At 68.4% G+C, this 52,355-nt stretch carries 41 protein-coding genes and 4 pseudogenes; 20 read left to right on the top strand and 25 right to left on the bottom strand.

Annotated elements, in window-relative coordinates; translation table 11 throughout:
• From J1M36_RS11575 to J1M36_RS11545, 7 genes are all read right to left on the bottom strand, one after another.
• On the bottom strand, positions 1–971 hold a 971-nt coding region (locus J1M36_RS11575), incomplete at its 3' end, for an FAD-dependent oxidoreductase (RefSeq protein ID WP_206479939.1).
• Between the two features lie 241 nt (positions 972–1,212).
• Positions 1,213–1,953, bottom strand: a complete 741-nt coding sequence (locus tag J1M36_RS11570; protein WP_206479743.1) for a transglycosylase family protein — start codon at positions 1,951–1,953, stop codon at positions 1,213–1,215.
• 434 nt (positions 1,954–2,387) lie between these two features.
• On the bottom strand, positions 2,388–3,245 hold the full coding sequence (locus J1M36_RS11565) for an inositol monophosphatase family protein (RefSeq protein WP_206479741.1): 858 nt from the start codon (positions 3,243–3,245) through the stop codon (positions 2,388–2,390).
• Between the two features lie 8 nt (positions 3,246–3,253).
• Positions 3,254–5,665, bottom strand: a complete 2,412-nt coding sequence (gene ligA, locus J1M36_RS11560) for an NAD-dependent DNA ligase LigA (RefSeq protein WP_342358343.1) — start codon at positions 5,663–5,665, stop codon at positions 3,254–3,256.
• An 89-nt stretch (positions 5,666–5,754) separates the two neighbouring features.
• A complete protein-coding gene (locus tag J1M36_RS11555; protein ID WP_144999024.1) occupies positions 5,755–6,831 on the bottom strand; it encodes a MaoC/PaaZ C-terminal domain-containing protein in 1,077 nt (358 codons plus the stop codon).
• Positions 6,832–6,835: 4 nt separating this feature from the next.
• Positions 6,836–8,218, bottom strand: coding sequence for a 3-oxoacyl-ACP reductase (locus tag J1M36_RS11550; RefSeq protein WP_206479738.1), 1,383 nt, complete (start codon positions 8,216–8,218; stop codon positions 6,836–6,838).
• A gap of 50 nt (positions 8,219–8,268) precedes the next feature.
• On the bottom strand, positions 8,269–9,678 hold the full coding sequence (locus J1M36_RS11545; RefSeq protein ID WP_085106621.1) for an acetyl-CoA C-acetyltransferase: 1,410 nt from the start codon (positions 9,676–9,678) through the stop codon (positions 8,269–8,271).
• Positions 9,679–9,750: 72 nt separating this feature from the next.
• On the opposite strand from J1M36_RS11545, the gene J1M36_RS11540 reads away from it, so the two are divergent.
• Together J1M36_RS11540 and J1M36_RS11535 are read left to right on the top strand one after the other, a co-directional pair.
• Positions 9,751–10,452: a TetR/AcrR family transcriptional regulator gene (locus tag J1M36_RS11540; RefSeq protein WP_342358342.1), complete on the top strand. Its 702-nt coding sequence runs from the start codon at positions 9,751–9,753 to the stop codon at positions 10,450–10,452.
• Complete coding sequence (locus J1M36_RS11535) at positions 10,452–12,566, top strand: acyl-CoA dehydrogenase (RefSeq protein WP_206479935.1); 2,115 nt, start codon at positions 10,452–10,454, stop codon at positions 12,564–12,566. The genes J1M36_RS11540 and J1M36_RS11535 overlap by 1 nt, the downstream gene beginning before the upstream one ends.
• A gap of 135 nt (positions 12,567–12,701) precedes the next feature.
• Here J1M36_RS11535 and J1M36_RS11530 read toward each other — a convergent pair whose 3' ends face one another.
• Genes J1M36_RS11530 through J1M36_RS11515 form a run of 4 tightly spaced genes read right to left on the bottom strand, consistent with a single transcriptional unit; the run spans position 12,702 to position 16,303 of the window.
• Positions 12,702–13,619: a PP2C family serine/threonine-protein phosphatase gene (locus tag J1M36_RS11530; RefSeq protein ID WP_144999020.1), complete on the bottom strand. Its 918-nt coding sequence runs from the start codon at positions 13,617–13,619 to the stop codon at positions 12,702–12,704.
• Complete coding sequence (locus J1M36_RS11525) at positions 13,616–14,776, bottom strand: adenylate/guanylate cyclase domain-containing protein (RefSeq protein WP_206479736.1); 1,161 nt, start codon at positions 14,774–14,776, stop codon at positions 13,616–13,618. The genes J1M36_RS11530 and J1M36_RS11525 overlap by 4 nt, the downstream gene beginning before the upstream one ends.
• Positions 14,769–15,380: a hypothetical protein gene (locus J1M36_RS11520; RefSeq protein WP_206479735.1), complete on the bottom strand. Its 612-nt coding sequence runs from the start codon at positions 15,378–15,380 to the stop codon at positions 14,769–14,771. Before J1M36_RS11520 ends, J1M36_RS11525 begins: the two co-directional genes overlap by 8 nt.
• Positions 15,377–16,303, bottom strand: coding sequence for a biotin--[acetyl-CoA-carboxylase] ligase (locus J1M36_RS11515; protein ID WP_206479733.1), 927 nt, complete (start codon positions 16,301–16,303; stop codon positions 15,377–15,379). Before J1M36_RS11515 ends, J1M36_RS11520 begins: the two co-directional genes overlap by 4 nt.
• Before the next feature lie 126 nt (positions 16,304–16,429).
• On the opposite strand from J1M36_RS11515, the gene J1M36_RS11510 reads away from it, so the two are divergent.
• From J1M36_RS11510 to J1M36_RS11475, 8 genes are all read left to right on the top strand, one after another.
• Positions 16,430–16,720, top strand: a complete 291-nt coding sequence (locus J1M36_RS11510) for a YciI family protein (protein ID WP_064846905.1) — start codon at positions 16,430–16,432, stop codon at positions 16,718–16,720.
• A gap of 152 nt (positions 16,721–16,872) precedes the next feature.
• A complete protein-coding gene (locus J1M36_RS11505; RefSeq protein ID WP_064846904.1) occupies positions 16,873–18,453 on the top strand; it encodes an acyl-CoA carboxylase subunit beta in 1,581 nt (526 codons plus the stop codon).
• Positions 18,450–18,773, top strand: a complete 324-nt coding sequence (locus J1M36_RS11500; RefSeq protein WP_342358341.1) for an acyl-CoA carboxylase subunit epsilon — start codon at positions 18,450–18,452, stop codon at positions 18,771–18,773. Before J1M36_RS11505 ends, J1M36_RS11500 begins: the two co-directional genes overlap by 4 nt.
• A 72-nt stretch (positions 18,774–18,845) precedes the next feature.
• Complete coding sequence (locus tag J1M36_RS11495) at positions 18,846–19,991, top strand: MauE/DoxX family redox-associated membrane protein (RefSeq protein ID WP_206479731.1); 1,146 nt, start codon at positions 18,846–18,848, stop codon at positions 19,989–19,991.
• Between the two features lie 188 nt (positions 19,992–20,179).
• The gene (locus J1M36_RS11490; protein ID WP_206479728.1) at positions 20,180–21,916 is read left to right on the top strand and encodes a DUF885 domain-containing protein; all 1,737 of its coding nucleotides are present in this window, start codon (positions 20,180–20,182) and stop codon (positions 21,914–21,916) included.
• A gap of 112 nt (positions 21,917–22,028) precedes the next feature.
• Positions 22,029–23,459 (top strand): dicarboxylate/amino acid:cation symporter, encoded by a 1,431-nt coding sequence (locus tag J1M36_RS11485; RefSeq protein ID WP_206479725.1) that lies wholly within the window; start codon positions 22,029–22,031, stop codon positions 23,457–23,459.
• Between the two features lie 172 nt (positions 23,460–23,631).
• The gene (locus J1M36_RS11480) at positions 23,632–25,155 is read left to right on the top strand and encodes an aldehyde dehydrogenase family protein (RefSeq protein WP_131333257.1); all 1,524 of its coding nucleotides are present in this window, start codon (positions 23,632–23,634) and stop codon (positions 25,153–25,155) included.
• A gap of 27 nt (positions 25,156–25,182) precedes the next feature.
• A complete protein-coding gene (locus tag J1M36_RS11475) occupies positions 25,183–25,653 on the top strand; it encodes a DUF779 domain-containing protein (protein ID WP_206479724.1) in 471 nt (156 codons plus the stop codon).
• On the opposite strand, the pseudogene J1M36_RS11470 reads toward J1M36_RS11475, so the two are convergent.
• The 3 genes and pseudogenes from J1M36_RS11470 to J1M36_RS11460 all read right to left on the bottom strand — a co-directional run.
• Positions 25,647–26,038 (bottom strand): annotated as a pseudogene (locus J1M36_RS11470) (integrase core domain-containing protein); the annotation flags it as partial. The gene J1M36_RS11475 and the pseudogene J1M36_RS11470 overlap by 7 nt on opposite strands.
• A 27-nt stretch (positions 26,039–26,065) precedes the next feature.
• The gene (locus J1M36_RS11465; RefSeq protein WP_206479722.1) at positions 26,066–26,509 is read right to left on the bottom strand and encodes a nuclear transport factor 2 family protein; all 444 of its coding nucleotides are present in this window, start codon (positions 26,507–26,509) and stop codon (positions 26,066–26,068) included.
• A 149-nt stretch (positions 26,510–26,658) separates the two neighbouring features.
• Positions 26,659–27,436 (bottom strand): annotated as a pseudogene (locus J1M36_RS11460) (DDE-type integrase/transposase/recombinase).
• Positions 27,437–27,506: 70 nt separating this feature from the next.
• Between J1M36_RS11460 and J1M36_RS12930 the strand changes: the two are divergent.
• Positions 27,507–27,674, top strand: a pseudogene (locus tag J1M36_RS12930) (IS110 family transposase); the annotation flags it as partial.
• A 156-nt stretch (positions 27,675–27,830) separates the two neighbouring features.
• Here the strand turns inward: J1M36_RS12930 and J1M36_RS11455 are convergent.
• The 3 genes and pseudogenes from J1M36_RS11455 to J1M36_RS11445 all read right to left on the bottom strand — a co-directional run bounded on the left by J1M36_RS11455 (position 27,831) and on the right by J1M36_RS11445 (position 29,912).
• Complete coding sequence (locus tag J1M36_RS11455) at positions 27,831–28,694, bottom strand: SDR family oxidoreductase (protein ID WP_206479720.1); 864 nt, start codon at positions 28,692–28,694, stop codon at positions 27,831–27,833.
• Positions 28,695–28,850: 156 nt separating this feature from the next.
• A pseudogene (locus tag J1M36_RS11450) lies at positions 28,851–28,988 on the bottom strand (IS481 family transposase); the annotation flags it as partial.
• A gap of 504 nt (positions 28,989–29,492) precedes the next feature.
• Entirely contained in the window at positions 29,493–29,912 is a 420-nt protein-coding gene (locus J1M36_RS11445; protein WP_206479718.1) for a hypothetical protein, read from the bottom strand.
• 429 nt (positions 29,913–30,341) lie between these two features.
• Here J1M36_RS11445 and J1M36_RS11440 point away from each other — a divergent pair, with 429 nt between their 5' ends.
• The 3 genes from J1M36_RS11440 to J1M36_RS11430 all read left to right on the top strand — a co-directional run bounded on the left by J1M36_RS11440 (position 30,342) and on the right by J1M36_RS11430 (position 34,542).
• Positions 30,342–30,980 (top strand): Maf family protein, encoded by a 639-nt coding sequence (locus tag J1M36_RS11440; RefSeq protein WP_206479716.1) that lies wholly within the window; start codon positions 30,342–30,344, stop codon positions 30,978–30,980.
• Between the two features lie 104 nt (positions 30,981–31,084).
• Positions 31,085–32,890, top strand: coding sequence for a biotin carboxylase N-terminal domain-containing protein (locus tag J1M36_RS11435; protein WP_206479714.1), 1,806 nt, complete (start codon positions 31,085–31,087; stop codon positions 32,888–32,890).
• 245 nt (positions 32,891–33,135) lie between these two features.
• Positions 33,136–34,542: an MFS transporter gene (locus J1M36_RS11430; protein WP_206479704.1), complete on the top strand. Its 1,407-nt coding sequence runs from the start codon at positions 33,136–33,138 to the stop codon at positions 34,540–34,542.
• Positions 34,543–34,666: 124 nt separating this feature from the next.
• On the opposite strand, the gene J1M36_RS11425 is transcribed toward J1M36_RS11430, so the two are convergent.
• Entirely contained in the window at positions 34,667–36,103 is a 1,437-nt protein-coding gene (locus J1M36_RS11425; RefSeq protein ID WP_085106941.1) for an NAD(P)H-quinone dehydrogenase, read from the bottom strand.
• A 363-nt stretch (positions 36,104–36,466) separates the two neighbouring features.
• On the opposite strand from J1M36_RS11425, the gene J1M36_RS11420 reads away from it, so the two are divergent.
• Both J1M36_RS11420 and J1M36_RS11415 read left to right on the top strand, forming a co-directional pair.
• A complete protein-coding gene (locus J1M36_RS11420) occupies positions 36,467–37,285 on the top strand; it encodes a purine-nucleoside phosphorylase (RefSeq protein WP_085106998.1) in 819 nt (272 codons plus the stop codon).
• 194 nt (positions 37,286–37,479) lie between these two features.
• Entirely contained in the window at positions 37,480–37,836 is a 357-nt protein-coding gene (locus J1M36_RS11415; protein ID WP_342358340.1) for a hypothetical protein, read from the top strand.
• Positions 37,837–37,980: 144 nt separating this feature from the next.
• Here J1M36_RS11415 and mfd read toward each other — a convergent pair whose 3' ends face one another.
• Positions 37,981–41,739: a transcription-repair coupling factor gene (mfd, locus tag J1M36_RS11410; RefSeq protein WP_206479699.1), complete on the bottom strand. Its 3,759-nt coding sequence runs from the start codon at positions 41,737–41,739 to the stop codon at positions 37,981–37,983.
• Between the two features lie 258 nt (positions 41,740–41,997).
• On the opposite strand from mfd, the gene J1M36_RS11405 reads away from it, so the two are divergent.
• Entirely contained in the window at positions 41,998–42,846 is an 849-nt protein-coding gene (locus J1M36_RS11405; RefSeq protein ID WP_206479695.1) for a uroporphyrinogen-III synthase, read from the top strand.
• On the opposite strand, the gene J1M36_RS11400 is transcribed toward J1M36_RS11405, so the two are convergent.
• Positions 42,819–43,646 carry a sirohydrochlorin chelatase gene (locus J1M36_RS11400; RefSeq protein WP_064846891.1) on the bottom strand — a complete coding sequence of 276 codons (828 nt, stop codon included), beginning with the start codon at positions 43,644–43,646 and terminating at the stop codon, positions 42,819–42,821. The two genes, J1M36_RS11405 and J1M36_RS11400, sit on opposite strands and share 28 nt — an antisense overlap.
• A gap of 137 nt (positions 43,647–43,783) precedes the next feature.
• Here J1M36_RS11400 and J1M36_RS11395 point away from each other — a divergent pair, with 137 nt between their 5' ends.
• Both J1M36_RS11395 and nhaA read left to right on the top strand, forming a co-directional pair.
• A complete protein-coding gene (locus J1M36_RS11395) occupies positions 43,784–44,284 on the top strand; it encodes a DUF2505 domain-containing protein (protein ID WP_035963632.1) in 501 nt (166 codons plus the stop codon).
• A gap of 115 nt (positions 44,285–44,399) precedes the next feature.
• Entirely contained in the window at positions 44,400–45,695 is a 1,296-nt protein-coding gene (gene nhaA, locus J1M36_RS11390; protein WP_206479692.1) for a Na+/H+ antiporter NhaA, read from the top strand.
• 336 nt (positions 45,696–46,031) lie between these two features.
• Here the strand turns inward: nhaA and J1M36_RS12925 are convergent, their stop codons facing one another.
• The 5 genes from J1M36_RS12925 to J1M36_RS11365 all read right to left on the bottom strand — a co-directional run bounded on the left by J1M36_RS12925 (position 46,032) and on the right by J1M36_RS11365 (position 50,250).
• Positions 46,032–46,466 carry a transposase gene (locus J1M36_RS12925; RefSeq protein ID WP_241247074.1) on the bottom strand — a complete coding sequence of 145 codons (435 nt, stop codon included), beginning with the start codon at positions 46,464–46,466 and terminating at the stop codon, positions 46,032–46,034.
• Positions 46,467–46,918: 452 nt separating this feature from the next.
• A complete protein-coding gene (sufU, locus tag J1M36_RS11380) occupies positions 46,919–47,392 on the bottom strand; it encodes a Fe-S cluster assembly sulfur transfer protein SufU (protein WP_206400128.1) in 474 nt (157 codons plus the stop codon).
• Complete coding sequence (locus tag J1M36_RS11375; RefSeq protein WP_206479689.1) at positions 47,389–48,684, bottom strand: SufS family cysteine desulfurase; 1,296 nt, start codon at positions 48,682–48,684, stop codon at positions 47,389–47,391. The genes sufU and J1M36_RS11375 overlap by 4 nt, the downstream gene beginning before the upstream one ends.
• Positions 48,685–48,858: 174 nt before the next feature.
• The gene (gene pth / locus J1M36_RS11370; RefSeq protein ID WP_206479684.1) at positions 48,859–49,443 is read right to left on the bottom strand and encodes an aminoacyl-tRNA hydrolase; all 585 of its coding nucleotides are present in this window, start codon (positions 49,441–49,443) and stop codon (positions 48,859–48,861) included.
• A 180-nt stretch (positions 49,444–49,623) separates the two neighbouring features.
• Positions 49,624–50,250 carry a 50S ribosomal protein L25/general stress protein Ctc gene (locus J1M36_RS11365; RefSeq protein ID WP_206479674.1) on the bottom strand — a complete coding sequence of 209 codons (627 nt, stop codon included), beginning with the start codon at positions 50,248–50,250 and terminating at the stop codon, positions 49,624–49,626.
• Between the two features lie 510 nt (positions 50,251–50,760).
• Between J1M36_RS11365 and J1M36_RS11360 the strand changes: the two genes are divergently transcribed.
• A complete protein-coding gene (locus J1M36_RS11360) occupies positions 50,761–52,239 on the top strand; it encodes a sugar transferase (protein ID WP_206479673.1) in 1,479 nt (492 codons plus the stop codon).
• Positions 52,240–52,355: the final 116 nt, after the last annotated feature.

The raw sequence follows: 52,355 nt of genomic DNA, 5'->3' as shown, positions 1-52,355 counted from the left end.
AGCCAGAACATACCCGGTGCCACCGGGTCCCAGCCGCACACGGGGACGTCGCTCGGACGCTCCGTGCGCAGTCCGGTCCACGCCTTGACCACGCCCGTGATCCGCAGGCTGGTCTCCCGCTCGATCATGGCGATCAGCCCGGCGACGGCGCCCTCGTGCGGTTGGGCGTCGCACGGTTCGCTGGGCTCGGCCTCCCCGAGCGAGATCATGGCGCCCGCGGCGTCGGGGCGGTAGTACCAGTCCTCGGCGGCATCGTCGACCATGGGGTGTTCCGGCGGCATGGGCTCCGCCAAGGTCACGAGGGCCGCCGTGCGCCGCAGAGGCCGTAATCCCTGGGGCGCCCCGCCGAACAGCGCTCCCACCTCGTCCGCCCACGCACCCGCGGCATTGACGACCGTGGCGGCACGCACGGTCTTCGGCGGGGCGGTGTCGAGGGTCAGCTCCCACAGGTCCCCGGCCCGCCTGGCATCGGTCACGCGGCTGTTCGTCCGGATCTCGACGCCGGCCGCCAGCGCTCGCTCGCGATGCCATGCCACGAGGGCGGTGGCATCCGTGCGCACGGCGGACTCGTCCACGGCTGCGGTCCGGAAGCGCTGCGGGTTTACCCGCAGTTCGGGGCACAGCTCGAACAGTTCGGCGCCCTCAAGGGTACGCAGCCCGGGAACGGTCATGGCGGCCACGTCCTCGGGCGAGCCGGCGACGACGAACGAGCTGGGCCACGCGAGCGGAGCCGCCAGATAGTTGCCAGCTTCGAGCAACCGGGCAATGCTCCAGCGGGTGAGCTCGAGCACCGGTTCCGGACCGTAGCTCGGGATCAGTTGCTGCGCGGACCGGGAGGACGTGTGCATTGCCGCGTCCCGTTCCGCCTCCAACACGAGGATTCCCTCACCAGTCCCCCGGTGTTCCGCCAGCTCCGAGGCCGCGGACAATCCGGCGATGCCTGCTCCGATGATCGCGATCTCAGTCGTCATGACCTCATTGTGGCACCCCACAGGTCGCATCCCGGAAGCCGGAGAGGAATCCTCCGGCTCGGCAATCGGGGCCCCGCAGGATGCCGTGGCGTGACAGCCCACACCATGGGATCCGGACCGGTTCCGGGTACGACGAAGCCCCGCCCCACACCGGGATCGGTGCGGGGCGGGGCTTCGAGGGGTCAGCGGCGGACCTCGGTCCACCGCATCACCCGGTCATCGCGAGCGATGAGTGCCTGGATCAGGCGGGGATGTTCAGAACCTGGCCCGGGAAGATCAGGTTGGCGTCCGCCACGGTGCCGGAGTTGGCGGCGAACAGGGCCTGCCAGCCACCGTTGACGCCCAGCTTGTTGGCGATGGTGCCCAGGGTGTCCCCGGCCTGCACGGTGTAGGTGCCGGCGGCGGGAGCGGCCTGCTGCACGGGAGCCGCGGGAGCGGAGTAGGTCACGGCCGGGGCCTGGGCCACGGGGGCAGCCTGCTGCACCGGAGCGGCCTGGGCCACGGGGGCAGCCTGCTGCACCGGTGCCGCCTGCTTCACGGGCGCGGCCTGCTGGACTGGAGCGGGAGCAGCCTGCTGCACCGGGGCAGCCTGCTTCACGGAGGACGCCTGGGTGCTCACCGAGGCGGCGGAGGCGACGCCTCCACCGTTGCCGGACAGGCCGAGCTTGGCGGAGCAAGCGGGCCATGCGCCCCAGCCCTGACCCTGCAGGACGTTCTCGGCCACGCGGATCTGCTCCCCCTTGGAAGCACCCTGAGCGGAACCGGTGCCGCCGAAGGCAGCCCAGGTGCTCGGGGTGAACTGCAGACCGCCGGAGAAACCGTTACCGGTGTTGGTGCCCCAGTTGCCACCGGACTCGCACTGAGCCAGGGCGTCCCACGTGGAGACGGGAGCGGCGTTGGCAGGAACGGCGAAGGCGCCCACGGCCACGCCGCCCATCAGGACAGCAGCGGCACCACGGCGAATAGCGGTTGAAGTCTTCATTATGCTCCGTAAGGCCACCTACGCTCGTTCCCATCCCTGGGTGTCTTCGCGCCGTCGTCCACCCTTGACAGTTGGTGTTAGGGGTAGAAACTACGGAATGCTGCCATACAGACGACGTACGGTGTTGCGGCAACATCCAGCACAAGCCGAGCCACGGATCGAGTGGGCCCGGAAGCGAACTTCCGCTCACGAAAGTCCGCTGAGGAAGTTGATAATAACGATAACGTAACGTTCCTGGCATTGCCAAACAGAAAGTTACTTTTTCGTTATCCCGTTTTTGGGGACACCCCCAGTCGCGGACACGTATCACGGCCACCACGGCCGATCAACTCCGGCCACGCTAGGCCACCCGCGACGAACGGGTCAACCCGGCCCGGGTTTCCGGCTCGCATAACGGTGTGATTGCCAACCGATAACGGTGTGATTACCACTACTCAGCACGGGGCCCAGGCCGCGATCACGCTGGTCACGCGGGCCTTTTCGTATGCGTTCGCGATCGCAGTGCCCGCTGAGTGTTCTTGCTCACTCAGCGCCGGTGGAACGGGCAGATCGGGGCGCTGCACCACCGCCCCGGCCTCGTGGGCGATCAATGCGCCGGCCGCCCAGTCGTGCTCGTGCAGTCCACGTTCGGAGTAACCGTCCAGGGTGCCGTCGGCCACCATGCAGAGATCCAGGGAGGCCGCTCCCAGGCGCCGCATGTCCGAGAAGTTCTCCATGGTGTCCAGGAACGAGCCGAATTGCTCACGCCGCACGGCGGGGTCGTACGAGAAACCCGTGCCGTAGAGCGCGCCCCGGCGGCCGGGATCCGGACCCGTGAGCCTCGTGTCCCGTCCGCCCCGCCGGACCCACGCACCCAGGCCTGCGACGCCGTAATAGATCCGCCCGAGAGCGGGGGCGTTCACGACCCCTACGAGCCAGTTCCCGTGCTCGTCGCACGCGGCCACGGAGGTGGCGTAGTACACGATGTCCCGGATGAAGTTGGTGGTCCCGTCCAGCGGGTCCACCGACCACCGCACGGGGCTGCGGTGCTCGGGCACGTACGTTCCCGACTCCTCCCCCGTGATGGCGTCCCGAGGCCGTTCACGGCGCAGGACGGCACTCACAGCTTCCTCCGCGGCGACGTCGAAGGACGTCACCCAGTCGCCGTCCGAGGACTTGGTCTGCGCGTGGAACTCGGTGCTGTCACGACCGCTCAGGACGTCGGCCCCGGCCTGCGCGGCGCGTAGCGCGACCTCCAACAGTTCCTGCAGCTCGTCCGACCCCGGACCCAGTCCTTCCAGTGCATCCGCCATCTCGCGTCTCACTTCCCCGCGTTGTCGTGGGATGCAGCGGCATCCGGGGCGTCAGCCGCGGTGCCCTGGCCATCCGACTCGGCCACGTCCGGGGCCGAGGCCTCCGGGTCACCGTCCTGGGCGTCCTCGGCCGAGGACGCTCCCGGTGCGGCAGCGGCGTCGTCGGCGTCGTCGAACGCCGACGGGCCCTGCGCGAGCAAGCGCTCGAAACCGGCCTCGTCCAGCACGGGAACCCCGAGCGACTCCGCCTTGTCGAGCTTGGAACCCGCGTTCTCGCCAGCCACCAGGAACGCCGTCTTCCTGGACACCGACCCGGACGCCTTGCCGCCGCGTTTTAGGATGGCCTCCTTCGCGGAGTCCCGGCTGTAGGCCTCGAGCGATCCCGTGACCACCACGGTGACTCCCTCAAGTGTGCGGGGGGTGGACTCGTCCACCTCTTCCTCCATGCGCACACCCGCGGCGGCCCAGCGGTCCACGACCTCACACCGCCACGGCTCCTCGAAGAACTCGATGACGGCCTGCGCGATGATGGGGCCCACCCCGTCCGTGCCCGCGAGCGTGTCCAGGCCCGCCGAGCGGATCGCGTCCATGCTGCGCAGGGACGTGGCCAGCGAGCGCGCGGCCGTGGGACCCACGTGGCGGATGGACAGCGCCACGAGGATCCGCCACAGGTCGGTGTCCTTGGCCTGTTCCATCTGCTGGAACATGATCTCCGTGGTCTTGGAGGGCACGCTCAGCTTGTTCTTGGTGGGCTTGGTCCAGAAGTACGGGACGAGTTCGGGGGTGACCCGCTGGGTCTTCTCCCCCGTCTCCTTGTCCGTGACGGTGCGCCGGGAGTCCCGCCACACCTTCACCTCCTTGAGGTCCTCCGGCGTGAGATCGAACAACCCGGCCTCGTTGCGCAGCGGGGGCACGGAGAACTCGGTGCCGTCCGGTGCGTCCTGGGGAACGGGTTGGGTCAGGGCCTTGGCCGCTTCCTCGCCCAGTGCCTCGATGTCGAAGGCCCCGCGACTCGCCGCGTGGTTGACGCGCTCCTTGAGCTGGGACGGGCACGTCTCCGCATTGGGGCAGCGGATGTCCACGTCCCCCTCCTTGGCGGGACGCAGGGGCGTGCCGCACGACGGGCACTCGGTGGGCATCACGAATTCCCGCTCCGTGCCGTCCCGCAGTGCGACGACGGGCCCCACGATCTCCGGGATGACGTCACCGGCCTTGCGCAGCACCACGGTGTCCCCGATGAGCACGCCCTTGGCCTTGACCACGTCCTGGTTGTGCAGGGTGGCCATCTCCACGGTGGAACCCGCCACGCGCACCGGGTCCATGAGTCCGAAGGGCGTGACGCGACCGGTACGACCCACGTTGACCAGGATGTCCACGAGTTTCGTATTGACCTCCTCCGGCGGGTACTTGTACGCCACGGCCCACCGGGGGACGCGGGAGGTGTAGCCGAGCCGGAACTGCGTGCGGCGGTCGTCCACCTTGATCACGATGCCGTCGATCTCGTGCAGCAGGCTGTGACGCTTCTCGCCGTACTCGGCGATGAACTCGAGCACCTTCTCCATCGAGTCCAGGACCCGGGAGTACGGGCTCACGGGCAGTCCCCAGTCCCGCAGGACGTCGTACGCCTGCGACTGCGTCTCCAGCTCGAAACCGCGGGAGAACCCGATGCCGTGCACGAACATGGACAGCGGCCGTCGCGCGGTGACCTGCGGGTCCTTCTGGCGCAGGGACCCCGCCGCGGCGTTACGGGGGTTCGCGAACGGCGCACGGCCTTCTTCCACGATGGCCTCGTTGAGGGCGCGGAAATCCTTGGATGAGATGAACACCTCGCCGCGGATCTCGACCTCTTCGGGGAAGTCCTCACCGGTCAGCCGCTGCGGGATGGTCTTGATGGTGGCCACGTTGTGGGTGATGTCCTCACCCGTGGTGCCGTCCCCGCGCGTGGCGGCCCGCACGAGTACACCGTTGCGGTACAGCAGGTTCACGGCCAGGCCGTCGATCTTGACCTCGCTCAACCACGCCACGGTGGGCGCACCCGGCAACTGCTCGACCTGCTGCTGGGCGCGGGTCAACCACGCCACGAGCTCGTCCGTGGAGAAGACGTCCTCGAGCGAGTACATCTTCTCGAGGTGCTTCACGGCGCTGAACGCCGCGGAAATGTCACCGCCCACCTCCTGCGTGGGGGAATCGTTCGCCTTGAGTTCGGGATGCAGGGCCTCGAACTCCTCGAGGGAGCGGTACAACCGGTCGTACTCGGCGTCCGACATGACGGGTTGGTCGTGGACGTAGTACGCCGTGCGTGCTTCGCGGACGCGGTCCGCGAGATCGGCGTACTCCTCCCGCAGTGCCTCGCTGGGCTCGTCCGGATTGAGGCTCTGGCCCGTGGCGTCCGTGGCCCGCCGCGCGTTGTCTGTGCTCACGCCCCCCATTGTGTCCCACCCCACCGACAGACACGAACACCCCCGGAACCTCGGTCCCGGGGGCGTTCGTCAGGCGGATCAGCGAGCGGTCACAGGGCCGTGACCGTAACCTCCGCGTGTGGGCGTTGCCGCCTGGGGTCCCACACGAGCACGCGGGAACCGCGCCAGTGGGCGCCCCGACCGTCGTCGTCCACCGAGACCGCCACCGTAGTTGGCAGCTGCACCGGGACGGCGAAGTCCACGGACCACGCGAAGGGGACTTCCGCGGGCACGCCGGTCAGCGCCAGCGCGCGCGAGGCCGTGTACATCCCGTGCGCGATCGCCCCCTTCATCCCGAGCGCCTTGGCGGACGGGTCGGAGAGGTGGATGGGGTTGTAGTCGCCGCTGACCGCCGCGTAGTCCCGCCCGGTCCCGGCGCCCAGGACCCACTGCGCGGTCTGCTGCGGCGGATCGAATGGTGCGCGCTCGTGGGAGGACTCCTCGGGAACGCGCGCGCCCTCGTCCGCGATCGCGGTGTGCACGCCCTTGGCCAGGTACGTGGAGCGCCCGGCCCAGACCACGGACCCGCCCTCGCGGGACAGTGTCACCACGGCGTCCACCGTGGTCCCGGACCGGTGGGTGCCCAAATTCTCGGTCCACGCCGTGGCGGTGAGCCGCTCCCCCACGGCCACGTCCGTGACGTGGCGGATGGTGTTGCTCAGGTGCACCATGCCCAGCACGGGCAGGGGGAAGTCCTTGCGCGTGAGCACCGACATGGCCACGGGGAACGCGAGCGCGTGCAGCGCACCCGAGAACACCGTGGTGTGCTGCGACCCCGGGGCCACGGGATGCGTGCTTGCGTGCACCACGCGGCAGAACTTCTCGTGCCACTCGGGTTCCGCGCTAACGTCCTCCACGACGTGGGCCACGCGCGGCACCTGCAGGGCAGCCCCCACGCGTTCCGTGCGGGACTTACGCAGCGCGCCGGGCAGCACGCGCCCCACGGGCGAGTCGCGCAGAGCCGGGAGCACCTTGTGCGTGGCCGCAGCGGCGGCGTCGGAAGCCGCCGACGACGCCGCGCGCGCCCCCGCGGACGCGTACAGCGCGGGCAGCTTCACCGAACCCGCCGGCTGGACGAGTTCGTAGTCGGAGGGAACGGTGGGCAGGACCGGGTCAGGAGTGCTCATGCGATCATGCTCCCACGAGGCTCTGGCCGCACACGCGCAACGTCTGACCGTTGATCCCACCGGCGGCGTCCGAGAGCAGGAACGTGATGGCCTGTGCCACGTCCTCCGGCGTGCCGCCCTGCTGCAGGGAGTTCAACCGGCGGGAGATCTGGCGGCGGGCCGCCGGGATCTTGGCCGTCATGTCCGACTCGATGAACCCGGGAGCCACGGCGTTGATGGTCCCGCCCTTCTCCGCGATCAGCGGTGCCGTGGCGGCCACCGCCCCGATCACCCCGGCCTTGGAGGCGGCGTAGTTGGTCTGACCGCGGTTGCCCGCCACGCCGCTCGTGGACGCGAGGCACACGATGCGCGGCGCCGGGCCCAGCTGATCGGAGGCGAGCAGGGTCTCGGTGATCCGCAACTGCGATTCGATGTTAACCGCGATCACGGAATCCCACTTGGCCTGGTCCATGTTGGCAAGCATCTTGTCCCGCGTGATGCCCGCGTTGTGCACCACGAGGTCCAGCCGGCCGTACCGGGCCACCGCGAGGTCCAGGATCTTCTGTCCGGCCTGCGGGTCCGTGACGTCCAGCTGCAACGCGGGCACGCGCAGTTCGTTGGCGAGCTTGCTCAGCGCGTCACCGGCGGCGGGCACGTCCACGGGGATGACCGTGGCGCCCGAGGCCGCGAGCGTACGCGTGACCTGTGCGCCGATCCCGCGTGCGGCACCCGTGACCACTGCGACCTTGCCCGCGACGGGGTGCACCCAGTCCACGTCCGCGTCCCCGCGGTCGTCACCCACGGTCAGGAACTGCCCGTCCACGTACGCGCTGCGGCCCGAGAGGAAGAAGCGCAGGGCGCCCGTGACACCGGGAGCGTCCGCAGCGACGTCGTCCGCGAGCAGGATGCCGTTGGCGGTCACGCCGCTGCGCATCTCCTGGGCGATCGAGCGCAGCATGCCCACGACACCCTGGCGCGCCGCGGCCTGCGACGGGGTCAACTGCCGCGCGCCGGGCAGCGTGCCCGACGCCGCTCCGGTCCCGATCCCGGGCGCCGGTCGCGACAACGTGATGACCCGCCCGCCCGGGCGCAGCTTGCGCACGGCCGAGGCCAGCTCGAGGGCGGCGTCCGCGAGATCGGCGGGGCTGTCGACCTCCGTGTAGTCGATCACCACCGCACCCACCCGGTCCACGTCCTGAGCGTGCCGGCGCACGTCCAGGTCCCAGCCGAGCAGGGCCGACGACGCGGCGTCGCCCGCCGCACCCCGGCCGAGCACGAGCACGGAGCCGCTCGGGAAGTCCCCGTCCGCGGTGAACCGGCGCAGCGTAACCGGGCGCGGGAGGCCCAATTTGCCCGCGAGCTGCTTGCCCAGCCCCGAATTGACCATGTCCAGATATGTGTCCGTCACTTGTGTCCTCTCCCAGAAATCGTGGTGTCTCGCCGTGGCCGTGAACTCGCTTAGACCGAGCGCAGCAGCATGGCCACACCCTGACCACCGGCGGCGCACACCGAGATCAGCGCTGTCTGCGGCTTGCCCGTCTCCTTGGCACGTGCGGCCAGTTCCTTGGCGGTGGAGGCAACGATGCGACCACCCGTGGCGGCGAAGGGGTGCCCAGTGGCGAGTGAGGACCCGTTGACGTTGAGCTTGGCGCGGTCCACCGAGCCCAGGGGCGCGTCCAGGCCCAGGCGGTCCTTGCAGAACTCCGGGGACTCCCATGCGGCGAGGATCGACAGCACGGTGGAGGCGAACGCCTCGTGGATCTCCACGAGGTCCAGCTCCTGCAGCGTGAGGCCGTGGCGGGCCAGCAGACGCGGCACGGCGTAGGCCGGGGCCATGAGCAGGCCCTCGTTGCCGGTCACGAAGTCCACCGCGGCGGCCTCGCTGTCCACGACCTCGGCGAGTGGTGTCAGGTGGTGCTCACCGGCCCATTCCTCGGACGAGATGAGCACCGTGGAGGCACCGTCCGTGAGCGGCGTGGAGTTGCCGGCCGTCATGGTGGCTTCACCGGAGAGCTTCTTGCCGAACACCGGGTTCAGCCCGCCCAGCTTCTCCACGGTGGAGTCCGGGCGCATGTTGTTGTCCTTGGTCAGACCCTTGAACGGGGTCACGAGGTCGTCGAAGAAGCCCCGCTCGTACGCGGCGGCCAGGTGCTGGTGGGAGGCCGCGGCCAACTCGTCTTGGGCCTCGCGTGTGATGCCCCACTTCTGGGTGGTCAGCGCCTGGTGCTCACCCATGCTCAGGCCCGTGCGCGGCTCACCGGACGAGGGCACCGACGGCGAGAGGTCGCCCGGGCGCAGGTCCTTGAACGCCTTGAGCTTCTGGGCGGTGGTCTTGGCGCGCTGCAGCTTGAGCAGCGCGCGGCGCAGCCCCTCGCTCACGGCGATGGGAGCGTCCGAGGACGAGTCCACACCACCGGCGATCCCGGCCCGGATCTGGCCCAGCCGGATCTTGTTGGCGATCGAGCTCACGGTCTCCATGCCCGTGGCGCACGCCATCTGGACGTCGTAGGCCGGGGTCGCGGGGTCCAGCGCGGAGCCCAGCACGGACTCGCGCGTGAGGTTGAAGTCCCGGGAGTGCTTGATCACGGCACCGGCCGCCACGGCGCCCAGGCGTTCGCCCGCGATCCCGGTCCGGGCCACGAGCCCGTCGATCGCGGCGGTCAGCATGTCCTGGTTGGACGCGTTCGCGTACGGCCCGCCCGCGCGGGAGAAGGGGATGCGGTTGCCCGCCACGACGACGGCGCGGGCTCCCGTCGCTCCGCCCTGCGGCGCGGAGGAGGCGGCCGGGGCCGCAACTCGCTTGGCGGCTTCGGAACCGGTTCCGGTGGCCGGGGTGGACGGTGCCGTGTTCTGCGTGTTCTCGCTCATGCGTAGTTCCTTTCGGGGAATTTATGCGATCTGGATCACTCGGGATCCAGAATAGCTGATACTCTCGGTATCGTGAAACAGGTCACCCACCCCGTGGACGGCAGGAGCTCGCGTTGGCAGCGGCACCGCGCCGTGCGGCGGATCGAACTGATCACGGCCGCGCGCGACGCCGTGGCCGCGAACGGTGCTGCGCTGTCCATGGAGGAGATCGCCACGGCGTGCGGGACCTCCAAGTCCGTCTTCTACCGCTACTTCAAGGACAAGGCCGGCGTGCAGGCCGCGGTGGGTGAGTACTTCGTGACCCGGATGCGTCGACGCATGGTGGCCGCGGCCAGCGAAGCGGACACGTTCGCCGTTATGATCCACGCCCTCGTCTCCGAGTACCTCAAGTCCGTGGCGGCCTCCGGTGAGGTCTACCGCTTCGTGGTGACCGCACCCAAGGAACGGGGTTCCACGATCGAACGCTTCGTGGATTCCGTAAGGGACCTGCTCATGGAGCAGCACATGCGCCACCACGGCAGCCGGGCCACGCCCGAGGGGGTCCTGAAGTGCTGGGCCGCTTCCACCGTGGGCATGGTCCGCGGTGCGGGTGAGGCCTGGCTCGAACTCGGCGGCGATACCGCGAAACCGGATCGCCACACCATGAGTCGGATCATCACCACGTGGGCCGTGGAGGGCCTGCGCCCCGTGACCAGCAGTGAATCCGCACCACCAACTTCCCCCACCAGGACGACGGGTAAACCACCCGTCCCAGAGAACCGTCAGGAGTCATGATGTCCATTACCTCGGTCAGCGGAACAGTTCCCAATACCGACCGCATCGAAGACCTGCCCGAGGACGGTGCCACCACCCCGTCCGGGATCGACACCGCCGAGCTCGGCGCCATCCTGCTGGGGCGCTGGCCCGAAGCACGCAAGGCGGCACGCGAGCGGGCGAAGGATCCCCGCTTCCAGTCCCAGTACGACCAGTCCTTTGCGGACCAGCGCAACGTCACGTTCGAGCAGCTCAAGCTGCTCGCGGATGCCGGGCCCCAGTACCTGGGCATGCCCGAGAGCGTGGGCGGGGCCATGAGCCCCGGCGCCAACCTCTCCGCGTTCGAGGAGCTCGTGCTCGCGGACCCGTCCCTGCAGATCAAGTCCGGTGTGCAGTGGGGCCTGTTCGGCTCCGCCGTGCTGAATTTGGGCACCGAGGAGCACCACAAGAAGTGGCTGCCCTCCATCCTGGACCTCAGCATGCCCGGTGCGTTCGCCATGACGGAGATCGGCCACGGTTCTGACGTCGCCTCGATCGGCACCACCGCCACGTACATCCCGGAGACGGACGAGTTCGAGATCCACACGCCGTTCAAGGCCGCGTGGAAGGACTACCTCGGCAACGCCGCGGTGCACGGCCGCGCGGCCACCGTGTTCGCGCAGCTCATCGTCAACGGTACCAACCACGGTGTGCACTGCCTCTACGTGCCCCTGCGGGACGAGAACGGCGAGTTCCTGCCGGGCGTGGGCGGCGAGGACGACGGCCGCAAGGGTGGGCTCAACGGCATCGACAACGGCCGACTGCACTTCGACCACGTGCGCGTGCCCCGCACCAACCTGCTCAACAAATACGGGGACGTGGACGAGAACGGCGTCTACTCCTCCCCCATCCCGTCCCCGGGCCGGCGCTTCTTCACCATGATCGGCACGCTGGTGCAGGGCCGCGTGTCCCTCGACGGCGCCGCGACCATCGCGAACCAGGCCGCGCTGAGCATCGCGGTGCGCTACGCCGAGCAGCGTCGGCAGTTCACCACGGACTCGGACATCCAGGAGCAGACGCTGCTGGATTACCAGCGCCACCAGCGCCGGTTGATCCCCCGGATCGCCGAGACGTACGCCATGACGTTTGCGCACCAGCAGTTGCTCGACAAGTTCCACGAGGTTTTCTCGGGCGAGGACGACTCGGACGGCAACCGTCAGGAGCTCGAGACCCTGGCGGCCGCGTTCAAGTCCCTGTCCACCTGGAGCGCGCTCGACACCCTCCAGGAAGCGCGCGAGGCGTGCGGTGGCGCGGGCTTCTTGGCCAAGAACCGGCTCGTGGAACTGCGCGCGGACCTGGACGTCTACGTCACGTTCGAGGGCGACAACACCGTGTTGCTGCAGCTCGTGGCCAAGCGCCTGCTCAACGATTACTCGGCGGAGTTCAAGAACGCGGACGTGGGCGTGATGGCCCGCTACGTGGCGGACCGCGCCACCGAGGCCGGCTTCAACCGCTCCGGGTTGCGCAAGCTGACCCAGGCGTTCTCGGACACCGGGGACTCCCGCAAGTCCGTCAACGCCCTGCGCGATCCCGCGGCCCAGCGCGCGCTGCTCACCGACCGGGTGCAGACCATGATCGGCGACATCGCGGACGAGCTGCGGGCCGTGTCTCGCAAGTCCCGCACCGAGCAGGCAAAGGCGTTCAACGATAACCAGAACCGGCTGCTCGAGGCCGCCCGCTCCCACGCCCAGTTGCTGCAGTGGGAGGCGTTCACCGCTGGTCTCGAGAAGATCGAGGACCCGGACACCAAGCGCGTGCTCACGTGGCTGCGGGACCTCTTCGGCCTGCACCTGATCGAGCAGGACCTCGCGTGGTACCTCTCCTACGGTCGGCTCTCGATGCGCCGCGGCCGCGCTCTGGAGTCCTACATCAACCGCCTCATTGCGCGCCTGCGCCCCTACTCCCTGGAGCTGGTGGACGCGTTCGGGCTCTCGCCCGAGCTGCTGCGCGCTGAGATCGGCGGCACGGTGGAGGCCGAGCGCCAGGAGGAGGCCGCGGGCTACTACCGCCGGTTGCGCGCGAGCGGCAAGGCCCCCGTCAAGGAGCCCAAGCCCGCCAAGGACCCGGGCGCCCAGACGCGCGGCCACCACGCCTGACCCGGCCGGCTCGCGCGGGGGTTCCGCGTCCGCGTGAGCCGCGCCCCGACCGTTTCATTGCGAACGAAACGCTCGGGTTGAGGCGCGCACGCAAGCGTGCCCAGGCACCGGCCGAGCGGTGCCCGGGACGTGAACTCAGCGGATCCTGGGGATGGACGTGGTGTTGGCGCGGGGGTCGTCCGCGCGCAGCACGTCCGCGACCACAAGCGTGACATTGTCCCGGCCACCAGTGCGCAGCGCGGCCTGGACCAGGACGTCTGCGGCCTCCTTGGGGTGCGGGACCGAGTGCAGGACGCGGGCGATGTGCGCGGGCGAGAGTTCCCCCGTGAGACCGTCGGAGCACATGAGCAACCGCTGCCCCGGCACCGCGGGCACCACGATCACGTCCGGTTCCCAGATCTGGCCCGTGCCAAGGGCGCGCGTGATGACGTTGCGCCGCGGGTGCACGAGCGCCTGGGCCGGGGTGAGCTGGCCGATCGAGACGAGGTACTGCACCTCGGAGTGGTCCACGGTCAGCTGGGTCACGCCCACGGGTCCGGTCTCGGTCGTGGGCGGCTCCCCCACGGGCGGGCCTACGAGCTGGTAGGTGCGCGAATCCCCCACGTTGAACACGAGCCACAACCAGGTACCGGCGATCTCCACGAGCCACGCACCCGTGACCGTGGTCCCGGCGCGCGTGCCGCACTGGGCCTGGATGGCCTGGTCCGCTTCCCACAGCACCGAGCGCACCCGATGCACGGCCTCCAGTGCCTCGTTGGGCACGTCCGGGTCGAGCTTGAGCTGGCGGTCGATCGTCGCGCGGAACCGGGCGACGTCCGATCCGGGTGCCGGCTCCACGATCACGTAGTCGCGGAAGTCGTCGAGCGAGAACAGGTCCGAGCCACCCAGCGTGGACACGCACAGCGCACTGGCCACCTCACCGGCCTCGTGACCGCCCATCCCGTCTGCGACGGCACACATGGTGTCCGTGACGATCAGTGCGTCCTCGTTCGTCTCACGACGCAGTCCCCGATCGGTGACACCGCCCGATCGGATGGTCAGGGGAACGGTCATTCGACCTCGTCTTCCAGAAAGGGCCCGTGGCCCTGGGTGATCGACACGGGGCGCACGTCCCCGAAGCCGCGCACGTTGCGGGTGGGTTGCGGGGTCAGCACGAACCGGTCGTCGCCGCCGAGCACACGGGCGGTGGAGGCGTCCACCATGACACCCCCGGGTTCCGTAAGGGCCACGAGCCGGGACGCGAGGTTCACGGTGGGCCCGTAGAGATCACCGAGTCGCGGCAGCACGCGCCCCCACACGAACGCGACGCGGGCCTGCGGCAACAGGGGATCGTTCTTGATCACGCGGGCGAGTGCGAGCGAGATCTGCGCCCCACCCTCGGGGGTCTCGGACAGGAACATTACTTCGTCGCCGATGGTCTTGATCACGCGGCCACCGCCGATCGAGATCACCTCCGCGCACCGCTTCTCGAAGCGCTGCACGAGGTTGGCCAGGGTGCGCTCGTTCATCTGCCGGGACAGGGACGTGTAGGAGACGAGGTCCGCGAACCCCACGCCGCGCGCGAGCGGCAGGGACGAGGAGCCCACGTCCGGGCCCTCCAGCCCGAGGCTCACCGTGGACCCGTCCGCGCGTTCACCGCGCATGGCCAGTCGTTGCACGGCTGCGGAGAGCTGACGGCGCCACGCGTAGTCGAGCAGGTTCTCGAGCGGTTCGAGAATCTCCGGGAGCATGCGCAGCAGTTCGCGCCGTGCCTGGGCGTCCGTCATGTCCCGGTGGGCCACCATGTCCTCGACGAGCGCCTCGATCTGCCACACGACCATGCGGTCGGTCAGTTGCGCCACGGAGCGGGCCAGGGACAGCGCGGCCTCCTCGCTGAGCTTCTCCTCCTGCACGAGGTTGGAGACCACCCGCAGGGCCCGGACGTCCTCGCCCGTGAAGTAGACGTCGTCGTCGCTGAGGTTCGGGAAGCCCAGGGCACGCCAGATCTTCCGGGCGGACGCCGTGGACAGCCCCGCTTCGCGCGCGGCCTCCCGGCGCCGCAGGTGACGCTGCGAACCCAACAACAGGGAGTCGAGGTGGCGCGCCGCCGCCTTGGACTCCTCCGACCCGTACAGGTTGGACTGCACGGGATTGTGCACGTTCAGGTTGAGCTGTTCGGTCTGCGGCCCGGTGACGTATCCGTCCGTGTGCTCCGAGGGGTCGTCAGCCACGCGGTCCTCCTTGCTGGGCGATATGGGTTCCGGGATACCCCGGTCCGGCCGTGTTGCCTCCACCACTGTAGTTGCCCGCGTCCGCCGCGGACTCGCGGACCAACGCGGCGAAGCGGGCCGGTTGCGGGCAGCTGGCGAGTTTGAGCCCGCCCAGGCCCCCGAAATCCGCGAGCACGGTGCCGCGGTCCAGGCCCTCGCGGGCCTCGCCGGGCCGGGTGGCCCCGCGCGTGACGCGCACCGAGCGCAGTTCGTTCAGGGGCAGGAACACCGCGCCGTTCCGTGCCGGGGGCCCCACGAGGGCAAGCCGCGCGGTGGTCAGCACGAAGCGCGTGCGCAGCCAGCGCCACGCGGGCGAGAGCACGAACCGCCACGCGAGCAGCAATGCCGCGATGAGCAGCAGCCACCCCACGAACGCGTGCAGCGTGGTCCATGGGGTGGCTGTGGGCCGCCACGTGAGGTCCAGGACGCGGCGCAGGGCCGAATAACCGAACACGATCGCCCACGCGGCGAGCGCCGGGGCCACGAGTTTCAAGGGGTGGGCGCGGGTGGCCACGACCGTGTCCTCACCCGGTGCCAGGTCCAGGGCGCGGCGCGAGCGTGTCATCGGGGCCTCTCGTTCTCGTGTCCGGCGTCCTCCGGGGTGCGGGGACCGGGTCGCACGTGGACGACGTCGCCCGCGCCGTACTCGTGCTCGCGGCCGTCGTCGTCGCGCACGCGCAGCTGACCGGACGCTCCCAGCCCCACGGCGGTGGCGGGCAATGGTGCGTTGCGCCCGGGCAGGTGCACGAGCACGCGGCGTCCCAGGGTGTCGAGAGCGGATTCGAGCTCCCGTCGCAGTTCCCCACCCGGCCCGAGTTGCGCGGCGGGGTCCACGCTCGCGCGGTCGAGGGCGCGGGAGAAGTGGGCGAGCACCCCGGTGAGCACCGCGCTGCGCGTGGGGACAGCGGCGTCGTTCCCGGTCTCGAGGCGCAGGGACGTGGCGCCGGGGACCGGGAGGTGGCACTGCTGGACGTTGATGCCCGCGCCGAGCACCACGGTGGGTCCTTGGTGTGCGGCACCGGGGGGCGAGGGTACGAGGGACGCGAGGATGCCGCAGACCTTACGTTCGCGGATCAGGACGTCATTGGGCCACTTCACCGCCGCGGGGACGCCGGTCAGCTCGCGCACGGTGGCCGTGACACTGTGCGCGAGCATTAGCGTGAGCCACGGCAGGAGGTCCTGCGGCCACGCGCGGCCCGAGCGGTCCCGCGGCGTGAGGGCCACCGAGAACGTCACGGCGGTGCCCGCGGGGGTGAACCAGCTGCGGTCCAGGCGCCCCTTGCCGCGGCTCTGGAATCCCGCGACGACCGCTCGCAGCGGTGCCCCGGCGGCATCGTGCGCCGCGTCCCGCGAGAGCTGTTCGACGAGCCACTCGTTGGTGGACGGGACGCTGTCCAGGATCGTGAGGCGGCACCCGTGGCCGCGCAGCGCCCCGTCCAGCTTCGCGGCGCGGTAATCCGCGGCGGGCCGGTCCTCGGTGGCTTCCATGGGTACTCCTCACATGACTGTGCCGACGACGCATGTCGACGACGGGGCGGTACGGCAAGTTTATGTCTAGCGTCGTGAGCCGGGCATATGCTGGGACCAGCCAGCGCCACCACGAGAGGACCCGGTATGAGCGTCTACGCCTTGAACTACGTCTACGGCGGCCCGCAGGACATCCTGACCGAGCACCGCCCCGCCCACCGCGCGTTCCTGCGCGAACTGCACGAGCGCGGCGTCGTGATCGTCTCGGGGCCCTTGGAAGGTGACGCCGCATTGATCGTCCTGCGTGCGGACAGCGCCGAGGAGATCGAACGGATCATCGCCGAGGACCCCCTGGTGGTCCACGGTGTGGTCACGGAGCACACGATCCGGGAATGGACCGTGACGATCGGCTCGGTGGGGTCCGACACCTCCGCCTGAGGGACCCGGGACGCTCGCGCCCGTCGAAAGAGCACCGGCCTGCGTTGTGGGACTTCTACAAAGGCGCGTGTGGGCCCTGCAATTACACTGGGGGGCGTTCCCAGGGCTCGCGGTACGCCCAACCAGTACCGATCACGATGACGCGAGGTGTTATGAGCCACGACCTGTCCACCACAGCAGGCAAGATCGCCGACTTCCGGCAGCGCCGCGAGGAGGCCGCGGTACCGTCCGGACAGGCGGCCGTGGACAAGCAGCACGCGCGCGGGAAGAACACCGCCCGGGAACGCATTGAGATGTTGCTGGACCCCGACTCGTTCGTGGAGTTCGACGCCCTGGCCGTGCACCACAGCACCATGTTCGGCATGGAGAAGAAGAAGCCGCTGGGTGACGGCGTGGTGAGCGGTTTCGGCACCGTGGACGGGCGCCTCGTGGCCGTCTACTCCCAGGATTTCGGCGTGTTCGGGGGCTCCCTGTCCCAGGTCAACGGCGAGAAGATCGTCAAGGTCCAGAAGTTCGCACTGCGCAACGGGTGCCCGGTGATCGGGATCAACGACGGCGGCGGCGCCCGCATCCAGGAGGGCGTGGCCTCCCTGGCGATGTTCGCGGACATCTTCCGCATGAACGTGCGCTCCTCCGGGGTGGTCCCGCAGATCTCGCTCATCATGGGCCCGTGCGCCGGTGGCGCCGCCTACTCCCCCGCACTGACCGACTTCGTGGTCATGGTGGACAAGACCTCCCACATGTTCATCACGGGCCCAGACGTCATCAAGACCGTCACGGGTGAGACCGTGGACATGGAGACCCTGGGTGGGGCCCGCTCCCACAACGAGCGCACGGGCACAGCCGCCTACCTGGCCTCGGACGAGCAGGACGCCTTCGACTTCGTCCACGAGCTGCTCGAGTACCTGCCCGGCAATAACCTGCAGGACAGCCCGGTGCTCGACCACGACCAGGTCGAAGAGGTCACGGACGAGGACCTCGCCCTGGACACCTTGATCCCGGACTCCGCGAACCAGCCGTACGACATGCGCACCGTGATCGAGACGGTCGTGGACGACGGGCACTTCATGCAGATCCAGGAACTCTACGCCCCCAACGTAATGGTGGGCTACGCCCGCGTTGAGGGTCACACCGTGGGGATCGTGGCAAACCAACCCATGCAGTTCGCCGGGACCCTGGACATCGCGGCCTCCGAGAAGGCCGCGCGGTTCGTGCGTCACTGCGACGCGTTTAACATCCCGATCCTCACGTTCGTGGACGTCCCCGGGTTCCTGCCCGGCACGGACCAGGAGTTCAACGGGATCATCCGCCGCGGGGCCAAGCTACTCTACGCGTACGCGGAGGCCACGGTCCCCCTGGTCACGCTCATCACCCGCAAGGCCTACGGCGGCGCGTACATCGTGATGGGGTCCAAGAAGCTGGGCGCGGACATCAACCTCGCGTGGCCCACCGCCCAGATCGGTGTCATGGGCTCCCAGGGTGCTGTGGAGATCCTCTACCGCCGGGACCTCAAGGCCGCCCAGGAAACCGGTGAGGACCAGCAGCTGCGCGCCGAACTCGCGCAAAAGTTCGAGGAGGACCTGCTCAACCCCTACCAGGCCGCCGAACTTGGGTATGTGGACGCGGTGATCTGCCCGTCCGAGACCCGCGAGCAGATCATCCGGGCCCTGCGCGGGCTCGCGGACAAGCGCGCGTCCACCCCCGCCAAGAAGCATGGGAACATCCCGCTGTGAGCACGGCCGAGAACAACTCACCGGCCTCGCGGGCGGCCGGTGACGTGTCCCGTCCCGCCCATGATCCGGGGACCGCGGCGGTTGCTTCGCTGCCCGAGACCATGAGTCGCCAGGACCCCCTGTTCACGGTCACCCACGGCAACCCGACCCCGGAGGAGCTGGCCGCGCTCACCGTGGTGTTCTCCGCGCAGGCCGCGGCGCAGGACGCCCAGCCCTCCCGCGCACCCAAGCCTCCGCGGTCCCAGACCCGGCGACTGCGCCTGGGCCTGCGGTTGCGACCGGGTCGCGGTGCGTGGCGGCGCACCCTGCCCGATCGCTGAGCCCAGTCCGCCGCCCCCTTGTCGGCTTGTCAGCGCACATGAGGAGGATGCATCGAAATGGATAATGTTTCCGTGGCTGTCATCTCCTCGTCCTCCCTGGGTTCACTCGCCCTCGTGCTGCTGATCAGCGGGGTGGCCAAGCTCGTCTCCCCCTCCACCGGCCCGTCCCTGCTGACGTCCCTGCCCACGCCCCTCATGGCGCGTTGGCTACAGGGTGTCCTGCCGTGGCTCGAACTGGTCCTGGCGATCGCGCTCCTGCTGGCCTCCGGGGTGGTGCTGTGGGCCGCGGCCTCCGCCGCCACGGTGCTGTTTTCGGTGTTCACGGCCGCGGTGTTCCGCGGCACCCGGCAGTCGGATCCCGCCTCGTGCGGGTGCTTCGGCTCCCTGTCCCGCGCCCCGGTGGCCAGGCGGACCGTGGTGCGCAACCTCGCCTTCACGATCGTGGCCGTCCTGGCCCTGCTGCTCGTCACCGTGGGCGGTTACGACGGGCCGGTCCTGGACGTCCCGTGGTGGGTCGTCGTGGCGGTCGCGATCCCCGTGGGACTCATGCTCGTGAGCCTGTGGAGCGAACGCCCGGGTCCGTCCCGCGCCGGTGACCCGCATGCGCTCGCCGGGATCCCGCCGCTGCCGGGTTCCTCGCACGACGACGCCGCTGTGCCCGCCTACGCGCTCACGGCGGGTACTCCGGTCCCCGCGCAGGCGGGCCCACCGGCGGGTGCGGTCCCCGGCGCCGTCGCGCCTCGACCCGCGGGAGGCTCCGCAGCCCCTCGACCGGCCGGCATTTCCAAAGCCCCCGAAGAACACGACGTCTACGTGCGTTTGCCCATTCCCTACGCGGGGCTCACAGACGCCGCCGGTAACCCGGTGACCCTGCGTGGCCTGGCCGCCACCGCGGCGCGCGCCCTGGTCCACGTGAGTCCTTCGTGCGGCGCATGCACCCCCGCGATCGACCGTGCGGCGGGGATGCCCGACCACCTGGGGCCGGTCGCGGTGCACGCCGTGGTGGCCCGCGAGGAGGACCGAGATCTGCTCCCTCCGAGCCTGCGTGCAGCGTGTTTGGTGGACCGCGAGCACGAGGTGAGCGCCATGTTCGAGCACCCCGGTACCCCGTGGGTCGTGGTGCTCGGTGCCGATGGGCTGCTCGCCGGCGGCCCGGTCGCGGGTACGGACGCAGTGCTCGAGCTGCTCGCGGAACTCGAGGAACGATTCGCGGGCTGAACTCGCGGCCCCGGTGCTTCGCGGCGGCCACACCGGTGAGTACACCGGCGCGCTCCCCGGTGCCGCGGGAACCGCGCCGTCGCCGCGCCGAATTGCGACAGCGCCGACGTGCGAGCGCACACCGCCCGGGCGTGTCGGACTCGCCAGGGTGCTTGCCGCCGGCCGGAGCGTGACTAGGGTGACACTCTGTGACGCACATCGACTCCACCCCGCAGAGCCGCGAACCCCTGGCACCCCTGGGCACCACGCACCGCTCCGCGACCGCCGTGGACACCCTCGCAGAAACCTACTTCGACCATTGCATGGCCCTGGATCCCAGCGCCGCCACGTTCAACGGCATTCCCGGCCACGAGACCGACTACCCGGACTACGGGCCCGCGGGCCGCGCGGCCGCCGCGGAACTGGCCCGCACCACGCTCGAGCTCGTCGAACGGGCGGAGCCCCAGGACGACGTGGACCGCGTGACGCTGCACGCGCTGCGCGACGAGCTGCGCCTGCAGCTGGACCGCCACGAGGCGAACCTGGACGTGTCCGTGGTCAGCAACATCGCGTCCCCGGTGCAGGAGATCCGGCAGATCCTGGACGCCATGCCGCGGGACACGGAGCAGGAGTGGAAGCACATCGCGGGCCGGATGGCCAACATCCCCGCGGCCCTGGAGCAGTACCTCGAGGGCCTGCGCGAGGCCGTGGAACTGGACCGCCCGCCGTCCGCCCCGCAGATCGTGGAGGCCTCCCAGCAGGCGGAGCAGTACGCGTCGGACGAGGGCTCCTTCGCGGTTCTCACGAACGACCCCGCCGCGCCGGAGGGCGTGCGCGAGGAGCTGCGCCGCGCCGCGGACGCTGCGCGCGAGGCGTACCGCGCCGTCGCCCGGGCACTGCGCGAGGAGTTCGCCCCCGGGGCGCGGGAATCGGACGCGTGCGGGATTGACGACTACCGATTGCACCTCGCCTCGTTCCTGGGCGCCCGGCTGGACCCGCGCGAGGTCTACGACTGGGCGGTGCAGCAACTGCTCGAGCTGGATGCCGAACAGCGCCGGATCGCGGAGCAGATCCAGCCGGGAGCGAGCATCCCCGAGGCCATGGCCGCCCTCACCGCGGACCCCGCACGGCAACTGCACTCCCCCGAGGAGCTGCAGGCCTGGATGCAGCGGCTATCAGACGCCGCACTGGACACCCTCGCGGACACCCACTTCGAGATCACCGAGCCCATGCGCGAACTCGAGTGCCGGATCGCCCCCACGCACGACGGCGTCATCTACTACACGCCCCCGAGCGGTGATTTCACCCGGCCCGGGCGCATGTGGTGGTCCGTCCCCGAGAACGTCTCCCAGCACGCCACGTGGGAGGAGACCACCACGGTCTACCACGAGGGTGTCCCCGGTCATCACCTGCAGATCGCCACAGCCCTGGCGAACGCGGGTGAGCTCAACAGATGGCGCCGGATGGGCATCTGGGTCTCCGGTCACGGCGAGGGCTGGGCGTTGTACGCCGAGCGACTCATGGCCGAGCTGGGCTTCTTGGACGACCCCGGGGATCGGATGGGCATGCTCGACTCGCAGCGCCTGCGGACGGTGCGCGTGATCTTCGACGTGGGATTCCACTGCGGCTTCGAGATCCCGGAGGTGCTCGGGGACCTGCTGGGCGGCGCGCGCGCGGGTGAGACCTGGACCTCCGACGACGGTTGGGCGTTCCTGCGCCACAACGTAGTGATGGCCGATTCCGTGCTGCGCTTCGAATGGTTGCGCTACATGGGATGGCCGGGTCAGGCGCCGTCCTACCGGATCGGCCAGCAGATGTGGCTCGACGCCCGGCAGCAGGCCATGGCGCGCGAGGGAGCGGACTTCGACCTCAGGCAGTTTCATGCCCGCGCACTGCGCCTGGGCTCCGTGGGATTGGACACACTCTCGTACGCCTTGGCCCTGTAGGCGGCGGATTCTCAGGGATTCTTCAGGGTACGGGATTTTATTCCCGTGTCACGCTGTCATATTTCGTCATGTGACCCGTGCCGTTTAGGATACCCGGGCCTATCCTGGGCGCATGAATTCCGCAGAAAGTACTCGCCGTCTCCCGCGGTGGATGACGTCGTTCGGGTGGCAGATCCTGATCGCTCTGATTTTGGGTCTTCTCCTCGGATCGCTGGCCGCTGCCATGGGTGGCGACCCCGAGGAGAACCCCAACTGGCTCATGACCACGTTGGACACGATCGGCACGAGCTACGTCACCATCCTCAAGGCCGCCGTGGTCCCGCTCGTGGTCACGGCCGTGATCTCCTCCATCGCCAACCTGCGTGACGTCTCCAACGCCGCGCGCCTCGCGTGGAAGACCCTGTTGTGGTTCGCCATCACCGCGTTGATCGCGGTGGTGATCGGCATGCTGCTCGGTGTCATCGCGCAGCCCGGTGTGGGCACCGGCCAGGAACAGCCCGGCACGTATTCCGGCAGCGAGGGCTCGTGGCTCGGGTTCCTCAAGGGCCTGATCCCCGTGAACTTCCTGGGTCTGGAGACCAGCTCCAAGGTCGTGGATCCGGAGACCGTGACCACCGCCGTGAACTTCAACATCCTGCAGATCCTGGTGGTCTCGCTCGTGATCGGCATCGCCGCGCTGAAGGTCGACAAGGCCGCCGAGCCGTTCCTGACCTTCATGCAGTCCGCGCTGGCCATCATGCAGAAGGTCGTGTGGTGGATCATCCGCCTGGCTCCCCTGGGCACCCTGGGGCTCATCGGCCGCGCCGTGTTCGAGTACGGCTGGACCTCCATGGGTTCGCTCGTGAAGTTCGTGATCACGGTTTACGTGGGCCTGCTGCTCGTGGCCTTCGTGGTCTACCCCCTGTTGATCAAGCTCAACGGGCTGTCCGTCAAACAGTTCTTCTCGGGCGTGTGGCCCGCCATGCAGCTGGGCTTCGTCTCCCGTTCGTCCCTGGGCACCATGCCCATGACGCAGCGCGTGAGCGAGCGCAACCTGGGTGTCCCCGGGCACTACGCGTCCTTCGCGATCCCGCTGGGTGCGACCACCAAGATGGACGGTTGCGCCGCGATCTACCCGGCGATCGCCGCGATCTTCGTCGCGCAGTTCTACGGTGTGCCCCTGACCCCGATGCACTTCGTGCTGATCGCGCTGGTCTCCGTCCTGGGTTCCGCCGCGACCGCCGGCACCACCGGTGCCACGGTCATGCTGACCCTGACGCTGTCCACGCTGGGCTTGCCGCTCGACGGCGTGGGCCTGCTGCTCGCCGTGGACCCGATCCTGGACATGGGCCGCACCGCCCTGAACGTCACCGGTCAGGCCCTCGTGGCCACGATCGTCTCCAAGCGCGAAGGCATCCTGGACACCCGGCTCTACGACGCCCCGCGTTCGGGTGAGCCGTTCAAGGACGACGCCGCCCTCATGGAGCAGCCCGCCCACTCCGGTGAGCAGGGTTCGCACGCGTACGCTCCCGCCGCGCCGTCGGACGGGCAACGCACCGAGTAGGCGCCACCGACCACCGGCACTTTCTGTGAACGGGGCAGTCCGGGTTCTCCCGGGCCGCCCCGTTGCGTGTGCACATTGTGTACGCATGAGGGGGCATGCGGGTGCCTGTCATGATGTCGGGGGCCTGGCTATAGTGTGGTGCACCTCACTTTCGGACAACAGGATGGTCGCCATGAGCGTGTACACCCAGCCCGGCACGGACGGATCCGTCGTCAGCTTCAAATCCCGTTACGAACACTTCATCGGCGGCGCGTGGGTGCCCCCGGTCAAGGGGCAGTACTTCGAGGACGTCACCCCCGTCACGGGCAAGGCGTTCACCGAGGTCGGCCGGGGAACGGCCGAAGACATCGAGGCCGCACTCGACGCCGCGTGGGCCGCAGCGCCGTCGTGGAACGCCTCTACGCCCGCGCAGCGAGCGCTCATGCTCAACAGGATCGCGGACCGCATGGAGGAGAACCTCGAGGTGATCGCGGTCGCAGAAACCTGGGACAACGGCAAGCCCGTGCGCGAGACGCTCAACGCGGACATCCCCCTGGCCATCGACCACTTCCGCTACTTCGCCGGTGCGATCCGCGCGCAGGAAGGGCGGCTGTCCCAGCTGGACGAGGACACCGTGGCGTACCACTTCCACGAGCCCCTCGGCGTCGTCGGCCAGATCATCCCCTGGAACTTCCCCATCCTCATGGCCGTGTGGAAGCTCGCCCCGGCGCTCGCCGCGGGCAACTGCGTGGTGCTCAAGCCCGCCGAGCAGACCCCGGCGTCCATCCTGGTGCTCATGGAGCTGATCCAAGACCTGATCCCGGACGGCGTGGTCAACATCGTCAACGGCTTCGGCGTGGAGTGCGGCAAGCCGCTCGCGTCCAACAAGCGCATTCGCAAGATCGCGTTCACCGGTGAGACCACCACGGGCCGACTCATCATGCAGTACGCGTCCGAGAACATCATCCCGGTGACCCTGGAACTCGGGGGCAAGTCGCCCAACATCTTCTTCGAGGACGTCGCCCAGCAGAAGGACGGCTTCTACGACAAGGCCCTGGAAGGCTTCGCGTTCTTCGCTCTGAACCAGGGTGAGATCTGCACGTGCCCGTCGCGCGCGCTGATCCAGGAATCGATGTACGACCAGTTCCTCGCGGACGGGGTCGACCGCGTCTCTCGTATCACCGCCGGCAACCCGCTCGACACCGACACCATGATCGGCGCGCAGGCCTCCACGGACCAGCTCGAGAAGATCCTGTCCTACCTGGACATCGGCAAGAAGGAGGGAGCGAAGGTTCTCATCGGCGGCGAGCGCGCCGAGCTCGAGGGCGACCTCGCTGGCGGCTACTACGTGCAGCCCACCGTGTTCGAGGGCACCAACGACATGCGCATCTTCCAGGAGGAGATCTTCGGTCCGGTGCTCTCGGTGGCGAAGTTCGGCTCGTACGACGACGCTATCTCGATCGCCAACGACACCCTCTACGGTCTGGGCGCCGGTGTGTGGGCTCGTAGCGGTAACACCGCCTACCGCGCCGGCAGGGCCATCCAGTCCGGCCGCGTGTGGGTGAACCAGTACCACAGCTACCCCGCGCACTCCGCGTTCGGCGGCTACAAGTCCTCGGGCATCGGCAGGGAGAACCACCTCATGATGCTCGACCACTACCAGCAGACCAAGAACATGCTCGTGAGTTACACCGAGAACGCGCAGGGCTTCTTCTAGACCCTGACCGGAAGGCGAGGAACCGTCATGAGCACCCCTTCATCACCGGCGGACCCGTCCCCGGCGGACATCGTGGATCCCGAACACCCCGTGGTGCTCGAGGCGACCGCTGCGGTACCCGGTGAGACCACCTCACGGGTCGGTTTCACCGGGCCCGCAGTGGCCCTGTTGCAGGAACTGTGGGAGCAACATGGACCCCTCATGTTCCACCAGTCCGGGGGATGCTGTGACGGTTCCTCGCCCATGTGCTTCCCCGCCGGTGAGTTCCGCACGGGCGCGGCCGATGTCCTGCTGGGCACCGCCCGGTTGCCGTCCCCGACCGGCGAGGATCTCGGGGGCCTGGAGTTCTGGATCTCCGCCGAGCAGTTCGAGTACTGGCGGCACACGCGGTTGGTGATCGACGCCGTTCCCGGCCGCGGTGGGGGCTTCTCCCTCGAGGCCCCTACGGGCCGGCGCTTCCTCACCCGCAGCGAACTGTGTGGGATCGAGGTGTACTGATCGGAGACGTTGGTCAATCGTGAGAAGGTTGGTTGGTTCCCGCAGGCTGTGTGGGGCGGTGGTGGTTGTAGTAGTGCATGCAGCCAGCCCTTGAGTTTCCCGCGGCGCTCGGCCTCGCTCGTGTAACAGCGGGCGTAGCCCCAGCCGTCGGCCAGGGTGAGGTGGAACCGCTCGATCTTCCCGTTGGTCTGCGGCCGATACGGCCTCGTGCGCTTGTGCCGGATGCCGAGGTCGATGCAGGTGTGTCGCCACAAGTGTGAGCGGTAGGCGCCGCCGTTGTCGGACAGCACCTCTCGACGGTGACACCACGCTGGTTGAACCACTCGACGGCCCGGACGAGGACGGCAGTGGCAGTGAGGGTAATGTCGTCGTCGTGGATCTCGGCGGGGCATTCAATCGCTGGGCGACAGGCTCACCAGGTGGGAAGTTCGCCGTGGCCTGGGGTGACGCGTCGCTCATCCTGACCAATGGGACGGTCGTTGATGCTGGCCTCGCGATGGGTCATGTAGCCCTGTGCGTCGAAACGCCACAGCTCATTGCCGTAGGAGCGCCACCACCGGCCGTCATGGTCGTGCCACTCGTACTGGAATCGCACGGCGATCTGATCCTCGGTGAACGCCCACAGGTTCTTGCGGAGTTGATAGTCGAGTTCCCGATCCCACTTGGCGGTGAGGAAGGCAATCACCTGGTCCCGGCCGGTGATCGTCTGGTCACGGTTTCGCCACACGGTATCGACGCCGTAGGCCTGGGCCACCGTCTCGGGATCGCGAGTATTCCAGGCGTCTTCGGCGGCCTGTACCTTGCGGGCGGCGGTTTCGGCGGTGAACGGTGGGATGGGGTTACGGGTTTGGGTCATGTGATGGCTCCTTGACCTGGGAGCGGATGTGTCAGTGGTTTGCGGCGTTGGCCACGTGGGTGGCGCCGGGTGGTACTCGATGCCTTCTTGTACCAGTTGTAAGAGGGCGTGACGTTGGGAGTAGGGAACGAACCAGTGACGGTTTCGGTTTAGGCCGCGAGTGTGAGCGGCTTGGTTAGTTTGGCTTCGAACTCGAGGGGCGTCAACCCGCCGAGTCTGTCCTGGGCTCGTTGACGGTGATACTTCCACTCGATCCAGACCACGATGGCCAGGCGCAGCTGCCGGGCCATCGCGCGACCACGGAACTGGCTCCCTGTGTCGGCGTGCAGGATGCACCCGGCGACGTCGCCTCGGCGGGCGAGTGCGTTGCGGACCGCGTCCACGGCGAGTTTCGCGGTCATCCAGTTCGAGATCGAGTATCCGACGACGCGGTTGGAGAACACGTCTTTGATCGCGCAACAGTAGAGCGCGCCCTCCCTCGTCCAATCCCCCGTGATACCCCTCAGCCAGAGCCGGTTCGGCTCATCGGCGCGGAAGACCCGCTGGAGGTGGTCCTCGAACACCGGCGGGCCCGTTGTGTTCCCCTTCCCGCGCCGGCGAGCTCGGCAACGAGCGGGTATGTCAGTGTGGGCAGCCGCCGAGGCGCAGATTCGCTTGCGACAAATACGCCGCAGCCCTACTGAGCATCTCGTTGTCCTGCTCCAGGAGGCGGATCCGCTTCTTCAGCTCCCGAGCATCCGCCGCGTCCGACGCAGTCTGACCAGGCCGATTTCCTTCGTCACAGTCGACCTGACGGAGCCAGTTCTGCAGGGTCGCTTCGCTGATACCGACGTCGGTAGCAATCTATGTGATGGTGACTCCGCTCTCACGACGGCGAGCGACCGCGATAACGTCCTGCTGGAACTCTCTGGGATGAGGACCGGGCATGATGACATCCTCCCCGCCAGCGCCTCTCAACGCTAATGATCAGTTATCACATACTCGTTCCCCACGCCCGGTCTCGACCACCAAGATGACCTACGACGCCCTGACTCGGCTATACGTCACCAAGCGCCGAGCGGAAGGAAGGAACGACCGAGAGATCCGCCGCTGCATCAAGCACTACCTAGCCCGTCACGTCTATCGAACCCTCAACGCTATGACCCCGAGCGGGAATGGCTCTTGACCGACATAGAAGTATCTGGACACCCCTCGGCAGACGTCACCATCGGACGTCAGCGTGGGGTTTGCCGGCAGGGGCGAGGTCGGCGGGTAGTTCTGGTTGTCCGGTTGGAAGGTTGGACAAACAGAACTACCCACTCATGCAGGTTCTACCGAGAGGTTAGATTGCGGCGACAGCCGAACGAACAGCCTCAGCCATGGACGTGGCCGGGCGTCCGATGAGCCTGCTCAGGTCTTCAGAGTTCACCAGGAGGTCTCCGCGGGCTATTCCCAGGTCAGAATCTGCGAGGATTTCCGCGCCCCCCTCGGGCACTCCGACCCTGACGAGCATTCCGGCGTATTCGCGCGGCGGCAGGTCCTGGTAGGAGATGTGCTTGCCGGCCGCGGCGCTGACCTCTGCCGCAAGCTCGGCCATGGTGAACGGCTTGTCACCGCCGAGCTCATAGATCCTGCCGGCCTGGTCGTCGGCCAGCAGCATCGCGGCGGCCGCCTGGGCATAGTCTGCGCGGGAGGCGGCGCTCACCCGACCATTGCCGGCACTGCCGACGAGGGCACCCTGAGCGAGCACGCCCGGCAATTGGTCGGTGTAGTTCTCCAGATACCAGCTGTTGCGCAACAGGACGAAAGGAACGCCGGACTGCTCCAGGAGGGTCTCGGTGGCTTGGTGCTCGACGGCCAGCTTCATCCCACTGCCGTCTGCGTTGGCGATGCTCGTGTAGGCGACCAGCTGGATACCCTCGCGCTGAGCGGCCTCGATCACGGTACGGTGCTGCTCCACCCGCTGGCCCACCTCGGAACCGGAGATCAGGAGGACTTTGCTGGCCCCCTTCAAGGCCTTTCCTACGGAGGCCGCGTCGGTGTAGTCCAGCTTCCTCACGTGGACACCGCGCTGTGCCAGATCCGCGATCTTGTCAACTGCACGCCCTGCGGCCACAATTTCCTGCGGCGGAACGTTGCGCTCCAGCAGTGCCTCCACGACCTGGCGGCCAAGCTGGCCGGTGGCTCCGGTGATAACGAGGCTCATGATGTCCTTCCATGGGGTCCTTGACGGAAGGTATAACCACCCCACCTTTCGATTACTTCCGAAAAGAGGGTACGCACTTCTCAGTAAGGTACTGATATGAAAGTTAGTGATTCTGCATCCGGGGGTGCGTGAGGCGGGGGGCTGGTTGGCGCGGGCGGTGTACCCGCCACGCTGCTTGTGGGCGCGTTCGGAAGCCAGGGCTTGGCGGGAGCCTCGCCCGTGGGCCCACCAACCACCACCGTCGGGGATTCTCCCGAGCTTCTTCACACCCAGGTGGCCACAGTGGGCCGGGAAACCCGGAACTTTGCAGCCACGTGAGCCTGGGGCACACCATCGTAAAGATGACGGTGCACCATCCGCAGAAGGCCGGTCGGGGTCAGGGGTGCATTAGCGTGGGTCATGAACGGGCTCTCTCGTACGGGTGGGTGGTGTAGGTGGGCCGCCCCCTTCATTCGGTCCGGTCGCTGTGCGAGTCGTCGGTTTCCGATTGATGGGTGCATTGCCGAGCGTAGTCGACGGGTGCGAGGTAGCCGAGCGATGAATGCCGGCGGTCGTGGTTGTACGGACGACCTGCTCCGAGGTGTGACGCTTCCTGCTGTTCGTCATGATCTGACCAGTCTCACTGCCCGGACCCCCGGGCAACAGGACGACTCACACAACCACCGGACCTACCAAACGGGGTCAGCCCATAGGAACTTCCATCCCGCGACGAGCAGCCCGCTCCTCATCTCACCACCACACCCGTGCCAACAACCCCATCCCCCACAACAGCGAGGAAGCACCTTCATCGGGCCCGCGTCACTCGTGAACGGCGGCGCTCCGCGCCTCGGATCCCAGGTGCGGACCCGCCGTTCGCGCGCGGTCGTCCCGTCGGCGGAGGGCGGCGCGCCGGATGAGCCACCGGCTCACGAGCTGCAGGAGCAGCCCCGCGGCGAACGTCACGGCCATGAACGGGCGGTCGATGTCGAGCGGCAGAACCACGGCCGCCATGCACACCGCACCGAGCACGATGAACGCGGCACGAGCGATGCAGCGGCACTCGGTGCGCCAATAACCACGGGGCAGCCGTACGGCCCGTCGGCATGTGGCGAGCGCCGCGAGCCACCCAGTTCCCAGTGGAACGGACAGTTGGGGGTACGTGAGTCCGGCGTCGCCCGGCAGGGCGATCACCGCGCCTCGAGCCACCACCTGGTTGGCAAGGATCAGGGCCAGGGTCACGGCCAGGGCGTCCAGCAGTATCGACGTCAGGGGGCGGGACAGCCATCGCGAAGGCCGCGCCGGTGGTGTCCCGGTGGCGTTCGTAAGGCCGATGCCGTCCGAGAGCCACGGCCCGTGCGGGAGCCCGGCTCCTATGGACGGCCCGTTCGCCAGCCCGGTCCCGAGGGACAGCGCGGGCCCGTTCGAGGCGTGGGATGCTGTCGCTGGTCGGGACCCGGTGACGCCGGGGAGGTCCCGTGGGATGCGCGCACCACGACGCACGATCTCGACCATCCGGGCCACCTCCCTCTCCACGCGCGCGGCCGACGTCACAGGGTACATCCAGATACTTGAGGGTGTCCCTATTTGTATGATCGCGGCCCTCCCGCGAGCACACCCCTCCTCACCGGACCGACGTCCCCTCACCCGATCCGCCGTAGAGTGAGGGGCGTGCACCCCGCTCTCGTCCTGGCCTCGCAATCACCGGCGCGCGCGTCCCTGTTGGAGCGCGCGCACATCCCGTACCGCGCCGTCGTCTCCCACGTGGACGAGGACGCCCTCGTGGCCGCGGAAGCCCCCGAGACCCCCGCAGAGACCGCATTGCTACTGGCCCGGGCCAAGGCGGAGGCCGTCGCAGCGCTTCCGGAAGCAGAGGGACGGCTCGTGCTGGGTTGCGACTCCGTGTTCGAGCTCGACGGCGTCCCCTACGGCAAGCCGTACGAGCCGGACGTCGCGATCGAGCGCATCAGCGCCATGAGCGGGCGCACGGGCACGCTGCACACGGGCCACTGGCTCGTGGATGCGCGCACGGGCGAGGCTTCCGGCAACGGCCTGGTCTGTTCTGCGGACGTGCACTTCGCCACCATGACACGCGCGGAGATCGAGGACTACGTGGCCACGGGTGAGCCCCTCCAGGTCGCAGGCTCCTTCACCCTGGACGGGCGGGGATCCCAGTTCATCGAACGGGTGGACGGGGATCCGAACGCCGTGATCGGGCTGAGCCTGTCCACCCTGCGTACCCTGCTCGCCGGGGTAGGGATCCGGGCGTCCTCGTGGTGGGGTGCCGCAGCACAGGGCGGGGCGCAATGATTTGTAGATCTTCCACAGTTACCGCACCGCGGTGCCCCCGCGCTTAGGCGTTCCCCGGCGCGGGGCACTAACCTTTCGGCAGAGAGTCGACAAGGAGCTATCACGTGACAACCACCTCGCGGCAGCAAGAGGCCGCCACCGCAACCCGCCCCGTCACCAAGGTCCTCGTGGCCAACCGAGGGGAGATCGCGGTGCGCGTGATCCGCGCCGCGCGCGACGAGGGCATTGCCTCCGTGGCCGTCTACGCGGACCCGGACCGGGATGCGCTGCACGTGCGCATGGCGGACGAGGCGTACTCACTGGGCGGGACGACCGCCGCGGACTCCTACCTGCGGATCGACAAGATCCTCGACGCCGCTCGACGCGCCGGTGCTGACTCCGTCCACCCCGGTTACGGGTTCCTGTCCGAGAACGCGGAATTCGCCTCCGCGGTGATCGCGGCGGGACTCACATGGATCGGCCCTCCCCCGGCGGCGATAGCCCAGCTCGGTGACAAAGTCGCGGCCCGCCACATCGCGGAGAAGGTCGAGGCGCCGCAGGTCCCCGGCACCGCCGACCCGGTGTCCTCGGCCCAGGAGGTCCTGGACTTCGCGGACGAACACGGCCTGCCGATCGCGATCAAAGCCGCCTTCGGTGGTGGCGGCCGTGGCATCAAGGTGGTGCGTGAGCGCGCCGCGATCCCCGAGCTCTACGAATCGGCCGTGCGCGAGGCTACCGCCGCGTTCGGCCGCGGTGAGTGCTTCGTGGAACGGTTCCTGGACGCACCCCGCCACGTGGAGACCCAGTGCCTCGCGGACCAGTTCGGCAGCGTCGTCGTGGTGTCCACGCGCGACTGCTCGCTGCAGCGGCGCAATCAGAAGCTCGTGGAGGAGGCACCCGCGCCGTTCCTGTCGGACAAGCAGATCGAGCGGCTCTACGAGTCCTCCAAGGCCATCCTCAAGGAAGCCCAGTACCAGGGCGCGGGGACGTGCGAGTTCCTCGTGGGCCAGGACGGGACGATCTCCTTCCTGGAGGTCAATACGCGCCTACAAGTGGAGCACCCCGTGTCGGAGGAGGTCTCGGGACTGGACCTGGTACGGGAGCAGTTCCGCATCGCCCGCGGTGAGGCTCTCGGCTACGACGACCCCGAGATCCGCGGACACAGCTTCGAGTTCCGGATCAACGGCGAGGACGCCGGCCGCAACTTCATGCCCTCCCCCGGCACGCTCACCACGTTCACCGTGCCCTCCGGGCCGGGCGTGCGCGTGGACTCCGGCGTGGAGGCCGGCGAGACCGTGGGCGGGAACTTCGACTCGATGCTCGCCAAGCTCGTGGTGACCGGTGCGACCCGCACGCAGGCCCTCGAACGGTCCCGCCGGGCCCTGCAGGAACTGACGATCGAGGGCATGCCCACTGTCGTCCCGTTTCACCGGGCCGTGGTGAGCGATCCCGCGTTCGCAACCCCGGACGACACCCCCTTCACCGTGCACACCCGGTGGATCGAGACGGAGTTCGACAACCGGATCGAGCCCTTCACCGTGGCACCCGAACCCTCGGCGGACGAACCCGAACGGCAGAGTGTCGTCGTGGAGGTGGGCGGTAAGCGCCTCGAGGTGACCATGCCGCAGCTGGGAGGTGCGGCCCGCCCGGACGCGGCCCAGCCCAAGGCACGCAAGCAGCGCAGCGGACGCGGCACGGCGGCCCGCGGAGCCTCGGGGGATTCCCTCTCCTCACCCATGCAGGGCACGATCGTGAAGATCGCCGTGGCCAACGGGGACGAGGTCTCCGAGGGGGACCTGATCGTGGTGCTCGAAGCCATGAAGATGGAGCAGCCGCTCACCGCCCACAAGTCCGGTGTGATCAAAGACCTGGACGTGTCCGAGGGGGACACCGTCTCCGCCGGCACCGTGCTGGCCTCCATCACGGGCTGACGCCCCGGCGCATCGCCTTACGGGGCCGGGGCATCGCCCCGGAGCTCCCACCAATCCGTCGTAGCGGCCCCGGTTCGGAACAGGACCGGGGCCGCTACGCATCCGCTCGACGACGAGACTGGCCCAGCACAAGAACTGAGCGACGTCGAGGTTCCATCTCAGAATGTGGACGCCAGAATTCACCATGCGGTATGGCCGGTCTTATCTTGAAGGCATTTCGCCCCTGAGTCCCTGTGAGGTTCTTCATGTCTTCCACCGTGTCCACCGTGGATCCGGGATCCCCCGCGGAGCAATCACGTGTGCCCCGCAGCCGCGTGATCCTGGCGTCCCTCGCGGGAACCACGATCGAGTTCTACGACTTCTACGTATACGCGACCGCTGCGGTGGCCGTGTTCCCCGCCCTGTTCTTCACGGGCGAGAACGACACCGCCAAGCTGCTGGCCTCCATGGCCACGTTCGCCGCCGCGTTCTTCGGCCGGCCCATCGGCTCCGTGATCTTCGGTCATTACGGGGACCGGATCGGGCGTAAGGCCACCCTGATCGGCGCGCTGCTGACCATGGGTATCGCCACGTTCCTGATCGGCCTGCTGCCCACGTTCTACCAGATCGGCATCTGGGCTCCCCTGATCCTCACGATCCTGCGCTTCTGTCAGGGCCTGGGACTGGGCGGCGAATGGTCCGGTGCCTCCCTGCTCGCGACCGAGTACGCGGAGGAGGGCAAACGGGCCCGCGCCGCGATGTGGCCGCAACTCGGCGCGCCGTTCGGGTTCATCCTGGCCAACGGCTTCTTCCTGCTGCTGACCGTGGTCATGCAGTTCGGCACCGCGGGTCACCACCTGGGCACGGGCCACCCGTTCCTGGTGTGGGGCTGGCGGATCCCGTTCCTCGCGTCCGTGGTCATGGTCCTGCTGGGCCTGTGGGTGCGGATCAAGCTCGAGGAGACCCCGGTGTTCCAGCGCGCGGAACAGCAGGGTGAGAAGGTCAAGGCCCCCGTGGCGGAGGTCTTCAAGACGTCGTGGGTGCAGATCATCCAGGGCACGTTCATCATGCTCGCCACGTACGTTCTGTTCTACCTGATGACCGCATGGGTGCTGTCCTACGGAATCGGCAAGCCGGAGACCGGTGGGCTGGGCATCGAGTACCGCACGTTCCTGATCCTGCAGTTGCTCGCCGTGCTGCTGTTCGCCGCCATGGTCCCCGTCTCGGGCTGGCTCGCGGACCGCTACGGCCGCCGCTCCTCGCAGCTCGTGATCACGAGCCTCATCCTGCTGTTCGGCCTGAGCTTCGCCCTGATCATGAACCCCGACCTCGTGGGCACGGGCACGGATGCGTCCCTACTGCGCGTGCTGGTCTTCCTCACGATCGGCATGACCCTCATGGGCCTGACGTTCGGTTCCATGTCCGCGATCCTGCCCGAACTGTTCCCCACGAACGTGCGCTACACCGGTTCGGGCATCGCGTACAACGTCGCGTCCATCCTGGGTGCGGCGATCACCCCCTACATCGCGGTGCTGCTCAACGCGCGCTTCGGCGTGGGCGCGGTGGGCCTGTACCTGTCCTTCGCCGCCGTCATCACGCTCATCGCGCTGTGGTTCTCCCCCGAGACCCGGCACGTGAACATGTACACCGTGGGCACCAAGGCCGCCAAGTAGGCCTTCCGCTTCCACGGACGACGGCGCCGCGGTGACCTTCCGTACGAAGGTCACCGCGGCGTCGTCGTACCCGGAGTGCGAACCGTGCCCGCCGGAACGAGCGGTGCTCGCCCGAGCGGGGCAGTCAGCGGTGGACGTGCAAGCGGCGCGCGGCCTCCGCGATCGTGCCGGACAGGGACGGGTAGACCGCGAACGTGTCGGAGAGGTCGTCCACGCCCAGGCGGTGGGTCACCGCGAGCGCGATCGGGAAGATCAGCTCGGAGGCGCGCGGTCCCACGACCACGCCGCCCATGACCGTCCCGCTGCCGCGGCGGGCGAAGATCTTCACGAAACCGTCGTCCACGGCCATCATCTTGGCGCGCGGGTTGGTGGACAGCTTCATGGTCATGCCGGTGAACATCGTGGGATCCGCCTCGACGTCCGACTGGGAAATGCCCACGGAAGCGATCTCCGGGGACGTGAAGATGTTGGACGCGACCTCGCCAGTGTGCAGAGGGTGCACGGTGTCACCCAGGATGTGGGCCACGGCGATCCGGCCCTGCATGGCGGCCACGGAGGCCAGGGGCAGCACGCCCGTGCAGTCACCGGCGGCGTAGATCCCGGGGACGGACGTGCGGGAGACCGAGTCCACCTTGATGTGACCGCGCTCGTCCATGGCGACCCCGGCCTCCTCGAGACCCATGTCCGCGGTGTTCGGGATTGAGCCTACGGCCAGCAGGCAGTGCGATCCGCGCACCTTGCGCCCGTCAGAGAGCGTCACGCGCACGCCGTCCCCGGTGTTCTCCACGGAGTCGGCGCGGGAGCGGGACAGCACGCGCAGACCGCGGCGCTCGAAGACGTTCTCGAGCACCTGGGCGGCATCGGTGTCCGAACCGGGCAGCACCTGGTCGCGGGACGAGATCAGGGTGACCTCCGAGCCCAGGCCGTTGTACGCGGAGGCGAACTCGGCGCCGGTGACACCCGAACCCACCACGATCAGCTTCTCGGGGATCTCGGTGAGCTGGTAGATCTGCTTCCAGTTGAAGATCCGCTCGCCGTCAGGCTTGGCGGTGTCCATCTCCCGGGGGTGCGAGCCCACTGCGAGCAGGACGACGTTCGCGTGGAGTTCGTACTCGGCGTCGTCGTCGGAGGGGCTGACCACCACGGTGTGCTGATCGGCCAGGCGGCCGCGGCCCTGCACCACGCGCACGCCCACGCGCTCCAGGCCGCGCTTGATGTCACGGGACTGCGTAGCGGCGAGGCGCAGCAGGCGCACGTTGACGGTGTCCAGGTCCACGCGGAGGTTGTTCAACTCCTCGCTCGCGTCCTGACCGTCCCCCACGTGCACGCCCAGGTCCTTGGCGTCCGCGAACCGGTTCATGGTGTCCGCGGACGCGATCAGGGTCTTGGAAGGGACCACGTCCGTGAGCACGGCGGAACCGCCCATGCCCTGCTCCTCGATCACGGTGACCTCCGCACCGAGGGACGCGGCGACCAGTGCGGCCTCGTAACCACCGGGGCCGCCGCCGATGATCACGAGCTTCGGATTCGCAAATTCAGTCTGCACACTCACGGTCCCCATTGTTGCAGCATTTACCACGGGTGCTACCGCCCATGATGGTGGTCCGGGTCTTCCGCGGGCCGGTTACGAGTGGCCGAGTCAGCGAACACACGTCGTAGGAGGAGACATGTCCACCGTCGCTCTCGTTGTCGTTCTGGGCTTCGTCCTTTTCGTCGTCCTCGTCGTCGTCCTGGTCGTCGGGGTGGTTCTCACGGCCTCACTCCGCCGGCAGCGCCCGCCCGCGTCCGATCCGGCCCCTCCGCTCAATGGCCACGTGGTGCGGGGTGCACCTCCCGCCGATCGTTGAGGACGACCCCTTGCCGGCAGGACCCTTGCCCGGGCCTTTCACGTCCGAACGGTGGATCGCGGCTTAGAGTGGTGACCGTGACTGAGAACGCAACGGCTTGCACGGATCCCTTCGACCTCGCCCGCCGCGCCGCGGACGTCCTGCGTGAGCGCACCGGCGTGCAGAGGCACCGGATCGCCCTGACCCTGGGCTCCGGGTGGGGCGGTGCCGCGGACCTCATCGGTGAGACCGAACACGAGATCCCCGCGACCGAGATCCCCGGCTTCTCCGCCCCCGCCCTGCAGGGCCACGGCGGCACCCTGCGTTCCATCCGGCTCACGAACGGGGATCACGCCCTGGTGATCGGGGCGCGCACCCACTTCTACGAGGGCAAGGGTGTGCGGGCCGTGGCCCACGGCGTGCGCACGGCCGCCGCGGCCGGAGCCGAGATCATGATCCTGACGAACGGATGCGGCGGACTGAACCCCGCATGGGCGCCCGGGACCCCCGTGTTGATCCGCGATCACATCAACCTCACCGCCCACTCCCCGCTCGAAGGCGCCACCTTCGTGGACCTCACCGACCTTTATTCTCGGCGGATGCGGGACATCGCCCACCAGGTGGACCCCGGACTCGACGAAGGCGTTTACGCCCAGTTCACCGGACCGCACTACGAGACGCCGGCGGAGGTTCGGATGGCCAAGGTGCTCGGGGCGGACCTCGTGGGCATGTCCACGGCGCTCGAGGCGATTGCCGCGCGCCACGCCGGCCTCGAGGTGCTGGGGATGTCCCTCGTGACCAATCTCGCGGCGGGGATCAGCGACGAGCCCCTGTCCCACGAGGAAGTGCTCGAGGCCGGCCAGGCCGCCGGTCCCCGGATCTCCCGGCTGCTCGCGGACGTCGTCGCGAAGTTGTGAGAACGCGCGCCGGTTCGGGTGCTCGATATCGACGGAATGTCGGCAAGTTCCGGTCCCAGGCACTAGACTTGGCGCAGGAACGTAATGGGCCCGCCGCGGCGGTCTGAAAGGGTGAACTCATGGTCAGAAGAGCCGAAACACACACGAGCGATCAGTACTCCGCTGGGCGCACGGTGGAAGATGGCAGCCACGCGGTGACCGACGACCACCGGGCCGCCCGCTCCGACCACGATTCCGCGTCCCGCCGCAAGCCGCAGTACTCTGGCCAGGACGACGTCGTGAAGAACGCCATCCTCTTCGGCGGCGGTTTCATCACCATCCTGGTGAGCCTTTACCTCTTCGCGTCCTACCCGGACAGCTGGTTGCTGTTCCTGCTCGGGATCCTGGCCTACGGTCTGGCCCTCATGGTCCCCACCACGATCCTCAATGGCAGCACCGCCAAGCACTCCACGGGTGGCAAGGAAGTCACCCTGGACCTCCCGCGCGACGCCTCCGAGATGGCCCGCCAGCCCATCGGCGCGGGTCAGCGCCAGGACAACGTGAGCCACTGACGCACCACATCCACGACAGCCCCGCTCGTCCACCCGGATGAGCGGGGCTGTTTCCGTGTGCGGACCTGCGAGCAGGCCGCGCCAAGGTACCCGGGGTGAGTCAGTACCCGGGCGAGGCGGCGCCCGGACGGGGCCGCGCTATCCCTACTGCGAGACCTCCTCCGTAGGTGCCTGTACCGGAGGGAAGATCGCGTCCAGCACCTCCCGTGCCCATGCGAGGATCTCCCCGTCCACGAGGTCCTTGCCCCCGATCCGCGCGGTCTTGGGTTTGGGGATCAGCGCCATGCGGGTGTCCGCCCCCGGGACCGACTTCACCTGCGCGCCCGGGTACATCCGGGTCAGGCGCATCTCGCGGGACTCGGTGAGCTCGGCCGGCGAGAACCGGATCATGGTGCCCTGGGTGGCCACGTCCGTGAGACCCGCGGCGCGCGCCCGGATCCGCAACCGGGCGACGTCGAGCAGGTTCTCCACCGGGGTGGGTAGCGGGCCGTAACGGTCCTTGAGTTCCTCGCCGGCCTCCGCGACGGCTTCTTCCGTGGCGGCGTTCGCGATCGTGCGGTACGCCTCGAGCCGCAAGCGCTCACCGGGCACGTAGTCGTGCGGGAGGTGGGCGTTGACGGGCAGCTCGATCTTCATCTCGGCGGGACCCGTGTCCTGGTCGCCGCGGTACTCGGCCACGGCCTCCCCCACGAGCCGCAGGTACATGTCGAAGCCCACGCCCGCGATGTGTCCGGACTGTTCCCCGCCCAGCAGGTTGCCCGCGCCGCGGATCTCGAGGTCCTTCATGGCCAATTGCAAACCCGAGCCGAGCTCGTTGTGGGCGGCCACGGCCTTGAGCCGTTCCAGTGCCGTCTCGCTGAGCGGTTTCTCCGTGGGGTACAGGAAATAGGCGTAGGCACGTTCACGCCCACGGCCCACGCGACCGCGCAACTGGTGCAGCTGCGACAGCCCGTAGCGGTCCGCGTGGTCCACGATCAGCGTGTTGGCGTTGGCGATGTCCAGGCCCGTTTCCACGATGGTGGTGCACACCAGGACGTCGAACTTCTTCTCCCAGAAGTCCACGATGATCTGCTCCAGGCGCGACTCACTCATCTGCCCGTGGGCCACCGCGATCCGCGCCTCGGGGACGAGTTCGGCGAGCGCTTTGGCCTGCGCCTCGATCGAGGAGACACGGTTGTGGATGAAAAACACCTGGCCCTCGCGCATGAGCTCACGCCGGATGGCCGCGGAGACCTGCTTGTCCGTGTAGGGCCCCGCGTACGTGAGCACGGGGTGGCGTTCCTCGGGCGGGGTCGCGAGCGTGGAGGTCTCACGGATGCCCGTCATGGACATCTCCAGCGTGCGCGGGATGGGGGTCGCGGACATGGCCAGGACGTCCACATCCGTGCGCATGGCCTTGAGCTTCTCCTTGTGCTCCACGCCGAAACGCTGTTCCTCGTCGATGATCACCAGGCCCAGGTTCTTGAACTGGGTCTCCTTGGAGAGCAGTCGGTGGGTCCCGATGACGACGTCGATCGCGCCGGAGCGCAGTCCCTCGAGCGTGGCCTTGGACTCCTTGGCGCTCTGGAACCGGGACAGCGTGGCCAGGCGCACCGGGAAGCCCGAGAAGCGTTCGGCGAAGGTCTCGGTGTGCTGCTGGGCGAGCAGCGTGGTGGGCACGAGCACGGCCACCTGTTTGCCGTCCTGCACGGCCTTGAACGCCGCGCGCACCGCGACCTCGGTCTTGCCGTAGCCCACGTCCCCGGAGATCAACCGGTCCATGGGGATGGGCCGTTCCATGTCCGCCTTGACCTCGTCGATCGTGGTGAGCTGATCCGGGGTCTCCACGTACGGGAAGGCCTGTTCGAGTTCGCGCTGCCACGGGGTGTCCGGGCCGAACGCGTACCCCTTGGACGCCATGCGCGCCGAGTACAGCCGGATCAGCTCGTTGGCGATCTCCTTGACGGCCTTCTTGGCGCTGCGCTTGGTCTTGTTCCAGTCCGCGCCACCCATCTTGGACAACGACGGCGCTTCCCCGCCCACGTACGTGCTCACCTGGTCGAGCTGCTCCGTGGGCACGAACAACCGGTCCCGGGGACCGTTGCGCTTGGACGGCGCGTACTCGAGCACGAGGTACTCGCGCACGGGCTTGGGTTGACCCGGGGCGGTCATGGCCCCGGCGATCGGTCGCTGCACGAGTTCGATGAACTGCCCGATCCCGTGCTGCTCGTGCACCACGTAGTCGCCCTTCTGCAGGGCCAGGGGGTCCACCTGGTTGCGCTTGCGCCGCTGCGGCAGTTTGCGCTGCGCCCGGTTGTCGTAGGCGGTGGAACGCCCGAGCACGTCCGCCTCGGTCAGCAGGGCGGTGCGCGTGGCCTCGATGACGAACCCGCGTCCGGCGCGGGCCGTGGTCAGTTCCACGAGACCGGCCCGGGGCACCTCCGTGAGGCTGTCGCACTGGGCGGCGGGGATCTCCGCCCCGTGCAGCAGCTCGCTCAGCCGCTGCAGCGGTCCGGGGCCGTCCGTGACGAGCACGACCCGCCAGTCGTCGTGCACGCGCTCCCCCAGGAAGCGCAGCATGGCTTCCACGTCCCCCGAGAACCGGGTGGGTTCGCGCGCCGTGACGGTCAGGGTGTCGGCGTCGGTGTCCGCGAGCCGGACCTCCTCGTCCGCGGTGTCGGCGTCGATCTGGGAGGTCGTCACGGCGTTGACGTTGAGCCCCGTGACGGACCACCACCCCACCGACCGGTCGAGCGCGAGTTCCCGGACCTCCCCCACGGTGTGGAAGGACCCGGCGGCGAGCGTGCGGGACGCGCCGTCGTCGGCGTCGAGCGCGGCGTGCAGGTCCAGCGGGGCGTCGTTGCCGCCCGAGGCGGACTCCCACGCGGCCGTGAGGAACTCCTGGTTGGTGGCCACGAGGTCGTGCGCGCGGGCCCGGACCTTCTCGGGTTCGAGCACCACGGTCATGGAGCCTTCGGGCAGCAGGGACATGAGCTGGACCATCTCGTCCGCGAGCAGTGGCGCGAGCGATTCCATGCCCTCCACGTACTGCCCGCCAGCAATACGCTCCAGGATCTCGCGCCCGCCCGGCAGCTGTTCCTTGAGCTTGGCGGCGCGCGACTGCACCGACGGGGTGATGAGTAGTTCGCGGCACGGCGGCGCCACGATCACGGACGGGTGTTCGGCATCGGTCAGCGTGCGCTGGTCCGCGACCGCGAACCACCGCATCTCGTCGAGCTCGTCCCCGAAGAACTCCGCGCGCACCGGGTGGTCCTCGGTGGGCGGGAAGACGTCGATGATGCCACCGCGCACCGCGAACTCACCGCGGCGGGTCACCATGTCCACGCGCGAATACGCTGCCCCGGCAAGACTTGTCACGAGCTGCTGGAAGTCGTACTCCTGGCCCGTGCGCAGCGTCACCGGTTTCATGGCACCCAGCCCGGCGACCACGGGCTGCAGCACCGAACGCACCGGCGCCACGACCACGCGCAGCGGCTGTTCCCCGTCCTGCGCGTGGTCCAGGCGCCGCAGCACGCTCAATCGCTGACCCACGGTGTCCGAGCGCGGCGAGAGTCGTTCGTGCGGCAGGGTTTCCCAGGACGGGAAGTTCGCGATCTGCTCGGCGGGCACGTAGGACGCGAGCCCCGACTGCAGTTCCTCGGCCTCACGTCCCGTAGCGGTCACGGCGAGCAGGATCGGGGTGGACCCCGCGGAACCGCCCTTGGCCCCGTCGGACGACGACGCTGCCCCGGCCCCGTCCGCGAGCCCCCGCGCGATCTGCGCGAGCACCGGCGCGCGCAAGCCGTCGGTCGCGCTGATGATCGTCTCGGCGGAGCGTTCCGTGAGCGGCCGGGCGGCCTGCGCGCGGATGTTCGCGAAGCTGCGGTCCTCGGAGAGCGCGGTGAGCAGACCGGTCAGGGACATGGGTGGCTGACTCCTGGTGGGTGCGGTGATCGGGACCTGTGGCCCCGCGCCCATGACGGGCGCGACGGAACGCGCTACAGCCTACTCGGGACGTCGGACACGATCCCCCGCGAGCGCCCCGTCCGGACCATGCCCTCGCAAGAAGTGCACCGGGTCGGCCGGACTCACGCGAGGTCAGCCCCGTACGCGAGCGCGCGGACCCGACACCCGTTCCCACGGCCGGACTCGCACCGGGCGGCCCGCTCGTACCCTGGAGACATGACAACAGCTGAGCACCCCGCCCTGACCGGACTGACCGTGGCCGTGACCGCGCATCGCCGCGCCGCCGAGCAGGGCGGGGCGTTCGAACGCCACGGGGCACGTGTGCTCCACGCGCCCGCGCTCAAGCTCGCCCCGGTGGACGAGGACGACGCCGTGTTGGCCACCGTGCGCGAGACGATCGCGACTCCCCCGGACGCCGTGCTCGTCACGACGGGCTACGGCTTCGACCGGTGGCTGCGCGTGGCCGAGCAGGAAGGGCTGGGTGACGAGCTGCTGAAGACGCTGCGCGGCGTCGTCGTCATGGCACGCGGAGCGAAGGCCCGGGGGCAGTTGCAGGCCAAGGGCGTGACGTGCGCGTACACGGGTGCGTCCGGGCGCACCGCGGAACTCGTGGGCCGCGTGCTCGCGGGGGATCCGGCAGCGCAGCGCCCCGCGACCGTGACCGTGCAGGTGCACGGCACCACGGACGAGGAGCAGCTCGAGCGGTTGCGCGCGGGTGGGATCGCGGTGCGCGTGGTGGCGCCCTATCAGTGGGGGTCCGCGGACGAGGGTTCCCGACTGGCCGGGCTCGTGCGCGACGTCGTGGCCGGGGAGATCGACTACGTCACGTTCACCGCCGCGCCCGCCGTGGACGCGCTGTTCGACGCCGCTCGCTCGGTGGGCGCGTACGACGAGTTGGTGGGCGCATTACGCGAGGGCCGGTGCACCGCGGTGGCGATCGGGCCGGTGTGTGTACAACCGCTCGAGGAAGCGGGCATCACGAACGCCGTGGTGCCCGAGCGGTTCCGCCTGGGGGCCATGGTCAAGGCCGTGTGCGATCACGCGCGGGAGGCCGCCTCGCGGTAGTGCTCCACAGTGAGCTCCATGAGTTCCGGGGGCACCGATCCGGGGTGGACGAGTAGCGGCTCGGCCACGACGTCGCCGCCGGCCGTGAGGACGCGACCGTGGAAGAAGCCCGGCGCCAGGAGGTACGGGACGAGCAGCACGCGCCCGGCATCGGCTGGCGTGGTTTCCGAGCTCTGCGCTGCGTACGGGCGCGATGCTCGACCGTGGGAGCCGGGCCGTTCGGAGTGTTGACCGAGCTCCGCGCGCGCGGCGGCCACGGCATCGGGAACCGAGGGCTGCGCCGCTGAGAGGTAGGCGGCCGTCACGGGCGTGCCCAGTGCATCGCCGAGGTATCGGGCCATGAGCTCGCAATCGTCCCGCGAACGGGGATCGGAGGATCCCGCCGCGACCATGAGCACGCGATCGGCCGGTGCGAGACCGGGTGCGCCCGCGGCGTCGAGCGCCTCGGTGAGCCGCCGGGCCATCACGCCCGCCAGGCGCCGGTCGGGGCCCAGTGCCGCGGCCACGACGTGCTGTGGTGAGGACTGGACGGCCCGGGCCATGTCCACGAACACGTGGTACCCGGCGGAGAGCAACAGCGGCACGACCACCGCGGGATGCTCGGCGTGTTCCCGGGTGCGCGCCACCAGGTCGGGTTCCTGGACGTCCACCCACGTGTCCACCACGTCCACCTCGGGAAGGGCCGCACGCACCTGCTCGACCAGGGCGGCGACGGCGCGTTGTCCCCGCTCGTCGCGGGTTCCGTGGGCGCACGCGAGCAGGACGGGAGCGGAGGCGGGATGCGGGTTCACACAGTCCATTGTGCCGGTTTCCCAGGTTGCGCGGCGCATCCGGGAGGCCGCGGTCGCGGGACCGATGACTAGGATGAGGGCAGCCCGCGCACCGTGTCCCATGGCGCGCGGAAACCGACGATTCGGCGACGACCCTGAGGAGCACCATGTCCGTCAACGCTTCCACCACCATCAAGGCCCCCGTGGACACCGTCCTGGCCACGTTCGTGGACGAGGCCTTCGTCCGTCACGTGAGCGCCTTGGCCGGAACGCAGTTCGAGTCCTTCGAGGTCAACGGGGACACCTCCACGGCGTTCACCGCGACCACCGTGCGCAGCATGGGCTCGGACAAGCTGCCGGACGTGGCGCAGAAGTTCGTCAAGGGCGGGGTGAAGCTCACCCAGGTGGACACGTACGGCGCCCCCGCCGCGGACGGTACCCGTACCGTGCGCACCGAGATCAAAGTGGCCGGTCTGCCCGTGGGAGCCACCGCGCACCAGACCATCAAGCCCCTGGGTGAGGACGAGACCTCGGTGGACGTCACCGGTGAGGTGCAGGCCAACATCCCGCTCGTGGGCAAGAAGATCGCCGCGGCCGCCGAGCCCTACATCGGCAAGGCCCTGACCCTGCAGGCCCGCCAGGCCGAGGCGTGGATCATCAAGAACTGAGCGCCTCGCGGGTCTAGGATGGCCGGGCGGGCACCATCGGTGCCCGCCCGGCCATCCTTCGTCCTACTCGACAACCGCGGTTCACCTGTGAACCACGTGACGGGAGTTCCTTGTCTTGAGCACAGACACGCAGACGTCCTCCGGTTCCGGTGGATCCTTCACGAATTTCCTGCGCCGGGACACCACCGGCGGTCTCTTCCTTCTGATCGCCATGGTGTTGGCCCTCGTGATCGCCAATTCCCCGTGGGGGGAGGTCTACTTCGGGCTGCGTGACACCGAGGTGGGCCCGAGTGTGGCCGGGCTGCAGCACACCGTGGGGCACTGGGCCTCGGACGGGCTGCTCGCGATCTTCTTCTTCCTCACGGGGTTGGAGTTGAAGACCGAGTTCGTGGACGGGGAACTGCACAACATCCGTAAGGCGATCCTGCCGGTCGTGGCCGCGTGCGGCGGCGTGCTCGTTCCCGCGTTGATCTTCCTGGGGGTCAACCTGGCCGCCGGTTCGGAGCGCACCGCGCTGCACGGCTGGGCGATCCCCACCGCCACGGACATCGCCTTCGCGGTGTCGGTGCTCGCGGTCGTGGGTTCGTCCCTTCCCGTGGCCATGCGCACGTTCCTGTTGACCCTGGCGGTCGTGGACGACCTCATCGCGATCGCGATCATCGCGTTCGTCTACACCGAGAGCGTGAACTTCCCGTTCCTGGGTGGGGCCGCGGTGCTGCTGGCACTGTACTGGTTCCTCACCCACAAGTTCATGGGGTGGTTCATGGCCCGGCACTGGGCCGCGTGGGTCATCCTGCTGCCCATCGGTGTGGTGACGTGGTGGCTGGTCTACGAGTCCGGGATCCACGCCACGATCGCGGGCGTGCTGCTGGGCTTCATGGTCCCCGTGCTCAAGCAGAAGCCGCGCATCATCCGTCAGGAGGACCCGCGCATGGGGTTGGCGCCCGCGCTCGAACACCGCTTCCGTCCGCTGTCCAACGGCTTCGTGATCCCCGTCTTCGCGTTCTTCTCGGCGGGTGTGGCCGTGGGCGGCTGGGACGGTGTGACCTCCGCCGCCACGGACCCGGTGGCCCTGGGCATCGTGGCCGGTCTACTGCTCGGCAAGCCCATCGGCATCTTCGGTGCCGCGTGGTTCATGGACCGTTTCACGTCCGCGGAGAAGGACCGGGACTACACGTGGTTCGACATGTTCGGCATGACGATCGTCGCGGGCATCGGGTTCACGGTGTCCCTGCTCGTGGGCGAACTGAGCTTCGGAGAGGGCAGCCCCCACGGCGACCACGCCAAGGTGGGGATTCTGTTCGGCTCCATGTTGGCCGCCGTCATTGGTGGCATCATGCTGCTGACCCGCAACGCCAAGTACAAGAAAATCCGGGCCCACGGCGTGGATCCGGACGTCTACGACAACTGATATGCAGGGGAGTTCTGTCGAGAGGGCAGGGTGAGGTGCCGTCCGGAAGCTATCCGGGCGGCGCCTCTTGTTGGCCCAGCCGGTGCTGGTCGGAAAGCATGTCAGGTGGCGACGCGCGGTCAGACTGATATGCGCGGGTTGGGTACCGCAGGACGGTGTTCGGCTAGAACGGACCGCGTGTCTACAATCGAGCGTGGCACCGCAACAGGAACGTCGTGCTGCTGCTCATAGTTGTATCGCGGGTCGCTCCACGCGCTACCTCCCGGGACCACCGGCGGGTCGGCTTGTAGGGGCGGGAGACCTATCCGGTGGCGGCCCCGCCCATCTGCTCATCCATCACGGCCAAGGACCAGCACCACCCGGCCGGTGCCAGGCTGCTTCAACCAGCAGCCGCCAGGCATGGGTGTTACCGGTCTTGGTGATCGGTCTTCGTACTCTGCTGGTTCCGGAGGAGTGCTCGCAGGGCACCAGCCCGACGAAGGCCCCGATGGTGTTACCGGTGAAGCGGTGCCAGTCCCCGATCTCCACTGCCAGCCCGAAGCCGGTCAGTGTGGAGATCCCGCGCAAGCACCCCAGCCGGTGGACGACCTCGGTGAATTGGGACTCGGCGGCCATCTGGGTAATCACTTGATCCAGTCGGTCACGGCGGTCGGCAGTGGCCAGAACCGTCTCGTGCTCGGCATCAAAAGCCATCCGCGTGGCCGGGGATTCCAAGTACTGGCGGGCCAGCCACGCGTGATGGGCCCCGGTCCAAGCCTGCCCCACCTTCATGGACGATCCCATGATGTAGCAGCAGCTTCGAGACCCGGTGGCGGGCGCGCATCAGATCTGAACGGCAGCCCTCCCGGGCCCGTACCAGAAACTGGGCGGCTTCTTGTTCCACCGACGGCACCACCACGCCAGTGACCTCATCCACACGCAGCAACCAGGCCAGGTGCACCGCGTCCTTCGCATCAGTTTTCACCCGGTCCCCAAAAGACCGTTGCAGCTTCAAGGGGCCGCCACCACACACCGGATCCCTTCTGCGTTCAACACCCGAGATGACCCGAAACCGATGGGGCCGGCCGTGTAGATCACCGCCACCGGCCCGGGCAGCTGGCGGATCCAGGACCGAATGTGATCGTGATCTGAAGTCAGCCGGGCATGTCCGGTAACCCACGAATCTCTGTGAGGGAGGCCCCGGCCCGCAACCCCTCCACGACAGACGGGTCACTAGGTACCGTTTAGACGGTCTTGGACGCCGCGTGCTTCACGGCGTCCTCGACGGCCACCCAGCTGAGCATCGCGCACTTCACGCGCGCCACGAACTTGGACACCCCCGCGAAAGCAGCGGCGTCGCCCAGGATCTCTTCATCCGGAGTCACCTGGCCACGCGACCGCAGCATGTCACGGAAGTGCTCAATCAACGTGTCCAGCTCGGGCAGGCTCATTCCCGGTGCCGTTTCCGCTAACACCGACGCCGCCGCCATGGAAATCGAGCAGCCCTCACCGTTCCACTCCACGGCCTCCACCGTGGGGGTCTCCCCGCCTGTCACCGTCACCCGCACGGTGATTTCATCACCGCACGTGGGGTTGTACTGATGCGACACTCCGCTGCGCTCACCAGCCGATGAAACGTCCTGGCTCGCCTCCCCACTGCGCTTGTGCGAGTGCTCCAAAATGATGGTCTGGTACAGCTGGTCCAATTCAGCGCTCATGAGCCCTCCGCCCGGAAGTAGCCGCGAACACGCGAAAGCTCGTCGAGGAAGCGATCGACGTCGTCGGTGGTGTTGTACAAATACGTGCTTGCGCGTGTGCTGGCCGTGAGGCCCAATTCGCGGTGGAGCGGCTGGGCGCAGTGGTGACCAACGCGCACGGCAATTCCCGCGGCATCCAGGAGCTGACCCACATCGTGCGCGTGCACCCCGGCCACGTCAATGCTGACCAGGCCCACGCGCTCCATCCCGGGTTCGGGACCGAGGAGACGAACGCCGTCGATCTCGGTGACACCTCGTGCCAACCGGCGGCCGAGTTCGGCCTCCCACGCCTCGATCCGGCCCATGCCGATCGCCTGCAGGTATCGCACGGCCTCAGCCCAGGCGACGGCCTGGCTGATGCGCTGGGTACCGGCATCGAAGCGGACGGGCGAGTCCAGATAGCGAGCGTGCTCGGTGGTGACCTCGGTGATCATGGAGCCGCCGGTGAGGAACGTGGGCAGCGCATTGAGCAACTCGTGGCGACCGTAGAGCGCGCCGATGCCCGTGGGACCCAGCATCTTGTGCGCGGAGAACACGGCGAAGTCCACGCCGAGCGCGGGAAAATCTATGGGCATGTGCGGCACGGATTGGCACGCATCGAGAACCGTGAGCGCGCCGATCTTTTGGGCCTCCCCCACGATGGCCTGCACATCCGTGATCGCACCGGTCACGTTGGACACGTGAGTGAACGCGACGAGCTTGGTGCGCTCCGAGACTGTGTCGGCAACCGCCTGGGGCGTGATCAGACCGCGCGCGTCCACGGGAACCACGCGCAGGCTCGCACCCGTGCGGGCTGCCAGTTCCTGCCACGGGATCAAATTCGCGTGGTGCTCCGCCTGGGTCGTGACGATCTCATCATCGGGCCCCACTCGAAACCGCTCCGCGTTCTCGGAACCATTGGAACCTGCGGTCGCGTTGGACATCGCGTAACTGAGCAGGTTCAGCCCCTCGGTGGCGTTGGAGGTCCAGACCAGTGAATAAGGGTCCGCACCCACGAAGTGCGCGATCGTGGCCCGTGCGTCCTCGAAGAGATCCGTGGCCTCGACGGCCAGCGTGTGGGCGCCGCGGTGGACCGCTGCACGATGATGCAGGGTGAAGTCGCGTTCCGCGTCAGCGACCGCCAGGGGCACCTGGGAGGTGGCACCGGTGTCTAGGTACACCAACGGATGACCCGCCACCTGCGATTCGGTGAGAAGCGGGAAATCCTGCTTCAGCTTCAAGACCTGCTCGTTGTCCAAGGGGGTTGTGGGCATGACTCCTTCTTACGAGCTTCCGCTCCTTGACGAACGCTGCGGGCATTTCGACTGTAGTCCGGTGCGAGCACGGTGACGAATGGTGATTACGCAGTGTTGAGCCCACCGTCACTATGGGCCGGGTCCGCGGTGTCACCGGCCGGCGCGGGCCGGACGCGAGAACCCGGCCCGGTGTCAGGACAATCTGGCGTGGAAATGCTGTTGCGTGTCGGTGAGTCCCCGCTCGCTGAGCATCTCGACCGCGTCGGCGGCGTCGGAGACGAGCAGCGGCAGTTCTTTGGCCTGCGCGCCGGAAAATCGCTTGAGCACATAATCGGCGGTATCCATGCGTCCCGGGGGTCGACCCACGCCCACGCGAACCCGGATGTAATCCCTGGTTCCCAGAGCCTTGGTGATGTCCCGCAGCCCGTTGTGACCGCCCTCCCCACCACCGCGCTTGAGCTTAACGGCACCGAAGGACAGGTCAACGTCGTCGTGGACCACCACGAGATCGTCCGCACCCAGGGAGTAGTACTTGGCCAGCGCGCTCACAGGCCCCCCGGAGACGTTCATGTAGCTCAGGGGCTGGGCCAACACGAGTCGCGGCGCCCCCGGACGTATCCGGGTCTCCGCCACGGCGGCGCGCGCCTTGTGGGCGGAGAGTTTCACGCCGGCGCGCTGCGCGAGTTCGGCCACGACCATGGCACCGATGTTGTGCCGGGTCCCCGCGTAGCGGTCCCCCGGGTTGCCCAGTCCCACGACCAGCGTCCGCTGCGTCATCTCGTGTCCCTTCTTCCGGGCGGGGGCCCCGCTCGTTCGTCCCGCACCGTATCGAGTGTCGGATTGTTCGTTGCCGGGGCCGTGTCCGGACCCGGGGACGACGGCGGCGGCAGGCACACGTGGTGCTTGCCGCCGCTCATCACATCGCCTCAACCCGTTACGGACGGGCGATCACTCGGATCACTCGTCGTCCGAGGACTCCTCGGACGATTCCTGCGCGGTCTCGCCCTCGGCGTCCTCGGTCTCCGGCTCCTCACCCAGGTCCTGCTCCACGGGCTCGGACACGTTGATGACCAGCAGCTCGGGGTCGGACACGAGCGTGACACCGGAGGGCAGGGTCATGTCCGCGGCGTAGACGTGCTCGCCGGCCTCGCGGCCCTCGATGTCCACGACGACGTTCTCAGGAACCTTCAGCGCGTCGGCCTCGACGAGCAGGACGTTCTCCTCCACGTTGTGCACGGCGGTCGCGGCGACCTCGCCCTCGACGGTCACGGGGATCTCGACCTCGACACGCTCACCGCGGCGCACGGTCAGCAGGTCGATGTGCAGGATCTCGGGGCGCACGGGGTGGCGCTGGACGTCCTTGATCATCGCGAGGTGGCCCTCGCCGTCCACGTCGATCTCGAGCACGGCGTTGGAGTTACGGGACGCGAGCATCATGTCGTGGCCCGGCAGGATCACGTGCAGCGGCTCGGCACCGTGGCCGTAGATCACGGCGGGGATCTGGTCGTTGGCGCGCACGCGGCGGGAGTAGCCCTTGCCGAACTCGGTGCGCAGGGTCGCGGGAATGGTGATGACGTCCACCATGGCGGTTCTCCTTCGATCGTGGGTCTGGTTGGTTACCGTCAGACCGTCCGAGTCACGGTGGAGGTGCTCGCACCGTGCGTCCCGAACGTTGTTACGACCGACGTGGTGCGGTACCCCACTCGCCCACCGCTCGGGATGCACTCACCGGTCGCGGTAGATCGTAAGGATCCACAAGCCGTCGTCGATAACGGGGCGGGACGACCGCCCCCTCGCCTTGGCAACGGGCCCACAATAGCACGTGCCCCACCCCCGGCGCCGCCTCCGGGTTTGACCCCCAAGCGGGCGACGACACGGCCCCGTCAAGGACGTCACATGTCCACAATTCTGTACTGATTCATGAACTCTGGGGGTATTCGAGCAGGTGAGAGAGTATGTTGACTAATTAGCGGGCGTAAATCTCGGGGGAGATGAACACCGCGGTGCGGGGACTCGTTGGGAACGGTCCACGCATCGGAGCGAGCGCGTGGGGCGTCTCGCCGTCGAACGGTTTTGGGGGAAGGTTCGTCGACCGTGTTCCAGCATGCAAGCCAGAAACACAAGCACCTGTCGTGGCGCGAGAGCTACCAGACGGAACTGAGGATCTACGACGCTTTGTCCCTGGTGCTCGCGCTCGCCGCGGCCCAGGCCCTGCGGTTCGGCTGGTTGCAGGGGTTGCTGCAGGTGGACGTGCTGCCCGTGCCCTACTGGCTCGTGGGGCTGCTGCTGGCCGTGGGGTGGTGGCTGTGGCTCGAGCTGCGCGGCACCCGCGGTGTGCGGCTAATCGGTAACGGTGCGGAGGAGGCAAAGCAGCTCGTCACGGCCTCGCTCACGTTGTTCGCCGCGATCGCCATCGCCTCCTACGCCTTCAACGTGCCCACGGCGCGCGGGTACATCCTGATCGCACTGCCTCTCGGCACACTGGCCCTTTTCGCAGGACGCATGTGGGCGCGGCGTCAACTCATGCAGCGGCGCAAGAACGGGCTCAACATGTCCCGCACCATGGTGGTGGGTCGCTTCCCGGGGGCGGTGGAACTTGTTGGAGAGCTGCAGAGTCGCCCGGACGCCGGGTTCAACCCCGTGGCGGTCTATATGCCCACCTCGCACCACCAACTGCCGCAGTCCCTGCACTCCGTGCGGGTACCCGTCAACGCACTCGCGCCGGAGGAACGCCCGAGCGTCCAGGGGATCATGCAGGCGTGCCGCGAGCACGACATCGAGACGCTCGTGATGGCCGCCGCCGTACCCCTGAACACCACTGAGATCCGCCACCTGGGCTGGGCGCTCGCGGACGAGCGGATCCGACTGGTCATGAACACCGGGCTCACGGACGTGGCCGGACCCCGGATCCACACCCAGCAGCTCGTGGGTCTGCCGCTGATCCACGTGGCCACCCCGCGTTTCACCCGGTCCAAGAAGATCGTCAAGCGCATCATCGACGTCACCGGCTCTCTGGCCGCGCTGATCATCCTCTTCCCCGTGATGCTCGTGCTGGGCATCCTGGTCAAGGCGCACGACGGCGGTCCCGCGTTCTTCGCGCAGGAGCGCGTGGGGATTGACGGCACCCGGTTCCGGATGCTCAAGTTCCGTTCCATGTACACGGACGCCGAGGAACGCAAGGCCGCCCTGATGGCCGCCAATGAGTCTCAGGGGGACGTGCTCTTCAAGATGAAGGATGATCCCCGCGTGACCGCACCCGGCAAGTGGATGCGCCGGTTCAGCCTGGACGAGCTGCCGCAGTTCATCAACGTGCTCAACGGCACCATGTCCCTCGTGGGGCCCCGCCCGCCGCTGGCCAGCGAGGTGGACAAGTACGAGCAGCACGTCTACCGCCGCTTGCGTGTGCGCCCCGGGATCACTGGCCTGTGGCAGGTCTCCGGTCGTTCGGACCTCGACTGGAACCAGACCGTGCGCCTGGACCTGTACTACGTGGACAACTGGTCGCCGGTGCAGGACTTGATCATCATGCTGCGGACCGTGCGCGCGGTCTTCGCATCCGAAGGCGCCTACTGAGGTCGAAATCAGAAGTATTTCTTCTCGAAATGCAATCGTGATGACCGTTGCGTGTGAGATACATCAAATTCCTGGGTGACCACTTACACTTTCTAGTGCGTCCCCCTGGCCGCTCG

The organism is Kocuria sp. KRD140, assembly GCF_017168375.1.
In the GTDB taxonomy this organism is placed as follows: domain Bacteria; phylum Actinomycetota; class Actinomycetes; order Actinomycetales; family Micrococcaceae; genus Kocuria; species Kocuria marina.
Note: the sequence above shows the minus strand (reverse complement) of the source record. Positions and strands in the feature narration are given on the sequence as shown.

Coding starts and splice junctions, on each gene's coding strand:
- J1M36_RS11535 (WP_206479935.1), top strand. CDS start 10,452: ATGTCCATTACCTCGGTCAGCGGAACAGTTCCCAATACCGACCGCATC.
- pth (WP_206479684.1), bottom strand. CDS start 49,443: ATGACGCAGCGGACGCTGGTCGTGGGACTGGGCAACCCGGGGGACCGC.
- J1M36_RS11485 (WP_206479725.1), top strand. CDS start 22,029: ATGAATTCCGCAGAAAGTACTCGCCGTCTCCCGCGGTGGATGACGTCG.
- sufU (WP_206400128.1), bottom strand. CDS start 47,392: ATGAGCGCTGAATTGGACCAGCTGTACCAGACCATCATTTTGGAGCAC.
- J1M36_RS11430 (WP_206479704.1), top strand. CDS start 33,136: ATGTCTTCCACCGTGTCCACCGTGGATCCGGGATCCCCCGCGGAGCAA.
- J1M36_RS11465 (WP_206479722.1), bottom strand. CDS start 26,509: ATGACCCAAACCCGTAACCCCATCCCACCGTTCACCGCCGAAACCGCC.
- J1M36_RS12925 (WP_241247074.1), bottom strand. CDS start 46,466: ATGAAGGTGGGGCAGGCTTGGACCGGGGCCCATCACGCGTGGCTGGCC.
- J1M36_RS11545 (WP_085106621.1), bottom strand. CDS start 9,678: ATGAGCGAGAACACGCAGAACACGGCACCGTCCACCCCGGCCACCGGA.
- J1M36_RS11480 (WP_131333257.1), top strand. CDS start 23,632: ATGAGCGTGTACACCCAGCCCGGCACGGACGGATCCGTCGTCAGCTTC.
- J1M36_RS11395 (WP_035963632.1), top strand. CDS start 43,784: ATGTCCGTCAACGCTTCCACCACCATCAAGGCCCCCGTGGACACCGTC.
- J1M36_RS11565 (WP_206479741.1), bottom strand. CDS start 3,245: ATGGCGGATGCACTGGAAGGACTGGGTCCGGGGTCGGACGAGCTGCAG.
- J1M36_RS11505 (WP_064846904.1), top strand. CDS start 16,873: ATGAGCCACGACCTGTCCACCACAGCAGGCAAGATCGCCGACTTCCGG.
- J1M36_RS11515 (WP_206479733.1), bottom strand. CDS start 16,303: ATGGAAGCCACCGAGGACCGGCCCGCCGCGGATTACCGCGCCGCGAAG.
- J1M36_RS11530 (WP_144999020.1), bottom strand. CDS start 13,619: ATGACCGTTCCCCTGACCATCCGATCGGGCGGTGTCACCGATCGGGGA.
- J1M36_RS11520 (WP_206479735.1), bottom strand. CDS start 15,380: ATGACACGCTCGCGCCGCGCCCTGGACCTGGCACCGGGTGAGGACACG.
- J1M36_RS11475 (WP_206479724.1), top strand. CDS start 25,183: ATGAGCACCCCTTCATCACCGGCGGACCCGTCCCCGGCGGACATCGTG.
- J1M36_RS11365 (WP_206479674.1), bottom strand. CDS start 50,250: ATGGTGGACGTCATCACCATTCCCGCGACCCTGCGCACCGAGTTCGGC.
- J1M36_RS11425 (WP_085106941.1), bottom strand. CDS start 36,103: ATGGGGACCGTGAGTGTGCAGACTGAATTTGCGAATCCGAAGCTCGTG.
- J1M36_RS11405 (WP_206479695.1), top strand. CDS start 41,998: ATGACAACAGCTGAGCACCCCGCCCTGACCGGACTGACCGTGGCCGTG.
- mfd (WP_206479699.1), bottom strand. CDS start 41,739: ATGTCCCTGACCGGTCTGCTCACCGCGCTCTCCGAGGACCGCAGCTTC.
- J1M36_RS11555 (WP_144999024.1), bottom strand. CDS start 6,831: ATGAGCACTCCTGACCCGGTCCTGCCCACCGTTCCCTCCGACTACGAA.
- J1M36_RS11400 (WP_064846891.1), bottom strand. CDS start 43,646: ATGGACTGTGTGAACCCGCATCCCGCCTCCGCTCCCGTCCTGCTCGCG.
- J1M36_RS11570 (WP_206479743.1), bottom strand. CDS start 1,953: ATGAAGACTTCAACCGCTATTCGCCGTGGTGCCGCTGCTGTCCTGATG.
- J1M36_RS11375 (WP_206479689.1), bottom strand. CDS start 48,684: ATGCCCACAACCCCCTTGGACAACGAGCAGGTCTTGAAGCTGAAGCAG.
- J1M36_RS11455 (WP_206479720.1), bottom strand. CDS start 28,694: ATGAGCCTCGTTATCACCGGAGCCACCGGCCAGCTTGGCCGCCAGGTC.
- J1M36_RS11510 (WP_064846905.1), top strand. CDS start 16,430: ATGAGCGTCTACGCCTTGAACTACGTCTACGGCGGCCCGCAGGACATC.